This window comes from Clostridium senegalense JC122, assembly GCF_000285575.1.
Taxonomy (GTDB): Bacteria; Bacillota; Clostridia; order Clostridiales; family Clostridiaceae; genus Clostridium_J; species Clostridium_J senegalense.
On the sequence record NZ_HE611051.1, the window covers coordinates 19,626 to 77,296 of the forward strand.

A 57,671-nucleotide genomic window follows, 5' to 3' on the forward strand; every position below is an offset into this window, starting at 1 on the left:
CATCTGTAATATCTTTTATAAGCATTGCAAGTTTTAATACTTTACTACCTTGAGATATATATTTTATTTGAAAAGACATATCCCCTATATCTATTTCTTCTACTTCTATAGATTTTTTTTCTATTATTTGTGATAAAGTTGACTTTGATAATGATAAATTTGAGAAATCCATTCCTATTAATTCTTGATTATATCCAAGTTTTTTATAGAGCTCATCTGCTACTGGATTTTTAAACCTTAATATACCATCCTCATCAAATATCAATATAGCATCATTTACATGATAAGCAATATCTCCATTTCCATACTTTATCTTTTTACCTTCAATTTGTGAAATTAATTCTTCATTAGTTTCTGCTAATATTTCAAGCTTCTTATTTTCCTTGACATCTTCTGTAACATCTTTTTCTGATATTATCACTGCTATAACTTCATTTTTTTCATTTTTTATTGGTTCAACATTTTGTTTAACAATTATATTTTCTTGTGTTATAGCTTTAATATCCCTAGATGGAATCCCTGTTTGTAATGTTCTTATTACTGCTGGTTCATTTTTTCTTATTGCAAGTTTTCCTACAACACTTTCTTTGTAAAGTGATTGTGAGTTTCGTGGCTTAGCACTTACAACAACTATTGCTGAATCATTTTTAGTTTTGCTTAAACAATCTATAAAAACATCTGCTTTTGAAGAGTCTGCTATGAATTGTAGTGTTTTAGATATACTTTGTATAGCTTCTATATCTTTATCGCTTAAATAAGTATATTTTAAACATAATTCTCTTATATTGTTCATATTACTTTTCACTGCTTTAAACTTCCTCTTCGCTCATTATTATTATTTTTGATATTTCATCCATTGTCACTCTTTTTTTCATACTAAGATTTCTTATGTACTTGTATGATTCATCTTCTGTAATGTTTCTTTGCTTCATAAGTATTCCTTTAGCTTTTTCTATAACTTTTCTTGATTCTAGCTTATTTTCTAAAGTTTTAACAGTATTCTGCATATTTTTAAACTCAGTTGCCTTTGATAAGCAAACTTCAATAGTTGCTATTAAAGATTTATTATCTAAAGGTTTAACCAAATATCCCATAGCACCTACTTCTTTAGCCTTTTGTATAAAACTTTTATTACTATAAGCACTTAATAATACTACTGCATTGGCTAATTGTTCTTTCAAAATAATTTTAGTAGCATTTAAGCCATCTAACAATGGCATTTTTATGTCCATTATTATAAGTTCAGGAGAATGTTTTCTGGCTAATTCTATAACATCAAAGCCATCTGAAGCTTCAGCTACAACATCGTAACCTTCCTCTTCTAACATTTCTCTTATATCCATTCTTGTAATAGGTTCATCATCGGCTATTACAATTCGTTTTGTCATATGTTCCACCTCTTTTGGATTTAACAATAATATATATTATTATTTTACCATAAAAACCTTAAAATATTTCTAAATATTTTTTTAATTCCTCTATTCCATTATTGTTTACTACACTAATATTAAATATTCTATCAGCACCTGCAATTTTTAAAAACTCATGGCTTCTTAATATTTTATTTTCATTATCACATAAATCAGTTTTAGTGCAAATTCCAATAACAGGTTTATTGAACATATTTCCAAACCCTGGTGGAAAATTAATATTTTCATTTGTACAATCATGAAGCAGCCCTATAACATCTGATTCTGCTGATGTTACTATTAAAGCATTATAATACATTCTATTTTCTATATATTCCCCTGGAGTGTCTATTATAAAATCATTAAACTCAATAGATTGTGTTTTCTTATATTCTATAAGTTGATTTTTTAAACTTTGAGTTAATGTTGTTTTCCCAGCTCCAATGGAACCTATAAGCATTATTTTTTTCACTAATATCTCTCCTATGATTTAGTAATTTTAGTTGTTGTAAAACTTAATATATTTTCAAGTGTATCACAAACTTCTTTTAATGCCGCCTCAACACTTGAAACATCTCCAGTAATAACTAAAGAACCACTAAATCTGTCTAAAAATCCTACTTCTACTCCAGCACCTTTTGTTGCTACATCTGCAGCAATTATAGCTGCTTCACTTGGAGTAATTGTTAAAATTCCTATAGCCTCGCAATTTTCATCACTTAGCCCTAATTTCTTATATATTGATTTATTAGGATGTGCTATTAAGTGAGCTAATGTTACCTGTTTACCTGGTACATATTCCTGTATAACTCTTTGTTTTTCTTCCAACCATCTCACTCCGTTTCCTAAAAAAATATAAAAAGCTCCTAAAAAAATTACAAACATTGTATTTTTTAGGAGCTCCATTGCTCTTAATAAAAATTGTACGCCATTGCACAATCAAAATTTATTTAATTTATGTTATTATTATATAATTCTAAAAACTAATTGTCAATTATTTTTCGAAAATATTCTTTAATTGGAAAACTAAAATTATTTTCCCTCATAAACTACTTTAAATACGTCTTTAAGTTCGTTTGGATTAGGATATCTTGGATTAGTTTTAGTACATCCATCATTTATTGCTATATTAACAATATCCTCTAAATTACTTTCAAAATCTTTTCTTTCAACTTTGGCTTCTTTTAATGATGATTGTATATTTAAGTTTCTTCTTAATGTACATATAGCTCTTATTAAAGATTTAACTCCCTCTCTAACATTATTACTACTTGTTAAATTTAAGAATTTAGCTATTTCAGCATATCTTTTAGCTGTATCACTATACTCATTTCTATTGAATTCTTTTAAATTTGCGTTATATTCTATAACATAAGGAAGCAATATAGCATTTGCTTTTCCATGAGGAATATGGAATCTTCCTCCTATTATATGAGCCATACTATGATTTATTCCTAATGATGCATTAGTAAATGCCATACCAGCTATACATGATGCATTGTGCATTTTTTCTCTTGCTTCTAAATCATTTCCATCTTTATATGCTCTTTCTAAATACCCAAAAACTAATTTAATAGCTTTTTCAGCTAAAGCATCACTATAATCTGAACTTTCTGTGGATACATATGCTTCTATAGCATGAGTCAATACATCCATTCCTGTATCTGCTGTTATAAAATTCGGAGCAGTTTTTACTAAATTAGCATCTAATATAGCCATGTCCGGCACCATAGCCTCATCAACCAATGGATACTTAACGTTAAATTTTTTATCTGTTATAACAGAAAATGATGTTACTTCAGAACCTGTTCCACTAGTAGTTGGTATTGCTATAAATAATACTTTTTTGTCTGTTTTCTCTAAGTCTAATCCTTTATTTATCATATTTCTAAAATAACTAATTGCTTTTGCTGCATCAATTGCAGATCCTCCACCTAATGTTATTATAGCTTCTGGATGAAACTCATCCATTGCTTTAATTCCTTTAGATACTATTTCAAGCGGTGGATCTGGAACTATATCAGAAAAAACTTTATAATTTATTTTTGCTGCATCTAAATGATCTGTTACTTGATTTATTGCTCCTGATTTAACCATAAAAGGGTCTGTTACTATAAACGCTTTTTTACAATTAATTTCACGAAGTTTTTCTAATTTTCCAACTCCGAAATATACATTTGGTCCAACTTTAAAGTTACCCATATTTTCACTTCCTAACAATTTATTTTAAAAAAACAAAAGCTCCCTAAGAAAATTCTTAAGGAGCATCATTACTCTTTTAAGTTTGCACATCATTGTACAAACATTTTATTTATTTTTTATATTTTATATTTTATAATCATATTTATTTTATGTCAATACACACTATCAAGTTATATTAAAATTTATTTTTATTCATTACCTCTTTTAGTTTGTCTGGACAATTAGTTATTATCCCTTCAATTTTATATTTTATAAATCTTTCCATGTCTTTTTCATCATTAATAGTATATAAATTTATACCCATTTTTTTATTATGACATTTTAATATTTCCTTTTTGTCTGCAAATATATAATTAGGATGTATATATTCAAATTTATCTATTTTATATTTTTCCAAATCACTAACTATATATTCACAAAGAGCAGCAATTTTTATTTTAGGATAGATTTTTTTAAATTCAACCATTGAATTGTGATTAAAACTTGAGATAATTATATTGTTTTCAACTTTTGCATTTAATATTTCAAATAATATCTCTTTTTCTATTCCTTTATATGGAATTATGGAATTTTTTATTTCTAAATTTATTTTAATATTTTTATCTTTGACATAACTTAAAAATTCTTTTAATGTAGGTATTTTTATATTTTTATATTTTTTATCCTTAAATTTACCAGCATCTAATTTTTTAAGTTCTTTGTAAGTATAATCACATACCAATCCTATACCATCAGTAGTTCTATTTACATATTCATCATGTATAAGAACTAATTCTCCATCCTTTGTCCTTTGTATATCCGTTTCTATTCCAGTACACCCCATTTCTAAAGCTTTTTCAAATGCAAGCATAGTGTTCTCTGGATATATAAAACTTGCTCCTCTATGGGCATAATTTATAATCACTTTAAATCACCTCTAAGTTAATAATTATTTTAATATAATTATAATAAAAATTTATAAATTAATTCATTTTTTATTTTTTAATTATTAGTACAGATGATTTAAACTTTTGACCTTGCATAGGAATTATATCTAGTTCATTGAATTCTCCAATTGATTCTCCAATTTTTTCATTTTTAAATTCAGAAAAGCCTATTTTTTTATATATTTGCAAAATCAATTGCTCTACAGATACAATTTCTGGATTTGGAAAATTCATATTAGCTGTAGCTATAGATTTCAATTGATTATAATATTCATCTTTATCTGACACTAAAATTCTAGTGTCTAATACTAATCCTTTCCGTCTTAAAATCCTATAACTTTCTTGCATAACCCTAGGTGATGATTGTGCCATATTAGGAAATCCATAATATGATGTTATACAATCAAAAGCGCTATTTTTAAAGGGTAAATTTAAATAATCACATGCAATATAAGTAATTTTAGCTTTAGGATTAATTTTTTTTATCTTTTTTCTATTATATTTTAAAGCAGCAAAATTTAAATCTAATGATACTATATTAGGGTTATGGGAAAACTTCTCAGCCATTCCTTCTAGAAGTATACTTCTACCAGAAGCTATGTCTAATATATTTTTATATTTTTTTTCTGTACGATAGCATTCATATATTGCTTCGATAGATCTTGAAATTTTTTAAGTTGTTAGGAGTCTTATTTTCAATATTTAAATTGATATTTTCAAAATCTCTTTCGAAATAAAATTGTGCTAGGTTAGGTAAATTTTTATTTTCTTTATAATGAAAATCTATAATCCCATGTTTTATATAGAATTTATGATTCTTTTCACAATTTAAAGTTCCTTCAATTATTTCTTCTCCTTCTTTTAAATAAATTTTTCTTATATTAATCTTACTTCCACATATAGGACAAACTAAAATATCTTCTACTTCCTTATACATACATACCCTCCTAATAAATTTTTAGTTTGTACATAAAATTAATTATTGTTTTTACATACCTACTCACTATATATTTATATTAAACAACAACAGTATTTGTTACATTTTTTACAATGAAATTTTGAATTATTATACTTATTTTTAAGAGTAATAACATTTATTTAAATTTATAATGATTTTTTTTATTTATTTGTCGCAATATTTTACATTTTTTTCACTATTACTTTGATATAATTTTATATTATTACGATTTAAGGTGAGGATTTATGATAAATGATTATATAAAAACCGAAACATCGGATTTATTTGAAACTATTGACGATTTAGACGAAATGGGTTTCTTTATATATGAAGTTCTTTTAAATAGATTTGTACTTTCAAAGGGGTTATGTTCTATTTTATCTATAGAAAATACTAATAATTTTTCTTTTGATGAATTTATGGATAATTACATACACGAAGATGACCATACTCTTATAAATTCTATAAATATAACTTCTTCTAAACCTAAATTTAAACTTAGGTTTAGACTAGTAGATAATTTTGGATTTATTCGTTACGTAGAGGCAAGTGGAAAGGGTATATTTAATAATAATAACTTAATTAAATATTCAGGTATTATTAGAGATTTATCAGAGGAAAAATACTATGAGATGAGATTAAAATTTGCAGACAAACTTTTCTCAGAATTGATTAACAACTCTTATCAAATAGTTTACTCAATGTCTGAAGATGGATATTTTACTTCTTGTTCATCTAACGCATTTAAATATTTAGGTTATACTGTTAATGAAATAATAGGACAACATCAATGTATTTTTACAGATGCTGCTACTAATGATATATTAACTAATTTAAGAAAAAAAGCTATCGAAACTGGTAAACCTCAAGAATTAGTTGATTATAAAATTTATCATAAAGATGGATCTGTAAGATTAAATACTACCACTTTATTTTATATAAAAGATAAATACTTAAACACTGGAATGTTTTGGGGAGTTGTTAAAGATATTACAACAACTAAAATTATAGAAAATAAATTAAGCGAAAATGATAAAAAGCTAAAGGATCGAGAAGAATGGGAAAAAATCAAAAATGAATTTATAGCCAATATTTCCCATGAATTGCGCACACCTGTAAATGTAATTTATTCTTCACTGCAACTTTTTGATTTATATATAAAGAATCAAAATGATTTACAATTCAAAGGTAAAATTTCTTATTATTCTAAAATAATGAAACAAAACTGTTTTAGATTACTCAGACTTATAAATAATTTAATAGAATGTTCCAAGTTTGATGCTGGTATAGTTAATCTAGACACCTACAAACTAGATTTAGTTGCTTTAACTTCTGGAATTTGCTCATCAGTAGAAGAATATACTTCTAAAAAAAATTTAACTTTAAACTTTACTACATCTGTTCCTTTTGCAATAATAGAAGGAAATTCAGAAAAACTTGAAGTTGTGATTCTTAACCTTTTATCTAATGCTATAAAATTTTCAAAAGATTGTGGAACTATTGATGTATCATTATCCATAAAGGAAAATTATGTAACTTTATCAGTAAAAGACAATGGTATTGGGATCTCCAAAGAAAAACAATCTAAAGTCTTTGATAGATTTATCCAAGTTGATCCCCTTTTTACACGAACTACTGAAGGAAGTGGCATTGGACTTTCCGTTGTTAAATCTTTGGTGGAAACCCATAATGGCACTATAACCCTTATTAGTGAAGAAAATTTCGGTAGTGAATTTATTGTCACCTTTCCATTAGTTAAAACTACAAAAAATGATTTAGATAAAATAAATAGAGTTATTCATACTAATCATGCTAATCAAATAAATATTGCATTTTCTGATATTTATGATGATTAAAAAACGCTAACATCTTTCATGTAGCGTTTTTTTATTTCTATTTAAATTTAATATTATTCTATATTTTTTAACCTAAAAACATCATAGCAAAATGATTTTATAACATATATATTTAGATTTTAAACTATTCTTCTAATGAAATAAGTCATCACAGAACTTAAATATGTAGTGTTTTTATGATAGTAATAAAAATTTTAATTTAATATTTTTATCTAGTCAATTACCCATTATAAGTTATAACTATATAGAGTTCTCTTCCCTTATGTCAATATAATCACTTTTGCAAATCTTTGCTTCTTCAAAAGTTGCCATATTCTCCATAGTATATAATGCTGCCTCCATTATATTAAATGCTAACGGACATCCAGACCCCTCACCTAATCTCATTTTTAAGTTTAATATAGGCTCTAACCCCAATTCTTTCATAATATATATTGCTCCTGGCTCTGCTGATAAATGAGATGGAAACATGTAGTCTTTACAATTTTTATTCAATCTTTGTGCACAAAGTGCTGATATTGATGCTATAAATCCATCTATAACTATAGGAATTCTATGTTTTGCAGCCCCTAAAAAACATCCACAAAGGCCAGCTATATCATATCCTCCAACTTTTCCAATAACATCTATTATATCATTTTTATCAGGTTTATTAACTGCTATAGCTTTTTTAATTACATTTTTTTTATGATTTAATTGTTCTTCTGTAAGTCCAGAACCTTTTCCCGTCACTTTATCTACATCTAGTCCTGATAACACACTTAAAACTGCTGCACTTGTAGTTGTATTTCCTATTCCCATTTCACCAGTTCCAAGAACTTTATATCCTTCTTTTGCTAATTTATCTACAATTTCAATTCCTGATTCTATAGCTCTAATTGTTTGCTCTTTTGTCATTGCAGGCTCTTTTACCATATTTTTAGTTCCATAAGAGATTTTTCTATTTAAAATTTTTTCACTATGCATATCACATTTTATTCCTAAATCTGCTATTGTAAGCTCTGTATTAGTAAATTTAGATAATGCACATACACCCGTTATTCCTTTAACAAAATTATAAGTTACAGTTTCAGTAACTTCTTGTGGACAAGTACTTACACCTTCATCTACTACTCCATTATCTCCACAAATGATTATTATATTTTTCTTAGATAATGTATTATAAACCTCACCTGTTATACCTGATATTTTTACTGCTATTTCTTCTAATATCCCTAAACTTCCTATAGGTTTTGCTAAAGCATCTAATCTTTCCTTTGTTTTTATCATTACATCCTTATAACTAGGTTCGATGCACCTTAATGTATTTTCTAAAACTTTCATAATACCCTTCCCCTTAATATATAAATTTATATTTTTAAATATTTTTTATTTGCCAATCTATTTGTTCTTTATTTAGTGAGAGTAATATTTCATTTGCTTTTCTAAAATGATCACATCCAAAAAATCCTCTATTGGCTGATAATGGGCTTGGATGTGCCGCTTTTAATATATAATGATTTTTATTAGTTATTAATTTAACTTTTTCCTTTGCGTTATTTCCCCATAATATAAAAATAATAGGATCTTCTCTTTCATTTAAAATAGCTATAATTTTATCGGTAAATATTTCCCATCCTCTATTTCTATGAGAATTTGCCTCTCCAGCCCTTACAGTTAATGATGTATTAAGTAATAATACCCCTTGCTTAGACCAATCAACTAAAAAACCATTATTCGGTATGTAGCATCCTAACGTATTGTTTAATTCTTTATATATATTTAAAAGCGACGGCGGTGTTTTAACTCCCTTTTCCACAGAAAATGCTAAGCCGTGTGCCTGATTAGGTCCATGATATGGATCTTGGCCTAATATTACTATTTTAGTATCCTTATATGATGTCAGCTTTAGCGCCTCAAATATTTTATATTTATCCGGATAAATTATATGATTATTATATTCTAAAACAAGAAACCCTCTAAGTTTTTTATAGTATTCTTTTTCAAATTCTTCTTTTAATAACTCATCCCAATCATTATTAAATAAAACCATAAATCTCATTCCTTTCTTAAACTTTATTTTATTTTTTATATACTAAAATTATAAACCAATAAATTATTTTTTGCATAAATATTTTTCATTTACAATCACCATTTTTTGTAAGTTACATATAATGATTTTAGAAACACTAATTAATGAGGTGCGATATGTATTTTAGGAGTAATTTAGATAATTTAAATAATAAAAGTAACATATTAACCTTTGTAAGGTTATTACACGCATCTCCTGATGCGCCACCAGTAGATGTTTACGTAAATAATTTACCTTTAATAAAGGATCTTCATTATAAAGAATTCACAAATTACGTTAAACTATTACCTGGAAAATATAATATTAAAATTATTAAAAGTAGTAATCCTAGTGAAACTTTATATGATACTATATTGGATATTCCTGAAAATAAAATTTTCACAATAGCTGCTATTGGAAAATTCCCAAATGATTTTGAATTATATCCAATTATAGAAAACTATAATGGACCTTATAATGATAATGAAGTAAAAATAAGAATAGTAAATTTAATACCAGAAAGTCCAAATTTAGATGTTTCACTTAATAGTAATGAAATAACTTTCAATGATTTAATGTATATGGAGGTAGAAAATTACAAAGAAATTCCTCCAAAAAAATATAGTTTTGATGTGAAATTTCAAAACACAGACATTACTATGCTTTATATACCTAATGCACTTTTAAAACCTTCTAAATTTTACACATTATATTTAGTAGGAAAATTAGGTGCTAAACCAGGTGTTGAAGGTCTAATTCCATTAGATGGAATTACATATTTGAATCATTATTCAGATATGTAAAGTTTTTAAGCAAGTATCTTTCAAACTGATTATAACAGTTTGAATTTCCCCCATAAAAAATTTATTTAATTTAATATTATTTTATAATTTAGACCTTACAAAGGTCTTATTTTTTTATATTTACCTAAATTATATAAAAAAACACTAATAATACAAAATTAAATGTGTTACTAGTGTTTCTTTATTACTCATATAAATCTTTATATATTATTTTAAATACTTCTAATGCTTCTTCTATCCTATCTTTAAGTAAATATTTCTTATGATGAAGTTCTTTTTCCCCATCTTCTGTTAATTTATATATCTTTTGCATCTTTTTCTTTGAATCATCCCAATTCCCAACTATAAGTTTTTTCTTTTCTAACTTTTTTAATAGAGGATAAATTCCACCTGTACTAGGAACCCATTTTCCATTAGTTCTTTCACCAATTTTATTAGATATATCATTCCCATTAGTTGCACCAATACTCAATATGTATAATACATATATTGGTAATAAACCTTTAGTAAAAACTTGACCTACAGCTTCTTTTTCCTGCTGAACTTTTTTTAGCTCATTCAATTTATTTTTATATTCCTCATATAATATACGTTCTTCCTCTTTTATATCCTTCATAGTAGCCATTCACTAAACCTCATAGAAAGCTATTCCTAAAAGTCCTGGTCCTGAATGTAATCCTGCAACTGGGCTTATGTCCCCACTAAAAAATATGTTATTTATATTAGGGTGATTTGATATTTCCTGCAAATACTTCTCTGCCTCTTCTTCAGCACCACCATTACCTATATATACATCACACTTTTTATCATCTAATATTTTTTTACCTATTGCTAACATTTTATTTATAGATTGTTTTCTTCCCCTTGCTTTATCATAAGTAGAATATTCTCCTTCTTCATCAACAAGAACTATAGGCTTTATATTCAATAATTCACCTATTACACCTGCAACTTTTCCTATTCTTCCACCTTTTTTTAAATATTCTAATGTACCTATTATAAAAAATGTTTTTATCTTACTTCTAACTTCTATTAACTTTTCTACAATCTTCTCAAATTCTAGTCCACTATTTATCATTTCTCCAGCTTCTTTTATTATAATAGTCTCTGCACATGATATACTCTTTGAGTCTATTACTTCAGTCTTTATTGTTGGATAATCTTCACTTACAAGCCTCAAAGCATTATTTAATCCTGACAATTTACTTGATATTGTAACTGCTATCACATGTGTATATCCTTCTTTTTCCAACTGATTAAAAAGTACTCCCATATCTTTCATAGATGGTAATGAAGATGTCGGTGATTCTGTATCTAAAACTTTGTAAACATCATTTAAAGTTATATCTACTCCATCTCTATAATCCTTATCTTTTATAATTATTCTAAAGGGTAATACTTTTACATTGTATTTATCTATTACATCTTTTCTTATATCAGATGCACTATCTGTTATTAATGCTATTTTATTCATAAAAGTCCTCCTAATAGTATTTATATTATTTTACCTATAATTATTATATACTATTTTATACCTAATTATCAATAGTGATAATTAGCACTATTGATAACCATCACTACTGATATACTTCAAATACTTGTTATATTACAAAAAGACAAAGGCCCCAGCAATATATAATTACTATGACCTTCATCTTAACACATTAAATTAAATATAATAAATTTACTTGTTTAAGGCAAATTCTAAACTATTTTCACCAAAAAGTCTATACTTTAGAATAAATTTGTTTGAAAATTTACTTTAAATAAATTTTTTCTATTAAAATTTACTTATTTTTTCAAAACTAATTTTATATTTTCATATAAAGATTCTTTTGATTCTGACACTATAAGCTCACCATCTACTCTAGCTATAAAATCCCAACTACATTTATCACAAGCTCCTATGCATTTATTTATTGTTGTCTCATGCTCTGGAAATTCTTTATCTATTCTTTCCTTTACATATTCAAAGTCTGCATTACAAGTACAAAAGCTTATTCTCTTTTTATTCATAAAAAACTCCTTTTATATCATAAAAAATACCATTAATGCTAAAACCTCTGCTAATTCATTAACAGCCCCTAAGGTATCTCCTGTTAACCCATTAATTTTAGAATTACAAAAACAATTAAATCCATATGCCATTATTAATACTGCTAATGTTATTGTGCAAGCCTCTCTAACATTTATAAAAATCAGCTCTAAGGCTATAACTAATATTATAGTTAATACTAATTGACTTTTTTTTATTTTTCCTATAAATATATTTCCACTACCATTTTCTTTCGCTGGTTTTCCTATTGTAGAAATAAACACTATAGCCAACCTTCCTACAACTGGTGCAACTATTATTAATTCTGGAATAGAACTTTCTATTGCTAAACTAATTAAATTGTACTTAAGCAATACATCCATGATTATAGCTACACATGAATAAACTCCAATTTGGCTATCCTTCATTATCTCTATAATTCTTCCTTTTCCACCTCTAAATGCGAAGAAACCATCACATACATCACCTAACCCATCCATATGTAATGCACCTGTTAGTATAGCCGATGTTATTAATACTAAGATAGCCACTATTGTTGGAGGGAAAAAGTTTATCATTACTACATACACAACGTACTCTATAAGACCGATTATTAAAGCTATTATTGGGAAAAATATAGATCCCCTTATAAAATTTTCATTTGTGCATTCTAACTCAATATTTATAGGTATTCTTGTAAAAAATTGAACATATAATAAAAAATCATTCATATATTTTTTTATATAATTCTTCATAATACTCTCCTAATTATTTTAATTTTAAAGGCAATCCGCAAGCTACAAAATAAACCTCATCACATAATTTTGCAATGAACTGATTAATTGATCCTGCTATGTCTCTATATATTCTACTTAATTTATATTCTGGTATAAGTCCACTACCAACTTCATTGGTAACCATTATTAAATTTTTATTACACTCTTTTGCTTTTATAATTAACTTTTCTACTTGAATCTTTATAACATCTTCTATATGTTCTGCTTCTTCTAACGATAAATCATCAAAATTTGTTTTTTCATTAAACATTAAATTTGTAACCATTATAGTAATACAATCTAATAATATGTTTTTTTCTTTACTATTTTCTATAGCAATATGTAAGTCTTTAAATCCTTCATATGTATTCCATTTACTATTTCTTCTTTGAATATGCTTATTTATTCTATTTTCCATTTCTTTATCTGTAACTATAGCTGTAGCTATATATAAAACATCATCAGTATCTTTAAGTAGACTTTCTGCAAAACCACTTTTTCCACTTCTACTACCACCAGTTACTAAGACTATTTTTCCCATAAATTACACCTACCTTAAAATATTTATATTTAATTATTTAAATAAATTTTACAAAACATTATTGGGTATAATTCCTTCAATAAATAAATTGTTATATTCATATTTAATTATTGAAACATCTCCATTTTTAGAAGCAAATTTCCAAAACAATTCCATATTATCATCAGCAATATAACAATATATACTTCTAATTACCCCACTATGGGCAACTATTAAAACATTTTCATCATCTTCTTTTATAATCTCTTGAAAAAAACTTTTTACGCGAAAATACATATCTTTATAACTTTCACCTTCAGGTGGTTTAAAACCAATCCAATCTTTTCCCCATTCATCGCATTCTTTTGTATATTCTGACTTTAACTCATCATACTTTTTACCTTCAAATGCTCCAAAATTTCTTTCATTTAATCTAGAATCTCTAATAATCTCATCATAATTAAACTTATCACATAATATTTCTTTTGCAGTTTGAATTGTTCTTTCTTTTTCGCTTACATAAACCTTATCTATTTTTTTATCTTTTAAAAAATTTCTTAGTTTTTCACACTGATATATTCCATAATCGGTCAACCCATTATCTATATCACCATAAAATTTTTCATCCTTATTTTCTTTAGTTTCTCCATGTCTAACTAAATATATATTCAATTTATCACCTTCTATGTACTTAAAACTTTTTAGTATTAGTTTATTTTTTAAGATTATAAACTTTAATTTTAAAACTGCCCTACATATCTTATATTACTGTTTTTTCTAATAAAAAACAAGGAACGATATAGTAAAAAATCTCTAACTTTAATTTATTATTATATATAGGTTTCCAAGTTGACTCTTTAAACAATCCATTCCAAAACTTGGATACCTAAAATAGTGAGACATGCTCCGAATCACTTTAAATTCAATGCTGCATCTTGTATGAAAATATTTTAAAGTTATTGAATAAATTTAAATTGAATCTTATTTTCCTATATAAATAACAAAAGCAATATAATTATAATTAATCATATTGCTCTTATTATTTATTTTAAACTATTATATATAATATCTAAATTTGACTTCATAGATTCCAAATAACTTAAATTATCTTCTTTACTATGTAAAGTATAAATAGTAGCAGTTTTTCCATCTACTTCTTTTGCTAAAGTTTCTGATACCTGAGGACTAACTAGACTTTCCATAAATATAGTTTTTATATTTTTCTCTTTACATAAGTCTGTTAACTCTTTCATTTTTTTAGGTGACGGTTCTCCTTCTGCAAAAACCCCCTCAATACTAATTTGATTTAAATTAAAGTCTCTACAAAGATATGCAAAAGTTGCATGCCCTGTAACAAAATTTTTATTACCTATTGAATCAAATTTAACTTTATAATCTTTATATAAATTATCTAATTCATTGGCAAAAGCAGCATAATTTTCTTCATAATACTTACTATTAGCATTATCAAGTTCAACTAGAGCATTTTTTATATTTTCACTTTGAATTTTTGCAGTAGTCAAACCTAACCATAAATGTGGGTCTACACCTAAATTTTCATGAGTATTTTCTGATTCTATATGTGAACTATTACTATTTTCATCAGATATATTTATAAGATTAACTCCTTGTGATGTATCTATAACTTTTAATTTTTCATTCTTAACTGCTTTTATAACATCCTTACTCCAATGTTCCATTCCTGCACCGTTCAATACTAACATATCTGCATTTTCTAATTTTCTTAAATCTTTAGCTTTTGGTTCAAAATCATGTGGCTCTACACCTTCAGGAATTATAGTATAAACATTAACCTTATCTTTACCTATTTCTTTTACAAACTCCTCCATAGCATAAAAACTTACTACAATATTTAATTTCCCATTTTGGGTTTCTATTTCTTCTTTTTTACCACTGCACCCTATTAGTGATAAAGTTATTATTATAATCATTGTATACGATATAACTTTCTTAAACATTTATTTTAAAATCCTCCACTAAATTATTAATTACAAATTTTCAATAGGTATTGCAAATCATTTGCGTTTATATTATTATAACATTTGTATTAATATATTCCAATAGTGTTTTTTATAAATTTAAGTTAAATAAAATTTCATTATAAATTTTGTACAAAAGATTTATTTTTATTCAATTGAAGTATTATTTTTCAAAGTTATTTTTATTTTTCGTTTTTTATTACATATTTTGGATATAATTATAATGATTATGTTTTTTAATAAAATGTTTGGAGGTTTTTTATGATTTCAATAAATTCATTATCCTTTTCATATAACTGTAATAAGAATTATTTATTAAAGGATATAAATTTAAATATAAAAAGTGGTAGTTATGTTTCTATAATTGGTGAAAATGGTAGTGGAAAAACAACATTAATTAAGCTTATATTAAATTTAATAAAGCCTAGTAAGGGTTCTGTTTCTTTAAGTAGTAAAAATATATCTTATGTACCTCAAAGAATAACTAACTTGAATGCTGGTTTTCCTATAACTGTTTATGAGGTTTTAGATGTTCATAGAAAAGTTCTTAAAATTAAAGATAAAGATTGTATAATTAACGCTTTAAAATCAGTAAATATGTATAATTTTAAAGATTGCTTAATTGGTAGTTTATCTGGAGGTCAACAACAAAAAATCCTTATTGCAAGAGCAATAATAAGTAAAAGTGATTTGATAATTTTAGATGAACCTTCTACTGCATTAGATGAGCAAAGTACAAAAGATTTATATTCTATTATCACAAAGCTAAATACAGAAGAATCAGTGACAATTTTATCTATAGAACATAACATTAAGATGGCTATTAAAAATTCATCTCATATTTTATATGTTAAAGATGGAAAAGCATCACTTCATTCAACTAAGGATAATCTTAATTTTTTATCATAAACTTTGAAATTACTCTTAATTTATAGTATTAACAAATTAACCTTAGTTTGAACTTTATATTACAACGTATAATATTTATACATAAATTTTATTATTTTGGAGGATTAAAATGTTTCATTACGAATTCATGCAAAATGCATTTATTGCAGCTATATTTATATCTATACTCTGTCCTCTAGTAGGTGTTTTTTTAGTGTTAAAACGCTATTCTATGATGGGCGACACACTTGCTCACAGCTCATTTGCAGGTGTTGCTATTGGTCTTGTAACTGGTTTTAACCCTATACTATGTGCTTTTATATTTACAAGCTGCTGTGCTATATTAATAGAAGTTCTACGAAATTATTACAAAAAACAGGCAGATTTAATTTTAGTTATAATATTAACTCTAAGTGTGGGAATTGGGATTTCCTTATCTAGTAGTGGAAAAACTAACACAAATATAAATTCTTTTCTTTTTGGAAGCATATTGACAGTAACTAAACAAGACTTATTCACTATGCTTATATTAAGCATAATTTCTATAATAACCTTATATAAGCTTTATAATAAACTTATTTATATAACTTTTGATGAAGAAGGTGCATCGATAAATAATATAAATGTTACTAAAATAAATTATATATTTGCTTTATTAGTAGGAGCTACTATTTCTGTTTCCATTAGAGTTATGGGTATCTTAGTAATCTCTTCTATGATTGCACTACCTGTAGCTACTGCTCTTCAATATCATAGTGGCTTTAAGAAAACTATGATATTATCTATAATTTTTGGATTTATAGATATAATATCCGGATTATTTCTTTCTTATATTATGAATTGCGCGCCGGGAGGAACAATTGCCCTTGTTTCTGTACTAGTTCTTGTGATAGTTCTTGTAGTAAAAGGAAAGCGCTAAAAGACTCAGGATACTGTAGTGAATTTTTTTCTACTTATCCTGAGTTTTTATATTTTAAATAATATTATTTTCTTTTGTATATTCTAAATTTGCCTTATTTATAACTGCTTTTCGAAAATTCTCAACACCTATTTTATCTATAAAAAATCCTAACTTTTCACCAAATTCAGCTTCTTCTTTATAATAATCTAATATGGCTTTAACTAATTCGAAAGCTTCATTCTCTGAAAGCTCTGATTTTATTATATTAGCTAATCTTTGATGATATCCTGAGGATCCACCTGCTGAAACTATAAGTTTCCCATTATAATCCGTTAACACCCCAATATCTTTTGAATACACACTACCACATGCATTTCTACATCCTGCTACTCCAATTTTAGTTCTATTAGGCATATCAGCGCCGTGGAATTCATTGCTAATTTTCATTCCTAACCCTATAGTATTATGCTTAGATCTTTTACAGAATCCTGCAGGACACATTTCTACATTTTTTACTGAATATTGATTTTTAACTGCTGGCTCCATTTCTAATTCGTTCCAAATGCTACTTAAGTCATCTTCTTTCAAATTAGTAATCATAATTCTTTGACCTGATGTTATTTTTAAAACTCCATTATATTTTTCAGCAACAATAGCAATTTTCATTAAAGTTTTTGGAGTTAAAAATCCACCTGGTATATGAGGAGTAATAGCATATGTTCTTTTTCCATCTCTTATTTTTTGTAAATTACCATAATGACTACTCATAATCTTACAGTACTCCTTTAGAATATATTTTTAACTTATTATTAGTTTTATTAAATTTACTTTTATTATACCATTTTACTTAATTATTGTTTGTAACTTATGTTACAAACCTTAAAGTTTATCCCATTATTTTATTTTTATAAATCTTTCAAATAAGGCATACCACCTTGTGCACCTAATTTAGTTACTGAGATTCCCGAACACTTAACACCAAACTCTATAGCTTCTTTTAATGCAAGTTCATTAGCTATAGCACCTGCAAAAGTTCCTACAAAAGTATCTCCTGCTCCTGTTGTATCTATAACCTTAACCTTCTTTGCAGGTATATTTATTACTTCTTTTCCGTCAAAATACCAAACACCATTTTCACCATTAGTTATTATAAGTTTGTTTGGATATTTTTTTAATTCTTTTTCCATAGCATTCTCTGTATCTAATACAACTTTATACTCATGCTCATTAGGTATTATGTAACTTACTTTGTCTACAATTTCTTTTGAAAGTTTAATTGCTGGTGCTGGATTTAAAATTATTTTTTTATTATTTTTATATGCAAGATTTATAATAAATTCTACTGTATCTAAAGGTATTTCTAATTGAAGTACTATAATATCACATTCTAATATTTTTTCTTTAATGGAATTTATATATTCTATATTACACTTACTATTAGCACCTGCAACTATAACTATTGAATTTTCTCCATCACATAACATAATATTAGCTATTCCAGTTTTAATTTGTTCACAAATTTTAATATTCTTTACCTTTAAGTTATTCTTTTTCATAGATTCTAATAAAAATTCTCCATGAGTATCTTTTCCTATAGCTCCAAAAAAATTTACATCTCCACCTATTCGTGATGCAGCAACTGCTTGATTTAAACCCTTTCCTCCTTCACCTATAAAAAAACCCTCTCCTATTAACGTTTCTCCTGGTTTAGGTAATTTGTTAGTTTTAGTTACTAAATCTGCATTGGCACTTCCTATTACTGCTATTTTCATTTTATCTCTCCTTATTTTTTATCTTAATGTCATTTTTCACTTATATTATTTTATAAAAAAGGATCAATAACAATATTTATGCAATCGATCCTTTTATCTATAAAATAGAGAACGCTAATTTACTTATTGCTTCCATAACTATTTCTGTAGGATAACCTACTATAAAACTAAATATAGATTTACCTCCAAATATAGGTATTATTAATAATATAAAAATTATATTTTGATATCTATAAAATTGATTAGGAATCTTTAAAAATTGTTTAGGAAATAAATCCCTTATTATATGAAACCCATCAAATCCTGGTATAGGTATTAAATTTAAAAACATCCATAAACAATTATAATATGAAACTCTATATACTATAGTATTTAATATTAAGTGTAAATCTTCATTTTTTATAGGTAATTTAATTACCAATACTAAAAGCAACATAAAAATTATAGAACAAAGTAGGTTTGCCAAAGGTCCTGCTATTGATATTTTTAAATCATCCTTATAATAATTCTTAAGTGCACTAGGATTTATTTGTATAGGTTTTGCCCATCCAAAACCAATAATTATCATCATAAGAAAACCTAAAAAATCTATATGTGAAAATGGATTTAAAGTTAATCTCCCTTGATATTTAGGAGTTTCATCACCTAACATAACTGCTACTTTAGCGTGAGCATATTCATGAAATGTAATAGCTACTAATATTGCTGGAAGCATTAGTACAATTCTCAATAATTCATCCTTCATATTTTCATCCCCTTCCTTCAAGCTTTATTGAACATTTAGCTAATTATTCTTATGTTATCATATTATAATTAATCATTTCAATAATCACCTAAAAAAAATTAGCCACCTATTTATGTAGGTATATCATTTTTAAAAATTCTATAATTCAAAGTACTTTTCACTATGTTCTTACAATTGAATTTAAAAATAAGAGTAAGATTTAACCATCTTACTCTTATTGTAAATAAACTAATATTAAATATATTATTATTTTTTATATTTTATTACATAAATATTTTGTCCATTTTTAACCATTATCCCATCGTTTCTAAATGATAAAAACTCACCATTATATGTTGTAACACTTTTATCTATTTCATTTGTCACAGTTTTTCTTGTTTTATCATGAACATAAATTTTTCCTTCACTATTTATAAATATATTTTCACTTTTTGATGGGCTGGTCATTTTTATTTGTGTAAAGTCATTTTCATAATCATTAACAAATTCATTTTTTTCATCTTCTAACTTCTCTACATCCATCTCTTCAGATAAATTTTGTTTACTTTCTATTGTTTTATAATATATACTTTCAACTAAATCATTCTTCAAACTACCAACATATATATTTTTTTCATTATCGGTACCTAGAAGTGTTAATTTATCCACACCGTCTATATTTATTTCTTTATTATCTTGAGATGAATATATTTTGTTATATACTTCACCTTCATAATATAAAATATCTTCTGTTCTTAATAATGACATGTTGCTTATATATTTAGGCACAGTCTCAATCTTTGAGCCTTCTCCCATTCTATCAATTCTATAAATACTACTAACATTATCACTATCCACAGTTTTTATGTATGTAAGTCCTGTAAGTGTCGATAATTCTATATCGCTAACTTGTATATTTTCATCATAAACCTTAAAATCTTTAATTAATATTTTCTCATCCTTTTTTACATCATAAGAGGATACCATTAGTTTTATTCCATTATATCCAGAGTTTTTTTCTACAATTAGCATTCTATCTCTATCCGGTAACCATTTATAATAACTAATTTCTGAATTATCTTCTAACTGTACTTTTTTTATTTTTTCTGACTTTATTTCCTGTACATATAAATGATTTTTTTCTATATAAGATAGATATTTACAGTTATGAGAAAATTGGATTTTACTTGCATTATCAGATATTTTCACATCAACATCTTCATATTCTTTTTCATCTGCATCAAAATCTTCTATTTTTTTATAGTTACATTACTAGCAGAGCTTAAAAACTTACTATCTACATAATAAAAGCCCAAAAATTGAACAAATAAAGAAATGACTATCCAAAGTGTTAATTTTTTTATCGCTTTCATATACTTCTCCTTGTCCTATCTTTCTACATATATAACGGATGGAACAGATCTTTCTCCTAACGAATCTGATGGACTGTTTATAATTTCATCATTGTAAAACATTGTTGATGATGATCCACCATCTAAATTACTTGCATTCCATGCCCCATATTCATATAGTATGTCTTGTACATCTTTTAGCGTGGCTCCTAAACTATTAGCCTGCCTTCCATCTATTACTAACAATAATATTGTTCCATCTCTTTTCTGAGCAATAGCAGTTCTAGGGGCAATTCCCCATCCTCCATCACCAGAGTTTATTGCCTTTTGTCCATCTACAATTAATGCTGGTCCAAAACTTACAGCCTCTGTTACATTTTTTTGTAAAAGCTCATTAAAACTATATTTTCCAACAAGTAATACACCTTCTTGAGTTATAGCTACAACTTCTCTTTGTAAGTTATTATCTTCTATATCATTAAAATGTGTCTTTCCACCACTCATAATTATACCTGTAGGAATTCCTCCAGTGCCTGTCCAAAGTGACCCTGTAGCTTCATCTGTAAAGCCACCACCATTGACAGCTGCAATAGCATTATTATTCATTGCTATTTCACTTGTTAATTGTCCTTCTGTAGTTCCTTCTGTGCTAAGTTTTGAGCTAAATCCTACTTTAACTCTAGTTGGGTCCTTTATTGTTAGTAAATATCCCTTATACTTACTTGTTTGAACCTCTTCTAATAATATAGTCTGGTCATTTTTATTTTCTACTTTGACACTACTATCATTTTTATTTTGAGCTAAAGTTGTAATTGCCTGGTCCTTCAAAATTTCATTTATTTTTTCTTCACTTAAAAACTTGGTGGCAATCCATTGGTGACTTAATGTAGTCATTGCTGTGGTAACTAATGTGTTTCTAACATTTTCAAATGGCCCATAATACGCTATGTAAGGTGCTGTTGAACATGTAAATATTAATTGAAAAACTAAAAATCCAATTACTCGCTTAAATTTTTTCTTCTTTTTTATAACTTTTCTAGACTTTTTAGACTTGTTGTTGTTTTTGTTCTTGTTTTTGTTCTTGTTTTTGTTTTTTTCCATTATAATCTTCCTTTTAAAATATTATATAGTCAATGTTTAATAATATTGTAAAACACTAATATAATATCGTAGAAATAAAAAAAATCAATTAAAATTCGATTACAAAATTTAAAAATCTTGTAATCGAACTTTTTATACTATAACTTTTTAGCAGCTTCAAATGCTAATGGAGATCTCTCACATTCATCAAATTTTAAAGTTATTTGATAGCAAAGTTCACTACCTTTCATTCTTTCTGATGCATAACATAACCCATTTGATCTAGAGTTCATAAAAGGATGATCTATCTGGTCTGGATCCCCTACTAAAATCAATTTACTACCACTACCAATTCTTGTTGTTATAGCTTTAATCTGCTTAGGTGATAAATTTTGAGCCTCATCTATAATAACCCAATTTTTCACTATAGATCTACCTCTAAGATAAGCTACTGCTTCTGTTACTATTATTCTACGATCAAATATTTCTCTTACTTTATCTTGAAGTTCTTTTTCATTTTTATATCTTTCAACTTCATCAGAATCAACTAATATTTCTAAGTTATCTAATATAGGTCTCATGAATGGAGCTATTTTTTCTTCTTCTGTTCCAGGTAAAAAACCTATTTCCTCATCCATTGTTACATTAGGTCTGCACACTAATATTCTTCTATACTCACCTTTATTTTCCTCAAAAATTTTTTGTAAACCTACAGCTAAAGAAAATAATGTTTTTGCAGTTCCAGCTGGACCCTTTATTATTACTAATGGTGCTTTGGAACTATCTGTACATAATGCTTCTATCATAAATTTTTGTCCTATATTTCTTGGACTTAACCCCATTGGCTTTACATCTTTATAATAAAGTGGAACTATATTTTTTCCATCAAATCGTCCTAATGCAGTTTGCCTTGAATTTTCCATTGCATGCATTAATATAAATTGATTAATATATAACTCTGGCTTATAATAATCTTCTTTTTCTTCATCATATGCTAGGAAATCATCTTTAGGCATAACTCTATTTTTATAAAATTCTTCTATTTTACTTGATGGTATATAAAGTTCAATTCTTCCTGTATATTGTTTGTCTTCTGATACCTCTGTATCATAAAAATCTTCACTTTTTATATTTACTGTATCTGCTTTTATTCTTTCAAATATGTCTTTAGTTATTAATATAACTTCTTCTCCGCTTTCTTTTAACCCTTTGCATACTTGTATTATTCTATTATCTGCTTTTGATTTGTTCCATGAAGGTGGTATTTCTGTTTCATGATGGTTCATCTCCACTCTTATTTTTCCACCATTAGGCAATTCAACCCCTTCTATTAAAGAACCTTTTTTTCTTAAGGCGTCTATCATTCTTCCTGCATGTCTTGCATTTTCGCCTAAATCACTTTTATCCTTTTTAAAGTTGTCTAATTCCTCAAGAACTACCTCCGGTATTACTACATTACTTTTTCCAAAAGACAATATAGCTGAAGATGAATATAATATAACATTAGTATCTAATACATAGGTCTTTTTCACAGTATATGCCCCTCCTCTCATATATTATTAATATATGAGAGTTTTGTAATAAATGAATATATTATAAGCTAATTTTAAAAATTTTATTTTTAAATTACAGTAATATTATTAGTTTTTCAATTTTGTAACTTTTCTAATTATTATTTAGTTTACAAAAAGTATTTTTTATATTACATATATATGATATTATTATATTTGTTGTTTTTTACAATTTTAAAAGCATAATATATTAAACTTATTCAAATAATACTTACTATACATATAAATACAAGCTTTATTTTTTATTTTTATCATTGTATTCTTTAAAAATATTTATAATTAGTAAATTAATAAAATTTACATTATTTTCTTTTAATTTTGAAATATTTTTATTCAATACTTATTGATAATTAATAATTTTTATTATATAATAGTATTAATCACAAAACGAGGTTGATAGTTATGATAAATTTTACTCAAATCTTCAAAGAAAAGAAATTAAAACTTACACCTCAACGTATAGCTGTTTATAAATATTTATGTTCTACTACAGAGCATCCTTCTGCAGAAACTATTTATAAAGCTCTGCAAGAAGATTATCCTACTATGAGTCTTGCAACTGTTTATAAAGCATTAAAAGTTTTAGTGTCTGTAAATCTTGTTCAAGAGTTAAATGTAGGAGAAGGAAACTTCAGATATGATGCATCTATTTGTCCACATCCTCATATACAGTGCATTAAATGCTCTAGAGTTGATGATGTCAATGGAATATCTTTTGTACACTTAAATGATGATATAAAAGATTATACAGATTATGAAGTTCTTTTAAACCAAGTTTACTTTTACGGTTTATGTAGTAAATGTAAAAATTCAGCACAGTTAGAGGAAAAAAATGAAACAAAATAAACTGATAGCTTAAAGCTATCAGTTTTTTTTGCATATATTTTTTTAAAACTCATATAATTCATAAATAGGACTGTAAAATCTATTTTTATTTAGGAGGACATTTTATGAGATTAAAAAGGCTCTTTAAAAATAAGATTCTATGCTTATGTGTTATATGTATAGGATTGTTTTCTATATTTTCTATATACTTACTAACCTTAAACAATAATGATACTACATTACCCACATTTTCTCCTACTATAAACAATTCAGTTATTAATGAAGACTTAGATGGTAATGGTAGTAAAGATGCATTATACATCAAAACTGATGATAAAAATTATTTAATTCAAATTAATTTAAATGGAGAAAATAGTCTAAGCCTAAACCCTTCAAAAGAATTTTCTACTTTAGGCGAGCATAAAACTTATTGGCCTATGCGAATTACTATAGCAGATGTTTCTAGAAACAACACTAAAGAATTATTCACTCAGTGTTCAATTGGAGAAAATCCACTTCAAAGCATTTTCATATTTAAAGATGGTTCTTATGAAAATGTCTTTTCAAAGGAAAATAACATTTTAGGTCTTATAGATAATTCAAATAATAAAACTCCTAAAATTATAAGTGGTAAGTTTAGTAGTGGGTATATGGATTTGCATAGTTATATTGTATCAAACAATTCTTTAAAAGAATTTCCCTATTTATATAAAAAAAATTATATAGGTGATATCATTGTATGCGATTTTATAAACTTGATTCAAAGTTTTCCTTATGATTCTTTACAAATTCCTAACTACTTTAGCCCTACATTAGATGATAGTTCTATAACCAATATTTATACTGTTGCCAATAACAATTTAAACTATATCTTTCAAGATTGCTTTTTTAAAGATATAACTTATGATGAAAAGGGACTACCAAAAGATGTTAGTTGGACTTTAAATTTTAAGGGAATTGATTCAAATAGCCCTAAAAAAATTAGAAATTTTACATTTGATATTATAGTAACAAGATTAAACGATTCTTTTGATTACAAAATTACTTCTTTAGACTTAAGTTACTAATTTTACACAAAAAAATTGGGACCATTCAAGGTCCCAAGGGGGATGGGGGGTAACTAAAGATATAATATCTTTAGTTAATGGAGATTTTAACTCCTATTACATTATATATATTACCCATCCTTATAATTTTTATTCACTTTTATTTTTTATTTTCTCTTAAAAACTTTTGTAATAAATCTAATTTATATGGTTCTATTAATTGAATAAGTATTTTTATTATATCATAAAGTTCATCTTCACTAAATTTTCTTGATATATGTGATTTAGTTTTTGAATTTTTCTCCTTTTCATCTACTTCTACTACATCTTCCACATCTATAATTTCACCATTACTATTTAAATTTTCATTAAGAGAATTTAAACTTAAATTATTTAACTCTAAATCTAAACCATCTAAATCAACATCTTTTATATCATTATTATTTAAAGTATTCAATACTTCATTTATATCAGCATCCTGAAAAAACTCCTCTATATTTGGCATAGTTTCATTTATAGTATCTCTAGCCATACCAAAAAAGTTTGATATTATCCCTTGAAATGCAGCTACATCATTCTCTGATATATTATTAAACATACTTTCAAATTCTGATTGCATATTATTTTGTTCTTTTCTCATAGAACTATTATTACTTTGATTATTTGAATTCTTTTGTTTATTTTGGTTGTTTTGATCTGTTTGAGGTTCGTTTTGATTCATAAAACTATTAACCATTTTAACAATTTCGTTAAAGTTAAATCCCGGTGGCATCATATTTTGAATATTAGGTTGATTGGAATTATCATTATTATTAAAGTTTGATCCTCCTTGATTTCCTCCTCCACCAATAAATGTAGATATTAAATTAGATAAAAAATCTCCTTGTGGTTGTGCTCCTCCACCGCCAAACCCTGTTAAAGCAGACAAAATTGACATTATTCCTTGATTTAGTCCACCTCCAAAGAAATTTGAAAATGGATTAGGTGGCATAAATTGTTGAGGATTTCCTTGAGAATTCATATTATATCCTTGACTATTTACATTATTCCATTGGTTCATATGAGGATTTGTACCACTTATCTGTTCATTATTTGCCTGTGTTATATTAGGATCTATCCCCATATTTGGATTCATTCCTACATTAGGATTCATTCCCATATTTGGATTCATGCCCATATTTGGATTCATCCCCATGTTTGGGTTCATTCCCATATTTGGGTTAACTCCCATGTGCATCTGTTGATTTATAGGACCTTCATAATTGTTATAATTAGTTGAATATTTTTCTTCTCCTCTTCTTTTTTTATGTTTACCCATACAATCACCTCTTTACTTCTCAAACACTTCAATTCAAATTTATAATGAAACTCCATACTATATATTTCAAATTTAATATTAGGCTAAGTTTTATGTATATTTTTGTAATAATTTGTAACTGTATTATTACTTTAAAAAGCAATCCATGTATTCACATGGACTGCTAAAAATCTTATCTTTCTGCAAAACCCCCCACCTTGGGCCATGGCTTTAACGCAATTTATATTTTATCTTTAGTTGTAAAATATTAACAACAGCAAATTGTTCTGTATGGGCTATATGCTACATTATTACTTGAACGTCCGCAAAAACACATCCATAGCCATACTAATAAAATTATGGTCATTGTTGACCTTCCATCTCTACAATTGGTATTTAATAGATTTCCTTGGTTTAGTATTACTATTACTAATAATAGTAAGAATAACCCCATGCCATTATTGCATCTCATAGTATCTACCCCTTTTACTCTGAATTTACAGATGCTAAATTATCTACAGCAGCAACAACAACAAGGTTTGCATTTAGGTTTTTGTCTTTCTACACAACAAACTGGAATACATGACATATTTTGTGCAGCTGGTCTGTATGGCATATATGGTCTAACATTATTATTCATATTGTTATTGGAGTTATTGCCACAACAACCTGAACACAACCAGAACAAGAATAATAATACTAATGCATTTCTTGATGAGTTGTCTTTACAGTTTCTAGTATTTAACAATCCTTGATAATAAAATATTGATATTATCAATAATATAATGCATGGATTGCAACAGCTATTAGAATTTCCGAAATTATTTCCACATCCAAACATACTTATCCCTCCTTGTTAAATTTTGTCTAATTCCTTTTAAACTATTTTTATATTTTAACAGAATCTTCTTCCACCAAATCCGCATCCACAAAATAGGAAGAATATTATTATTATCCACCAGAACCACATACCACCAAATCCGCCGTAGCATCCATTTCCACAGCCGAATCCGTATCCATAATTAGAAACTTGTTGTTGTGGAAGTATTTGTTGTGGAATATAGCAACAAACATATTCTTTTTTAGATTTTTTAGATTTTTTACCACTACAGCAACAGCATGGATCACAGCAGCATGAACATGGTTCACAACATGCGCATGGATCGCAACATGGGTTACAACATGGGTTTGGCATTGGTTGAGGCATTGGTTGAGGCATTGGTTGAGCTCCACCACATCCGAATCCATTTCCGCCACATCCACAGAAGCACCAGAAGATAATTAATAAGAATACCCATATCCAAATACCATTTCCTCTTCTATTACCACAGCCACATCCGTTATTGTTTCCGCCACAGTTATTATTAGATCCACCATTATCACATCCACAGCTTGAGCTATATCCTTCTGCATTATTTTCTGTATTTTCTCCATTGTTTAAACTAGAAATCAAGTTTAATAAAGCATTCATATCCATAAAATATTGTCCTCCTTTTATTTTAGATATATTTTTTATTTCTTTTGTACACTACATCTTATGATTTTTTTCCTTTTTTGACACTAATTTATATTTATTTTGTTAATTTTACATTCATTTGTTTATCAATTAATTCTTCTGTTTTCTAATAATATACTATTTACATAGACCATATTTTGTTACATAATATTACTATTTTTTATAATAAATATTGTAATTAGAAAAAATTGAATTAAAATATCTGTTCTAAGGTTAATATATTAATGCTACAATATATTATAGATTTAATTTTAATTTTCTTATATTTATAGAGAAACAAGCTCTCATTTAAATTTATTCAATAACTTTAAAATATTTTTATGCAAAATGTAGTATTGGATTTTAAGTAATTAGGAGCATGTCTCACTATTTAGGGTATACAAGTTGTGGAATGGATACTTTTAAAAGTTAACTTGGAACCCTAGAATTAAAAACAAATCAATATTTTTTATTATTCCATAAAATTTAGCACAATTAATATTTACATAAGGGGTGTTTTTATTGTTATTACCGTTAATTATTGATATTTTTATAATAATATTAGTGTATTTTTTCCATTTGTATTTTTTATGTATAAATTAGTATTTGATTATAAAAAATTCTCTATTTTTTCTTTCAAATCCATTGGCGCAATTATCATTTATACAATAATAGTACTATTACTACCTCCAATGCACGCTAACACATTGCCTTTTTTTGCAGTAGTATTAGCGATTATGTATATGAAAAATGAACATGATAAAGATTATTTTAAATATAATTTTAGTATTAGAAATACTAATTTCATATTAGCTTTTAAATATGCACTTTTCAGTTATGCTATTTCAATCGTAGCTGCTTTAATTTGGGATATAATTTTAAAATTTATGGGAGTAACCACTGAACAACAAGATGTAGTACAAATATTATCAGATTATACACTTCTTAAATTTTTGATTTCCGTTCCATCTACAGTTATTTTTGCTCCTATTTTAGAAGAATTTGTTTTTAGATACCTTCTCTTTGAGAAATTCTTAAATAAGTTTATTCATCCAATACTTTCTGCTATAATAACAAGTTTAATTTTTGCATTCATGCATTTTAGCCTAAGTGCATTTTTAACGTTATTTACTCTTAGTTTGCTAACATGCTATTTCATGCATAATAAAGGTTTTTGGTATTCTGTATCTATTCATATGATGATGAACTTAATTACTACTACCTTAATTTTTATTAGTAAACTATCTTAAACTCAAAAAAACACATACTTTTATAAAGTATGTGTTTTTTATATTTATTTGAATTTTTAAGTTATTAATAAATATTTAATTTTATATAATCATAAACACTTATTAACTATTCCAATTCTATATTTTTACTTAATTCTTCTAATAAATTTTCTTTACCTTCTTTTTTTAATGATGAAAAGAAAACTATTGATTCTTCCTTATCCATTTTTAAAGTTTCTCTTATAAGTTTTTTACTTTTGGCTGCCTCATTATTAGTTAATTTATCCCTTTTTGTAGCTACCACTATAACATTATACCCATAATGTTTTACCCAATTATACATAATAACATCATCATTAGTAGGCTTATGTCTAGAATCAACTAAAAGCACTATTTTTTTTAGCTGTGGACGATCTATTAAATATTTCTCCATCATTTTTCCCCAGCTATCCTTTTCTTTTTTAGATACTTTTGCATATCCATATCCTGGCAAATCTACAAAATAAAACTCATTGTTTATTAAGAAAAAGTTTATTAATCTAGTTTTTCCTGGTGTACCACTTACTTTAACCAATTTCTTTCTATTTGTTAAAGTATTTATAAGTGATGATTTTCCAACATTTGAACGTCCAACAAAAGCAAATTCTACTCTATTATCAATAGGATATTGTTGTGGTTTCACTGCTGATATAACAAATTCTGATTGTTTAATTTCCATTATTCATCTCTCCAATAACTAAAGCATTCTTTAGTACTTCATTTACATTTTCTACTGGTATAAATTTTATCTTATTTTTAACGCTCTTAGGCAGTTTATCTATATCTTTTTTATTGTCTTTTGGCATTATTATAGTATCTATACCCATTCTATATGCAGCTAGACTTTTTTCTTTTAGTCCTCCAATAGGCAACACTTTTCCAGTTAAAGTTACTTCGCCAGTCATTGCAACATTATGTTTTACTTTTGAATTACTTAACGCTGATACCATAGCTGTAGTCATTGTTATCCCCGCTGATGGGCCATCTTTAGGTACTGCCCCTTCTGGTACATGTATATGAATATCTTTGTTCTTATAAAACTCATTTTTTATACTAAATCTGTTTGCATTAGATCTTACATAACTATATGCAGCTTTTGCAGATTCTTTCATCACATCACCTAACTTACCAGTAAGTTCAAGTTTTCCATTTCCGTCCATAACCATTACTTCTATAGGAAGAGTATCACCACCATATGCTGTCCATGCTAAACCAGTAACTACCCCTATCTTATCATCTTGTTGCATATCATCATAGCTAAATATTTCTACGCCTAAGTATTTAGTTACATGATTAGATGTAATTGCTATTTTTTCTTTATCCTTTTCTACAAGTTCAGTTATAGCTTTTCTTATCATTGTAGCTAATTTTCTTTGTAAACTTCTAACTCCTGATTCTCTAGTATAACTTTCTACAACTTTTTTTATTGCAGAATCATGTATCTTAATTTGACTTTCTTTAACATTATGTTCTTTTAATAATTTAGGAACTATATGCCTTTTAGCTATATTAAATTTTTCCTCTAAAGTATATCCACTTACTTCTATAATCTCCATTCTATCTAAAAGTGGTCTAGATATAGTATCAAGTGAATTGGCTGTTGTTATAAATAATACTTTTGATAAGTCAAAATCTAATTCTAAGTAATGATCCCTAAAACTATTGTTTTGTTCTGGATCTAAAACTTCTAATAGTGAATCTTCTATATTTCCCTTATGATCCATTCCTGTTTTATCTATCTCATCTAAAAGAAATACTGGATTTTTAGATCCTGCTTTTTTCATACCATTTATAATTCTACCTGGAATAGCTCCTACATAAGTTTTTCTATGACCTCTTATTTCTGCTTCGTCTCTTACTCCACCTAAGCTCATTCTTACAAATTTACGTTGTAAGGCTTCTGAAACAGATTCAGCTATAGAAGTCTTCCCAACTCCAGGTGGTCCAACCAAACATAGTATTGGAGCTTTCAATCCTCTACTAACTTTTCTTACCGCTAAATATTCTATTATTCTTTCCTTAACGTCTTCCATTCCATAATGGTTTTCATCTAGTACTTTTCTAGCATTTTTTATGTCTAAATTATCTTTTGTTATTGTTCCCCAAGGTAAACCTAATAGAACATCTAAGTAAGTTTTTGTATTAAGACCTTCTTGAGAAGATGCTCCACTACTTTTTAACCTTTTAAGCTCATATAAAGCCTTTTCTCTCGCTTCCTTAGGAAGTTTCGCTTTTACCATCTTAGACTCATATTCTCTAAGTTCTTTTAACTCTTCATCATCTTCTCCCAATTCTTCTTGAATTGTTTTTATTTGTTCTCTAAGATAATACTCCTTTTGTACCTTTCCAATTTTACTTTTTACTTTTATGCCTATTTTCTTTTCCAGTGCTACAATTTCCAATTCACCTTTTATAATTGTCAACAACTTTTCTAAACGCTCTTTAATATTAATTAAACTTAATAATTCTTGTTTTTTACTTTGTTTTAATAACATATACGATGCTATAGTGTCGCATATTCTTCCAAGGTCTTCCTCTTCATCTAAATCTATCATTACATCCATTGACTGATTAGTAACTTCTAAATAGTCTTGAAAACTTTCTAGTATAGATGCAACATAAGCTTGACACTCTACCATATCTTCCTTAGGTATTTTATCTTCTATAACTTCTATTTCACCTAAAATACTACTTTCATCTTTTATATAATCTATTAATTTCCCCCTGCATTCACCTTCAACTAACACTCTTATGTAATTTTCAGGTAACCTAACCAACTGTTTTACTGTACATATAGTTCCTATTTGTTGTATATCATCTTTTTCTACGTCTTCAACTTTAGCATCTTTTTGTGAAACTAAAAAAATCTTCTGATCTTTAGTCATAGCAGTCTCAAGGGCAACTATAGATTTTTCTCTTCCCACATCAAAATTCAATACATTATATGGGAAAATACTTAATCCTCTTAAAGGTATTAAAGGAAGTTTTATTATATTATTCTCCATTTTCTCCCCTCATTTCTATAAATTAATGTTATTTTATCGCTTATGATTTAAAAAAGTATATAAATAGACTAATATATTATAACCATAATTAAGATTTTTTTCAATTAATAAGTCACTCTAATTATATATTCTTTTAACATATTTCCTTTAAATATTAAATAAAAAATATTATTAAATTAAACAACTCTTATATATTATTAACTATATAGATTTTGCAGTTAGTATATCTAAGTCACCTTTAACATTCACATCCAATGTTTCATACTCTTGATTTACTATTGAAATTTTTATCACTTCTTTTATATGACCTACTGGTATAATATCAACACCTTCAATCTGACTAAAACTCTCTTGCCAGTTTTCTTTAGGAATAATTATCTTTGTAGCACCTGCTTTCATAGCAGCTTGAATTTTAGAACTTACACCACCTACTGGCATTACAAGTCCATAAATAGATATTTCACCAGTCATAGCAACTTTATTGTTTACTCTATTTCCAGTTATAGCACTATATATAGCAGTGGCTATACTTACTCCTGCTGATGGACCATCTACTGGAGTTCCCCCTGGAAAATTTACATGTATATCATATTCATTTACATGTAATGAAAAAGTTTTTTCAATGACAGTAATTACATTTTCTAGTGATGATGCTACTGTGCTCTTTCTCTTTATTTTCTTGTTGTTATCTTTAATTTCTTCTTCTTCAACTATTCCTGTTATTTTAATTTTTCCCATACGAGATTTAACTTTCATCGCCGTTGCTTCAATCTCCATCAATGCTCCTATATTAGCTCCATACACTGCCAACCCATTTACATTTCCTATCATAGGCGCAGTCTTTACTTTCTTTATAGGTCTTTTACTATAATGACCATTTTCAATAACCCACTCAACATCTTCAACACTTACATACTTTCTATTTTCATTTATAGCTATTCCTGATGCCAATTGAATTAAATTAACTGCATCTCTTCCATTTGAAGAATATAATCCCACTAACTTTGCTGCATCTTCTTCTAAATTTAATTCTAATTTTTTCATAGCATTATTGGCTATAACTTCTATTTCTTCTGGTGTTAGAGCCCTAAAAAATATTTCTACACATCTTGATCTTATAGCTGGAGGTATTTCTTCTGGATTTCTTGTTGTAGCACCTATCAGTCTAAAATCTGCTGGAAACCCATTATCAAATATATCCTTTATATATTGTGGCATATTATTATCTTCAGAGTTATAATAAGCACTATCTAAAAATACTTTTCTATCTTCTAATACTTTTAATAACTTATTCATTTCAATTGGATGCAACTCACCAATCTCATCTATAAATAGAACTCCACCATGAGCTTTAGATACAGCTCCCATTTTAGGTTGTGGTACCCCAGCTGCACCTAATGGTCCAGCACCTTGATATATAGGATCATGAACCGAACCTATAAGCGGGTCAGCAATTCCTCTTTCATCAAACCTTATTGTTGTTGCATCTATTTCTACAAATTTAGAATAATCACCAAAAGGTGAGTTTTCTCTTTTTTTAGCTTCTTCTAAAACTAGTCTTGCAGCTGCTGTCTTACCAATGCCTGGTGGCCCATAAATTATAACGTGTTGTGGATTAGGTCCACATATAGCTGCTTTTAAAGCTCTTATACCTTTTTGTTGACCTATTATTTCATTAAAATTCGTTGGCCTGCTTTTCTCCGAAAGTGGCATAGTTAATGATATACTTTTCATTTCTTCTAGTCTTTTAGCATCTTCCTTTTTTTCATTAATATTTGATGAAGAGTTTTTTATATTACCCTTACTTGAAAATATATAAATTATTAATGAGAAAATAATTATAGAATGAACAGTTAAAATAAGAAAAATCGTTGAATTTTCCATAATCATATACATTATCCTCCATAAATCTTTATTTAGGGAATATTAGCTTTTTATATTATATAAAAGTACATACTTTCCCCTTTATACTACTATTATTTTCACATTTTCCTTTAATATTCTTATTCACTAAATAAAATTCTTACTTAATCATAAGGATAAAATATAAGTTAAAATAATTGCATAAAAATAAAGACACTATAAAACATATAGTGCCTTTATATATTAAAAATATTTAACATTATTTTCTAACATTATGCTGGTTCTAAACCTCGTTTAGATTTACCTTTTGATTCAATTTTCAACGGCTCTCTTTTTCCACTTTCAGCTATAACAACATCTGGTTCTTTAGTCTTTATTGTATCTTTAGTTATTATAACTTTTTCAATTTCTTCTCTTGAAGGAATTTCAAACATAATATCCTTCATAGTTTCTTCTATTATAGCTCTAAGACCTCTTGCTCCAGTTTTTCTTTTGATTGCTTCATTAGCTATCTGTTTTAATGCTTCTTCATCAAAATCTAATAACACATCATCCATTTCAAATAGCTTTTTATATTGCTTAACTAGTGCATTTTTAGGTTCACTTAATATACTAACCAATGCACTCTCATCTAAAGCTTGTAAAGTTACTATTATAGGTAATCTTCCAACAAACTCTGGTATTAAACCAAATCTTAACAAATCTCCTGGCATTATTTCTTTTAATAATGCTCCTATATCTTTAACTTCTTTAGTTTGAACATCTGCACCAAATCCCATTGATGATTTTTGAGTTCTTCTTGATATTATTTTATCTAAGCCATCAAATGCTCCACCACATATAAATAAAATGTTTGAAGTGTTAATTTGTATAAACTCCTGATGTGGATGTTTTCTTCCGCCTTGAGGTGGTACAGATGCTACTGTTCCTTCTAAAATTTTCAATAATGCTTGCTGTACGCCTTCACCTGATACATCTCTAGTTATAGACGGATTCTCGGATTTTCTTGCTATTTTGTCTATTTCATCAATATATATTATACCTTTTTCTGCCTTTTCTACATCATAATCAGAATTTTGAATTAATTTAAGTAAGATATTTTCAACATCTTCGCCTACATATCCAGCTTCTGTCAATGTAGTAGCATCAGCTATAGCAAAAGGTACATTTAACATTTTAGCTAAAGTTTGTGCAAGTAATGTCTTTCCTGAACCTGTTGGTCCTAATAATAAAATATTACTTTTTTGAAGTTCAACATCCCCTTCACTAACATTAGAACTTATTCTTTTATAGTGATTATAGACAGCAACGGATAAAGATTTTTTAGCTTCATCCTGTCCAACAACATACTGATCTAAATATTTTTTTATTTCTGCTGGCTTTGGAAGAGTTTCCATATCCATTTGGACACTGTCTTCTCTTTCATCTACTATAATTTCTGAGCATAATTCTATACATTCATCACATATATAAACCCCTGGTCCAGCTATAAGTCTTTTTACTTGTTCTTCATTTTTTCCACAAAAAGAACATTTGAATTTTTTCTTTTCATCATTTCTTGGCATGTCTACACCTCTCTAAAATGCTATTTCTTTTTAATTATTACCTCATCAATCAATCCATATTCTTTTGCTTCTTCTGCACTCATAAAGTAATCTCTTTCAACATCTTTTTTAATTACTTCAAGGGACTTACCAGTATTTTCACTTAATATTTCATTTAATGTTTCTTTTATTCTTATTATACGTTTTGCATGTATATCTATATCTGTAGCCTGCCCTTTAAATCCACCTAATGGTTGATGTATCATTATTTCACTATTTGGAAGAGCAAATCTTTTTCCCTTAGCTCCAGATGATAATAAAAATGCTCCCATTGATGCAGCTAATCCTGTACAAATTGTAACAACATCTGGCTTTATATAGTTCATAGTATCATATATAGCCATTCCGTCTGTTATTGATCCTCCAGGACTATTTATATAAAGATAAATATCTTTATCTGGATCTTCTGATTCTAAAAATAATAATTGAGCAACAATTAAACTTGCAGTAGTAGAGTTTACCTCTTCTCCTAAAAATATTATTCTTTCTTTTAAAAGTCTAGAATAAATATCATAAGATCTTTCACCCTTATTAGTCTGCTCTACTACCATTGGTACTAAACTCATACAACTTCCTCCTTTTTGTACTATATTTATAATACAAATACTACACTAACTAATTCTGTCCATAAATTTAATGTTTAAACTATAATTTATATATTTATATATTATTAAAATTAATTGCCAGAAAAAAAATCTGGCAATTAATCATATTTTAACAAAATTTATTATTCTATTAATTAGTAGCTTTACTAGTTTCAACTAACATTTTTCTTACTTTTTCAGCAAGGACTTGAACTTCTAAATATACTTTTTGGCTTTCCATTAACATTTCAGCTGTTTTTTCAGCATCCTCTGCACCATAGTACATTTTAGCTATTTCTTCTGCTCTAGTTTTTAATTCTTCTTCTGTAGCTTTAACTTCTTCTACTTCAGCAATTTTATCTATTACCATTTCAGTTTTAACTTTATTTGTAGCTACTTCGTTCATTTGATTTCTAAACTCTTCTTCATTTGTATTAGTGAATTGGAAGTATTTTTCAAGAGTTAATCCTTGATATTGTAATCTTGTTTCTAAATCTTTTAGCATTCCGCTTATTTCTCTATTTACCATTGATTCTGGAATATCTATTGTTGCATTTTCAACAACTGCAGATATAACAGCCTCTTCATATTCTCTTTCAGTTCTTAATTCGTTTGATTTATCTAAGTTAGCTTTTATATCATTTCTTAATTCTTCTAAAGTTTCAAATTCTGAAACTTCTTTTGCAAACTCATCATCTATTGCTGGTAATTCTTTTGTTTTTACAGCTTTAACTGTAACTTCAAATTTTGCTTCTTTTCCATTTAATTCTTCTATTCCATATTCTTTTGGGAATGTTACATGAACTTCTTTATTTTCTCCAGCTTTTAATCCAACTATTTGATCTTCAAAGTTGTCTATAAAAGTACCTGATCCAATTTCTAATTCATAGTCTTTTCCTTCTCCACCTTCAAATGGAACTTCTCCTACAAATCCTTTAAAGTCTATAACAGCTATATCTTCTTTTTCAATAGCTTTTTCTTTAACTTCTACTCTAGCATTTTTTTGTTGCATTTCTTTTATTTTATTTTCAACATCTTCATCTGTTGTTTTATATTCGTTCTTCTTAACTTCTAATCCTTTATATTCTCCAAGTTTTACCTCTGGAGCAACTGGTACATTAGCTATGTATATTAAATCTTTTCCTTCTCCAATTTGCTCTATTTCTATTTGTGGGTAATCAACTGGATTTATTTTATTTTCACTTAATGCTACTGGATATGTTTCTCTATAAACTATATCTAATGCATCTTCAAATAAAACTGACTCTCCATAATATTTTTTTACTATTGCATAAGGTGCTTTACCTCTTCTAAATCCTGGTATATTAAACTTCTTAGAGTTTTTTGCAAATGCTTTTTTTACAGCGCTATTAAATTTTTCTGCTTCTACTGTTACTGTTAGTTTTACAACGCTTTTTGGTAAATTTTCCACTTTAACGTTCATTTTTCTTTTTCCTCCTACTATATATAAATGAATATTAACCTAATAAATTATAACACATATTATTCAAATTAGGTAGATTAATTATTAACTTGTGCTAATTATAACAAACTAAATATTTCTATTTATTTTTCAATCATAGTTTATAATTTGAAATTTATCAAGCTTTTTCAAATTATACAATATTTCTATATCTAATTACAAGATTTTTTACAATTTTTCCTATTAATAAACTATATTCCCTTGTGAATCTATAAATAAAACATTGTTATCTATGTTTACAACTAAGCCTTTTTCTTGAAGATTTCCCATTTTTACATCTTTACCGTAAATTTCATAATGGGGGGTCCTATTAAGAGAATTAATATCTAAAGTCCAAATATATTGATTTTTTTCTGAAATTATCCAAGGTAGATAACTTGTATATGCTATTAAATTATCATTTATAAATTTAGGGTTATCTGCCCAAATATAACCTTGATTTTCTGTAATAACTTTATCTTTTGAAAAAGTCATATTTTCATCAGAAATATATTCCTTTTGAGTTACATCTTTAGTACTTCCGTTCAAATCAACTAAATACATGTTCTGACTATCTTTATTTAAAACAATCATATTTTTACCATTAGGACTTATATCTCCTTTTAAACTTTCAACACCTTCAAAAGAAATAATTTTTTCTTTTTTATCATCTAAGTTTAATTTTAAATTTTTTCCTTCTATTAATACATCTTTTATTAATTCTTTTTCATTATGAGAATTTTCTTCTTTATTTATGTTTTTATTAGAATCATTATTTTCTTCAACTACAGGTTCTTTTACATTGTTGGTTTCATTTTTAGATACATTAATATTGGATCTTATTATATTAACAAATTTATCTTTTATAGGTGTGCTAAAAAAAATTACTGCACTAACTAAAAAAGCACCAACTAATATTAAAATTATGTATTTTCTTCTTTTCATTTTCTTCATTTCTTTTTCATAATTTCTACTAAACATACTTGGCTTTCTTCTACCCAATTTTAATACCTCCTAAGAAATATTTAAAATTTATTTAAATATTCATATTATTCACTCATCTAATCAATGCCTCTATTTAAGTTTTAAACTTTTCTTTTCTTATTATACCTTATTTTAATATAATTAGTATATTTATGTCTAAAATTTTATATTTGCACTATTTTATTCTCAAAAAATTTCAAAATAATATTAGTATATTTAATACTTATTACTAAATCATTTCTATTATGTTATTATTTTCTTATTTTTTTTAACTGTTATCTCTTTTAAAATTAATAAAATTACCATTTAAATGTTATATTATTTTTAATTTATCATTAGATTTCAAGGTAATGCTTAATTCTAGATTAAAAGTTATTGTAAAAGATAATTATTAACTGTTACATTAACTGTATTAGTTTTTTAAAACTGTTATATTTTTTATTGCGTTTTTTTAACAATATGTTCATTTATAAAGTTATTCTTTTACATTTAAAAACATTTTTTCCTTGTTTATGATGTAATTTAATAAAATCTGATATAGATTTTACTCCATTTTTCCCTATTTACCTAAACTTTTACATTGTTTTTACATTAAATAATAATGAATATTTAAATTTATTTTTTCTGACAATTTCAAAACATATTGATTTATTTCTGTATTAGTAATACAATTATAACAGAAGCAAAACTTAAATATAAATTACAGTAAAAAAGTTATTATCATTATTTTTTATCTCTTTAAAATATAATGTTTTAAAACGTAATCACTTGTAATATATTAAGGAGGAATAGTAAATGTTTAAACAATGGGAAAATTTCAAAGGTGAGCTTTGGAAAGAAGAAATTAATGTTAGAGATTTCATTCAAAAAAACTATTCATTATATGAGGGAGACGAGTCTTTCTTAGTTGGAATGACTCCAAAAACTGAAAAAGTTTGGGAAAAAGCTCATGCTCTAATAATAGAAGAAATAAAAAAAGGTATAATTGATGTAGAAGTTAATGAAGTTTCTGGAATTAACAATTTTGCACCAGGATACATCGACAAAGATAATGAAGTAATTGTTGGATTACAAACAGATGCTCCACTTAAAAGAATTGTTAACCCATTCGGAGGATTCAGAATGGTTGAGCAATCACTAGAAGCATATGGATATAAATTAAATGAAGATATTGCAAAATACTTCAATAAATATAGAAAAACTCATAACCAAGGTGTTTTTGATGCTTATAGCAAAGAAACAAGAGCTGCTAGAAGTGTTGGTTTATTAACTGGTCTTCCAGATGCTTATGGTAGAGGAAGAATCATAGGTGACTACAGAAGAATCGCTCTTTATGGAATAGACTTCTTAATAGAGCAAAAGAAAGCTGACTTAGATGCTTTAGTAGGACCTGCTTTAGAAGAATTATTAAGAAAAAGAGAAGAAGTTAATGAGCAAATAAGAGCTCTTAATGAAATAAAAGCTATGGCTGCATCTTATGGAGTAGACATATCTAAACCATCTTCAAATGCTAAAGAGGCAGTTCAAGCTGTATACTTTGGATATTTAGCTGCTATAAAAGAAAATAACGGTGCTGCAATGTCTTTAGGAAGAACAAGTACATTCCTTGATATATACATGGAAAGAGATTTAGAAGCTGGAATTATAACTGAAGCTGAAGCTCAAGAGATAATTGATCAATTCATAATCAAATTAAGACTTGCTAGACATTTAAGAACTCCAGAATATAATGAATTATTTGCTGGAGATCCTAACTGGATAACTGAATCTATAGCTGGAGTATCTGTAAATGGTCAACCATTAGTAACTAAAAACTCTTTCAGATACTTACACACATTAACTAACTTAGATCCAGCACCAGAACCAAACATGACAGTTTTATGGTCTGAAAAATTACCTAAGAACTTCAAAGAATATTGTGCTAAAATGTCAATTCAAACTGGAGCAATCCAATATGAAAATGATGATATAATGAGACCAATATATGGAGATGACTATGGTATAGCTTGCTGTGTATCTGCTATGGAAATTGGTAAGAGAATGCAGTTCTTCGGAGCTAGAGTAAACTTAGCTAAAGCTTTACTATACACTATCAACGGTGGAATTGATGAGAAAAAAGGAACAGTTGTAATTAAAGGATTAAATAAAATAACTGATGAAGTACTTGATTACAAAACAATCAAACCTGCTTACTTCAATGTTTTAGAATACATTGCTGAATTATATGTAAACACAATGAATACAATCCACTTCATGCATGATAAATATGCTTACGAAGCTGGACAAATGGCATTACATGATACTGATATTAAGAGATTCATGGCATTCGGAGTTGCTGGATTATCAGTTGTTGCTGACTCATTAAGTGCTATAAAATATGCTAAAGTTAAACCTATAAGAAATGAAGAAGGAATAGCTATCGACTTCGAAATCGAAGGAGACTTCCCTAAATACGGAAATGACGACGATAGAGTTGATGATTTAGCAGTAGAATTATTAAACGTATTCTCTGAAATGTTAAAGAAACACCCAACTTACAGAGATGCTGAACATTCTTTATCTGCATTAACAATAACTTCTAACGTTGTTTACGGTAAGAAAACAGGAGCTACTCCAGACGGAAGAAAAGCTGGCGAAGCATTCGCTCCAGGAGCTAACCCAATGCACGGAAGAGATTGTAACGGTGCTTTAGCATCATTAAACTCAGTTGCTAAATTACCATACAGAAATGCTTGCCAAGATGGTATTTCTAATACATTCTCTATAATTCCAGATGCACTTGGAAAAACTGAAGAAGAAAGAAAAATCAACTTAGCATCAATCATGGATGGATACTTCTCTCAAAGTGCGTTCCACCTAAACGTTAACGTATTAAACAGAGAAACTCTATTAGATGCTATGGAAAATCCAGATAAATACCCAACTCTAACAATCAGAGTTTCTGGATATGCAGTTAACTTCAATAGATTAACTAAAGCTCAACAATTAGAAGTTATAAGCAGAACATTCCACAAATCAATCTAATTTAATATTACTATGACTATTATCAGGGTTGCTTTAAATATAAGCAACTCTGATATATTAAAAAAGTTATTATATACAGAAGCTAAAAACTTAGATACTTTTTAAGTTAAAATGGCTTTTTATTTTTTAAAATTTTTATATGTTTATGTATAAACAACTACTATTTATCCCTATAATATTTTAAAGGTTTCTATATTCTAATAATTTTTTTAATATATCTTAATAAGACATATAAAACTAATAAAGCCTTATAAGGAGAAGAATAATTATGGTAAAAGGAAAAATTCATTCAATCGAAAGTATGGGACTTGTTGATGGTCCAGGTATAAGAGTTGTAGTATTTATGCAAGGTTGTAAATTAAGATGTGCTTATTGTCATAATCCAGACACATGGACTTTAAATAGTGGAGAAGAAATGACTGCTGATGATTTAGTAGCTAAAGTTGAAAGATTTAAACCATTTTTCCAAAGATCTGGTGGTGGCATTACATTTTCCGGAGGAGACCCTCTAGTTCAACCAGAGTTCTTGCTAGAAGCTCTAAAAAAATGTAAAGCTAAAGGAATACATACAACAATAGACACTGCTGGATATGGCGATGGAAATTATGAAGAAATTTTAAAGTATACTGATTTAGTTTTACTTGATTTAAAACATGAAAATAGTGATGGATATTTAACCTTAACTGGATCTAATACTGAAGGGGTTAATTTATTTATAAAAGCACTTAAAAATAGTGATTGTAGAGTTTGGATAAGACATGTTGTAGTTCCTGGATATACTGATTCCATAGAACACATGGATAAATTAGCTAAAATAATAAATGAGGAAATACCTAATGTAGACAGAATAGATCTTTTACCTTATCACCTTCTTGGAGTGAATAAGTATGAAGTATTAGGTATAAAATATAAACTTGAGGGTGTTCCCCCAATGGATAAAGAAAGAAATACTGAATTACAAAATTACTTGATTTCTAAAGTGAATTTCGATAAAAAATAAAGAAGCATATGCTTCTTTATTTTTTATTTTAATTACTGATTTAAGTTTTCCACATTATCAACAGTTTTATCCACATTTTGGTAATATTTTTTAATATTTTATAATATAATATATATTTACTTATTTTATTCTTTATGAGATAATGATATAAATATGGACTGTTTTTTGAATAATCACATAATTTATTTCTACATTTAAGGGGGATTTTATTAATGAGAAATAATTCTAAAGACTTCGAAGATTTTCTTGAGGCTAGAAAAATACCGATGAATAAAGGAATGAATATAGATAATGTAACTATTTTTTCTTTTCCGGAAAAATTAAATATAAATGGTGTTGAAAGACCAGTTTTAGGTGGCGGAGTTGAAAAAAGAGCTGTTATTTCATTAACGGATGATGATACCTTAGCTGATATTTATATATTTCATATCACAAGTATCCCACAAGAAGATAACAAAATTGAACTTTATAAGCTATTTAATGAATTAAATTCAACATATAAATATATATCATTTTATGAAAATGATAACGTAGTTAATGCTAAAGCTTGCATACCTTTTAATAATAATTTTAATGCAGAAATAGTTTTTGAAACATTAACTGTAATGTTCCATGCAATTGAAGAAGAATATGAAAAAATAAGATCTTCTATCAATTTAAAAAGTAAAATAATAAATTTAAAGCAATAAAAGGGAAGCTTTCCCTCCCTTTTATTGCTTATTTTCTGCCATGAATTCTTCAATTTCTTCTACTTCTTTTATTATATCTTTAGATAAATTAATACATCCTTCTTTAGTTATTAATAAGTCATCTTCTATTCTTACCCCTATTCCTTCTTCTTCTATATAAATCCCTGGTTCGTTTGTTATAACTGTACCTTCTTCTAAGACTCTGTCATATGATCCTACATCATGAGTATCTAACCCTAAGTAGTGTCCAATTGAATGAAAATAGTATTTTCTTACTTCTGATTTATCTTTTATTAGCCCTAATTTTACACACCCATTTCCAAGTTCATCCATAGCTACTTTTTCTAAATCAGACATTTTTATTCCTGCCTTAGCGGTGGCCTCCACCTTCTTCATTGCGCTTAATACTGCATTATAAACCTCCTTTTGTCTTTCTGTGAACTTACCATTAGCTGGAAAAGTACGCGAGATATCTCCATTATATAATTTGTATTGTGCCCCTAAATCTAACAATACCAAACTATTCTTTTCTATTTTACAATTATTTTCCACATAATGAAGTATAGTTCCATTTATACCTGAGCCTATAATAGTATCAAATGCAGTATGCCTTATTCCTCTTTTCCTTAATTCATAATCAAAATGTGCTTCTAATTCGCATTCTGATATTTCTTCTTTACTATTTTTAAATATAGAATATATACCTTCCTTAGTAATTTCTATAGCTTTTTTTATCAATTCTATTTCTTCTGGTTTTTTAACAACTCTCAATTCTGCTATTTTACCATATACATTTTTCACTTTAAGATAAGGATATTTTTTCATAAGTTCTATAGCAAATTCATTTGATTTCGTAGGCATTGAATCATATTCTCTTTTTTCTAAATCTAAATAAACTGTTTCATAACAACAACTAGTTACACGACCTATTCTAGAAAAATCTTCTTTAAATTGATCATTATATTTAACATTTTCTATTCCTGTTATTTCTTTGCTTTCTTCTATAGTAGGTTTTTTACCTATCCATTTAATCATTTCTGGGTCTTGTCTTTCAATATAAAAATGTTCTATGATTTTACCATTTTCTTTTAACACCATATAGATTGCATTTTCTCTTTCAAAACCAGTAATATAATAAAAGTTTCTACTAGGTTCAAATCTATATTTATAATCTGCCGATTTAAAGGGAGAATCTCCTGAAAATAATACTGTTATTGAATTATCACTTAATCCACCTAAAAGTTCTTTCCTATTTCTTTTAAAAAATTCTTTATTCATTTTAACCTCCAAATACAAAATATAATTTTCAAAATATACTTTATATTTAATTATAACACTATGTATTCCTTAAATTAACAGAAAATTATTTATTTTGTTAATCATTGTATTTATTTAACAAAAAGCATCTTAAAATAAACTCCTTTATTTTAAGATGCTTTTCTTAAATTTTAATTAGTTAATAAAACATAACAAAATCCGGTATTTCTATAACTTCATTTTCTTTCCCTTTTTCATATTTTTTCTTCAAGTCCGTTATTTTATTATAATTTTCCGTTATTGTTTTTATTGTATACTCATCATGCTCTTCTTTTAAACTTTTAAAGGATTTTTCTATATTTTCAAAGGATTTTTCAATATTTCCTTCTACAGTGATATAATAGCATCCTAAGTTGTTTAATGTTAATATATTAGTTTTATCTAATTCATAAGCTATATTAATTTCTTTTATAGCCTCATCTTGCATTTTTGCTATAACATAAGTGGTTCCTAATGTTCTATGATATTTTATATTCTTACTATCCTTTTTAATACATTTATTTAACATCTCTATAGCCTCATTATAATTATGATTAGATAAATATACCAATGCTGTCTGATATTTAAGTTCTAAATCATCTTCATTAAATATCTGAGCTATTTTAAAGTGTTTTAAAGCATTAACACTATTATTCATACTATACAAGTTATAATAACCATTACTAACATATGTTAAAGAATTATAAGGTGAATAATACAGTGCATAATGCAAATATGGAATTGCTTTATTAGGCTCACCTTTCATCTCTAATATGTCCGGAGCCAACTTGGTGTATAATGGTAAATAGTTTTTATTTTGTTTTATTGCAATTTTAAAATATTTAATTGCCTTTTCTATATCATTTTTACTTAACCAATAACAAGATGTTAAATAGTTCACTTTATAATCATCGCTATGATTATTTAATAAGTCAGAAATTATATCCCATTCTTTATCTAGTTGGTTTTTATTATTTAAAAGTTCTACCATTAATAATTGAGGGATTATAAAGTTATTTTCTAATTTCGTACTTCCTATCTCATTTAATAATTCTTCACCTTTATTTAAATCAACATTTGATACATATATTTTAGTCAATGCTAACTTATAAAATAGTTCACTATCATTTTCATTTGCTAAATCAATAAGCTCATTTAAAATGTTTTTATTAGACATATATGCTTCATATGTACTATCATATATTTTCATCTCATTTTTATCTAACTCATAAGCTTTAATTAACGTTGAATACGCAGCTTTTGAATCATTCATTTGAAAATACATCATAGCCTTATCACAAAGTTCAGATGCTGTAAAATTTTTAGTAGCATAACTATCTAATATTTTTTTTGCATTTGTCCCATCTCCATGAAATAAGTATATAGCAAAAGCTATTCTTTTTATCTCATTATTTTCAGGATACATATCTAACGCTTCTTTTACATGTTGATAAATTTTTGTATAGTCATCTTCATTAATTCTATTTTCAACAAATTTTTCTTTTAAATTTAAAAATTCATTATTTAATAAAATTGAGTGAGCTTCTCCATTTTTATCTTCTTTTTCCATTGAAATTTTCATGTATTTTTCTGCATTTTCATTATCATCTTGTAGTAAATATAACTCACTTATTTTTGCTGGCCAAATTGCTGATCTTTTATCAGTTTTATTTATTGACTCATAAACTTTTATGGATTCTTCAAAGTTAGATGAATAAAAATATTCATTTCCTTTTTCACTATATTTTTTAAATCGGTTTTATTTTTTAAAATTAATACGATTAATATAGCTAATAGGCCTATTATAGCAACGAGTAGCATATTTTTATTGCCATATAGCTTTTTACTCATAAAAAACCTCCTTATAAACATTAAATCAACATTATTTTACCAAAGCTACATAAAAAAATCCACTTGTTTAACTTTCCATAATAATGCATCAGTTATGTTTTTATTCTTTTTTTGATTCTTATTAAATATTTTCAAAAACTTCGTAGTATAGAAAAGCTTTTTATAAAATGTTATAATACTCGTATATATAATTTAATTATCAATTATTAGTATTTTATTTTAAAATTTCACATTTTATTATTTACATATTTTTTAAAATAGTATATTCTAAAAGACAAATATAATTTGTAATCTAAAGATAATTTAAGTTAAGGGAGTGTTGAAAATTAAGATTAATTCTTTTTTAAGTATAATTACAGCGAAAACCGCTAAATTTCTTTCTAAATTGCTTTCTAAAGGTGGTTCAAACTTTCCAGGGGCAGTTGCATTAAAGTTTGACAAACATATTTTAAAAACAGTGGCTAAGGACTATACTGTTATACTAGTTACTGGCACAAATGGTAAAACAACTACTACTAATATGATTTATAACATAATAAAAGGTGATAACAATCATGTTATAACTAATAGTACAGGTGCTAACATGGTTGCTGGAATTACATCTTGTTTTATTGATAATTATAAATTTTTTAAAAACAATAAAGGTAAATATGCTGTTATCGAAGTTGATGAAGCTTATGTGCCAATAGTAACTGAAGATGTTAAACCTAAAATTATAACTGTAACTAATCTATTTAGAGATCAATTAGATAGATACGGTGAAATCCATACTACATTTTCTAAAATATTTAACGGTGTTGAGAAGACCCCTAATACTACTTTAGTATTAAATGGTGATGAATCTCTCTTTGGAAAATTAGATGTGAAAAATACCGTTGTTTATTATGGTTTTGAAATTCCTATAAATAAAGATACAACTATTTCTATGAACTCCGATAATAAATTTTGTAAATGTTGTAAGTCACCTTATAAATATGAATTTGTAACTTATAATCATTTAGGATATTACTACTGTGAAAATTGCGGATATAAACGTCCTGAACTAAAATATAAAGTTGAAGAAGTGTTAGATTTAAGTCCAAAGGGCTCTACAGTTATTGTAAACAATAATCAACTTACTATAAATCAAGCTGGAGAATATAATATTTATAATGGTCTATGTGCTTATTCTATAGGAAAAGAATTAGGTATAGCTGATAAAGTTATATTTTCTTCCCTTGAAAATCAATCTACAAGCTTTGGAAGACAAGAAACAATAAACATAGATGGAAAAGAAGTTAAAATAATTTTAGTTAAAAATCCTGCTGGATATGATCAAGCAGTAAATACAATAATGTTAGACAAAAAGAAAATTAATCTTGCTTTATTGCTTAATGATAAATATGCAGATGGTCGAGATGTTTCTTGGATATGGGATGTAAACTTTGAAAAATTAAATGAATTAGCTATAAATAATATCTTAATTTCTGGAACTAGATTATATGACATGGCTGTAAGATTAAAAATAGCTGGATTTGATACTAATAAATTTACATTATGCGATGATGGAGATACATTAATAGAACATATAAAATCTTCAGATACTGAAACTACTTATATTTTAGCTACTTACACAGCTATGCTTAATATAAGAAAAACTCTTCATAGCAAAGGTTATATCGATAAAATATGGTAAGGCAAGGTGATTTAATGGAACTAAATATATGTCATTTATATCCTGATTTATTGAATGTTTATGGTGATGTTGGTAATGTTTTAATTTTAAAGCATAGAGCTAATGAAAGAAACATAAAAGTTAACATAATAAATGTTTCTGTTGGAGATGAATTTGATGAAGATAAATATGATATAGTATTTTTTGGCGGCGGTCAGGACTATGAACAATCAATTGTATCCAACGATTTAATTAATTATAAAAAAGATAGCATTAAGTCTTATATAGAAAATGGTAAAGTATTCTTATGTATTTGTGGTGGCTATCAACTTTTAGGTAAATATTATACAACACCTGAAGGTGAAAAATTAGAAGGTCTAGGTGCTCTAGATATATATACAGAAGCTGGTAATACTAGATTTATAGGCAATACAGTTATATATAATGAAGAATTTGATGAAACCTATGTAGGATTTGAGAATCACTCAGGAAGAACTTATACAAATGGATTAAAACCGCTTGGTTCAGTAAAAGCTGGTTATGGTAATAATGGTGATGATAAAAAAGAAGGTTGCATCTATAAAAACACATATTGCACTTACTTCCATGGTAGTTTATTATCAAAAAATCCTGAACTTGCAGACAGACTACTTAAAATTGCTTTAGATAATAAATATAAAGATGCAGAGGTAGCTTTAACAAAATTAGATGATACTTTCGAAATTAAAGCTAAAAAATTTATTATTGATAGAGAATTAAATAAATAATAAAAAGCTATGAAATTAATTTAATTTCATAGCTTTTTCTAATTAAATTTTTTTCTCTAATTGCATTGCTAAATTTAAAAATTTTATTGCTTCTGACACTTCTCCTAACTTATGATACATATTTCCCATTTGCAAATATCGTTTGTATATTTTATCTTTATACCCACACTTCAATAACGCATCTAATGATAAATTCATATATGTTTCTGAAGCAGCATAGTCCCCTTCTAATTGCAATAATATAGCTTTATAATAATATGCACTCTCTATAAATTTAGAACTATCTAAGTTTATAGCATAAGTTAAAAGTTCATTTGAAACTTCTTTTGCCAATCCTAACATTTTATTTTCAATTAATGCTTCTAAATTTGCTATCAAAAATATACATAACTTTTCTTTATTCTCTCTTGGAAATATTTTCAAACTTTCCCTAATACAATTTTCTCCTAAATCTATTTTTTTATTTCTTATTAAAACCTCTCCAAAATTATGCAAACAACTAGCATATTTCTCACAATCATTTTTGTAAAGCTTAAAAACTTTATTTTTATATGCCTCAAATTCATCATAATTTTCTAAATGTAATGCTAATAAACTACATAAATTATATATTGCTCCTTCAATTTTTTCATTTTCGCAATACTTAATCATAGATTTTAATTCTTCACAAATTTCTGATGCCTTTTCATATTCACCTAGCATCATATACGCTGAGCCTTCATTATAAGTTGTTCTTATAAGTTCTAGTTTATCTTCTACATTTAATTCTTTTAATCTATTTCTTACACTATTATAATAACTTATAGCTTGTCTTTGTTCTCCATTTAGAGATAAATACACACCTACATCAACATAATATTTTAGTTGATATAATTCATTGTGCGCTCTTTTACAAAAATCATAATATCGTGGTATAAGTTTTCTTAATTCATCAAAGTTACGTTTAAATATATGCGCAGAAAAAAATAAATGCATTATTTCGCAACATAACTCATAATAAGAATATTTTTCAGCATACTCTAAATTATATTCAACATCGTCAAAATAATCATCATAATAACTATTAGTTTCTTTACATCTTCGAAAAACTTCAACATTGTCTACTAATTGTTTTTTTACATCATGCTTTAAATAATTAATATCTAATTCTAATTTTTCGCTTATATATTCCAATATCCAGTCTTCAGCATCTACTTTATTATTTTCTATACAACTCATTTTAGAAACTGAAATTTTTTCTTCACAAATTTCTTTTAAAGTTAACCCTTTATATATTCTTGACCTTTTTATTTTTTCTCCTATAGATAATATTTCTGATGTCATCTTCTCACCTACTCACTAATTCTCTAAAAAATTTAATTCATTTAAAACTTTTATACCATCATTTAAGCATTTTTCAGCTTCATTTTCTCGACCATTATCCACATAAAATTTTCCTAATATTAAAGATATTTCTGCATATTCTTTTAAGAAGTTTAATTTCTTTACATAATTAAGAGTTTGAATTAATGTATTTTCTGCGCTTTCTAATTTTCCCTCTAATAATTCTACCTTATATTTTAATAAGTAGTAATCACATAAAGATTTTTCCTCACCCTTTTCTATGTGCATTAATATTTCATCTAAAGTTTCTTTTGCTTTAGTTTCATTTTTTAATTTTATATAATTATCACAAATATTGCATAGTGTTTCTATTATTTTAGAATCCTTAGTCTTTTCTCTCATATCTTTTGCTCTATATAAATGATCAAAAGATTGTTCTAAACTATTGAAATCTGAAAATATCTTTCCTAAATTATTTTCTATTTTTGAAAAGTAATAATTATCCTTTAGCCCGCTAAATATTTTTAAACTATACTCTGAATATTTAATAGCCTCATTAATATTGTTATTTTCACAATATTGTTGTGCTAACTCTAACATTTTTTTACCATACTTTTTCTTATTATCTAAATTTTTAAATGTTTCTTCAGCTCTTAAAGCATATTCATAAGACTTGTCCATTTCTCCTATTTTAAAGTATGTCAATGATATATAATAATTAATCTCTCCAATTAAAAAATCATCACCTATATTACTATCTTCATATACCTTTTCTGCCTGTTGAAAATAACTATAAGCTGAATGATACGCCTTTAACTCTAAAGTTATTTTACCTAATAATATGAATGTAGCTATTATGTTATCTACTGAATTATTTTTTATAAAAATATTGTTTGAAGTAAGCAAATCCTCTTGAGCTTTATCATATTCACCCTTTTTAGTATGAATTAGGCCTTTTAAATATAAATTTTTTCCTTTTTGCATTTCTAATTTATATTCTTCTGCATATTTTATAGATATTTCTATATGATTTTGAGCCTCTTCTAATTCTCCAATTAATATTTTAGACTCAGCTATATTTTCATAATAGGTACATATTTTTTGAGCTTGTGTTTCCTCTGTTTCCATTAAATACTCTACTGTTACATCTAAAGCACTTGCTAAATATTCTAATAAATCCATACTTGGATTAGACTTTCCTGATTCTACTAAACTTATTTGCCCTGCAGTTATTCTATCCCCTGCTAAGTTCTTTAATGTTAAATCTAGCTGTTTTCTTCTAAGTTTAACTTTCTCTCCCAAAGATAATATCTTCATAAATCACGCACCCTTTACAAGTAATTTATTATTGTTAATTGACCATTATTAACATAATTTTTAGTTATTTTATATCAATTTTATAATTTATTGAATTTTATAAATTTTCATATTTAATTATAACATATGTATAAAAGATTTCCTAAGAATATATAGAAATTTTAACAATTTTTGTAGATTTTCTGAACTTATTCTTTAAATTTATATTTTTATAAAGAAACATCTGATTTTTTCATAAAATTTATAGATAAATTATTATTTTATGAAATAAATATATTAAAAATAAAGTATTTATTACATAAAGTATTATAGTAACACAAAATATTGTATCCATTTTTAAGATTCTCAAATTAATTATACTAACTTTTTAGTTTTTTTTATATTTTTTTGCAAATTATAATTAAATTATAATTTATTTACTATATTTATTATTATAAACTATTTTATTAACTTTTTGTTAATATGCTTAAAATTAAAAATACTTTTAAATTTAAAATTTAAAAGTATTTTTACTAAATATGATATTTTTAATCCAATAATAACATAGCATTACTATAAAATGTATCAATCATACTTTTGGTAACTTTCATACATCTTTTTATTCTTCTCTTTGTTCTTCTATTTATATTAGGTTTCATAGATTCTATAGCTACCATAATCACTGTTGCAGTCAAAACCATTTTTGCCATCACTCTTATTAATTTCAATTTTATCCCTCCTAAAAAATTTAATACATATTAAATCTAATAGTACTATTTTGTACAATTTTATCAAATTAATTCCTAGATAAATAAAATTTAAAATTAATAATATCCTAGTTCATTAAATCCAGTATAAATTAATAACTTTATGTAATGTCTAATTGGCAATTTTTATACTCTTCAAATCCGCCTTTTAAATTTTTCACATTGAATCCTTTATCTAAAAGAAAAAGTGTTGCTCCGATACTAACTTTTCCACTATTGCAATAAACTATAATTTCCTTATTCATATCTAAATCGTCCATCTCTATTGCTAAATTAGACATGGGAATATTTACAGCTCCTTCAATATGACCTTCATTATATTGAACTTTGCTTCTAACATCTAATATAACTATATTTTCTCCATTAATTATTTTTTCCATCAACTTTTTTAAATCTATATTATTCATGTATTCCCATCCCCTTATAACTTTATTATTCATTATCTAATTTAGCAAATTCTATTAGTAAATCAATTAACTCTTGTTTTTTTAACCTATTAAGTTTTGACTTTAATTTATCTTCACCTAAATTAAAATAATTTTCTTTTATTTCATTTTTTCTAACTTTTAACTCATTTTTATCCAACACATCGATTAGATTTTCTATTTCCACCTTATTTTCTTTAGATGATTCTTTAATATTTTTCACGTTGGAATAATACTTTTCATTAACTATTCCTTTTAATTTTACTTCCTCTTCTACTCCATTTACAACTATTTCATTTTCTTTTATATATTTATTTACTGCATCAGTTAATGGCACTCCAATTGCTTTTTTAGCTATGCTATCAGTTATTTCATTGTATATATCCCCTGTATGACTATCAACTTTTACAAATATAATTTCTATTTTATCTTCATTAATATATTTGTTTATAGTTTCATAGTACTTTTTAGACGATACATCTTTTCTTTCCCAGGTGCCTAATGCATGATGATATATTCCCTCATAATCATGAAATATAACTATTTTTTTCTCTCCCTTTGATTTAGCATATTCAACTGCTTGTATAGTAGCCTTTAATTCTCCTGCAATTTGTCTTATTTGTTTTTGAGATGTATCATTTGATGCACCACTTTCCATATATTCTATAACATCATCCTTAACTGCTACTAAACCATAAGAAAACTTTTCATTACTTGAATTATAACTTCCGTCTACATATATATGTAATATATCCATTGGGTAATTATCTAAACCTTTTTTTAAAAGTCTTTTATCATTACTCAAATAATCTTTTGCTTCTTGTAATATTTCAAAACTCTTATACTGCGCTCCCTTTACCCCTTTTATTAACCTTGAACATTCATTCCAATTATCTACTATGATATTTTTCACTTCACAATTTTTCAAGTTATCATATCCATGTTTAATTGCATATACTTTTTTTACTTTTGCCATATTCTAGCTCCTTACTTATAACATTTTCTATATGTTATTTTAATATATTTAAATAAAAGCTCCAATAATAATTACATCAGTTTTCTTTAATAAATTTATTTCATAATAACTTCCTAACATTTTTTCATTATTGTCACACATAACTCTTATTATTGGTCTATCCGGAAACCCCTGGTTTTGTCTTACTACAAATCCGCTATAACCATTAGAAAGTTTTACTCTACAACCTAAAGGATAAATAGAAAATACATTTTTAAATTTCTTAACAACCTCTTTATCAAAACTTGTTCCTGATCCTGATAATATCATTTCATAAGCATCTGCTGGATTAAATTTTTTTCTATAACTTCTATCACTAGTCAGCGCATCAAACACATCACAAACTGCTGTTATTTTGCTGTATATACTTATTTGTTCATCTTTTAACCCATATGGATATCCTGATCCATCTATTTTTTCATGATGTTCTAATATAACCCTTAGAGCTGAATTGGATATATTGAAACTTTTTTTTATAGCTTCTCCACCATATATAGGATGCTTTTTTATTTCATCAAATTCTTCCTTTGTTAATGGACCTTTTTTATCTATTATATTTATAGGAACCTTTACTTTTCCTATATCATGTAATGTGCTTCCTATAACTAATTCATTTAGCATATCCCTATTCATTCTAAATGCTAGCCCCATAAATGCAGCATTAGCACCTGTATCTACACTATGTAGCATAGTATAATTATCATGTGTCTTTATTTCATATAAACTCTTATTTATATCTTTCAATTCAACTATATAGTCTATCATTTCTTTAACACTTGCAACATATTCTTTGACATGTGTTTGGGTTAATGATCCCACATTTTTCATAACCTTCCCTAAACACTTAATTATATCTTGTTTTAACCCACACAACATTGTATCTTCTATTTCTATATCTTCTAACCTTTCATCTTTTACATATATATATATAACTCCTAAAGATTCAAGTCTACTTATATATTGATTTGTTAGTTTTACCCCTGATTTTAATAAAATTCTTCCACTTGTATCCAATATGCTTTTCCCTAATATTTCATTTTCTTTCACATTGGTTATTAACTCAAAACGCATACCATTCCCCTACTCATATTCATACATATTTAACAAATTTAAAATAGTAAAAGATAGCAGTAACTCTACTATCTTTTATTGTCTAATATATTATGTCTAACAATTATTTTATTATTGTTTTCTTAACTTTTTTCTCTCAATGATAATTATTAAAAAAGTTATTATAGCTCCAGCAATACCACCTGTCACATGAGCTGTTATATCTATATTGGGAACAAAAAAACCTATTAATAAATTTACAACTATTACTTCTGTTATTCCCCTCAATACAGTTTTTCCAAAGACTTTCTTATTTAAAAATACAATAATTAATAAAGAACCTAAAAGTCCAAATATAGCTCCAGACGCACCTACTGATATACCTATTCCAAGTTTTACATTAGCAACTACATAACTTCCATATGACGCAAAAATCAAAGATAAAATATATACTATTATAAATTTACCTTTTCCTAATACTTTTTCAACAATACTTCCTATAGCATTCAATGCAATCATATTTAATGTTAAATGTAATACTGATGCATGTAAAAATCCAGCAGTAAACAGTCTATAATATTCTCCGTTTTTAACCAAAAGGTTCACCATACCACCAAGTACAATAATTGCTCTTGTATCTATATTTAATATACCACCATGAAAATAATAAAAAGATGTAAATGCAGTGATAATATACATAATAATGTTTATCATTATTAAAAAATATGTTACACTAGGACCCTTTTTAAAATTTTCTAGGACCTGTTCCTTGTTTATTTTCATACACTCACTCCTAAATTTTGATATTATAGTCAACTCATTGTATAAATGTTTTTCAATAAAACATCATAACTAAACCACAGATACAATAACTAAATTTAGTTCTTTTAATAAATTAATTTCATAAAATTTAATTGGCATTCTTGTTTTATAATCATATAATATCCTAATAATTGGCCTATCAGGAAAATTTTCATTTTGTTTTATTACATACCCTTCTCTTCCATCAGATAATTTAACACAACTCCCTAATGGATAAACAGAAAATACCTTTCTAAAACATCTTACAACCTCTTCATCAAAACTTCTTCCAGAATCAGATAATATAAGTTCATACGCATCCTTAGGTGAAAATCTTTTTCTATAGCTCCTATCACTACTTACAGCATCATAAACATCGCATACAGATACAATTTTAGCTTTTTTATTTATTTGTAAATCTCTCAATCCATATGGATAACCTTTTCCATTAACTTTTTCATGATGTTGCTCTACGATTTTTAATGCACTTTCTGGTATAGCCATATTTTTTTCCAGAATTTCTATACCATATAATGGATGTTTTTTTATTTCTTCAAATTCTTTTGAAGTTAAGGGGCCTTTCTTATCTATTACTGATATTGGAACTTTTACTTTTCCAACATCATGAAGTATACCACCTACTACTAAATCATTTAATTCATTTTTTTTAAGGCCAATGCCAATTCCCATAAATGCCGCCATTACACCAGTATCTACACTATGTATCATAGTGTAGTTATCATAGGTCTTAACATCAAATAAACTTTTATTTATATCCCCATCATCTAATATATAATTAATTAAATCTGTCACTCTATTTAAATATTCTTTTGTGGTTGTCTTATTAAACATTCCTACATTGTTCATAACTTTATTCAAAGATTTGACTGTGTCTTGCTTTAATACATTTAATTTATAATCCTCAACATCCACATCATCTAATCTTTTATCTTCAATATATATATAATAAACTCCTAATTTTTCAAGATTCTTTATGTATCTCTTTGTCAATTTAACTCCAGACTTTAATAGTATTCTACCATCATTATCAAATACAGTTTTACCTAAAATCTCCGAGTCGGTTACATTTCCAATATACTCTAAACGCATCTTTCCCCTACCCTAACACCTTTAAATTTATTTTTAATCTATTTTTATATTTTTTATTTCATTAAAAGCCCTTTCCATTTCCTGTTTTATTAATAAACATATTGTTTCTAATTTTTCTTTTATTACTGTATGTTCTTCATCATATTGAAATTTAATTATCCATGTAGGGTTATATTCTTCATCATACACATCTATATTGAACCCTTTTTCTTCAAATTTATCTTCATTAAAAACATCATATATTGCTGTATATTCCCATTCTTCTACATCCTTTTGGGTATCAAAGTATAAATTTATTGCATCACCATCATAAAATAATTTAGTAACATATTCAGCTCCTTCTCCTA

The 57,671-nt window shown here is 26.5% G+C and carries 59 protein-coding genes (1 of these 59 only partly in view); 12 read left to right on the top strand and 47 right to left on the bottom strand.

The genetic code is table 11. The features are described from left to right. From CSGHG_RS20245 to CSGHG_RS20250, 8 genes are all read right to left on the bottom strand, one after another. On the bottom strand, positions 1–805 hold an 805-nt coding region (locus tag CSGHG_RS20245; protein ID WP_010294084.1), incomplete at its 3' end, for a histidine kinase N-terminal domain-containing protein. A gap of 4 nt (positions 806–809) precedes the next feature. Continuing rightward, positions 810–1,388 (bottom strand): ANTAR domain-containing response regulator, encoded by a 579-nt coding sequence (locus CSGHG_RS08290; RefSeq protein WP_010294086.1) that lies wholly within the window; start codon positions 1,386–1,388, stop codon positions 810–812. Between the two features lie 58 nt (positions 1,389–1,446). Then, complete coding sequence (locus tag CSGHG_RS08295) at positions 1,447–1,881, bottom strand: EutP/PduV family microcompartment system protein (RefSeq protein WP_010294089.1); 435 nt, start codon at positions 1,879–1,881, stop codon at positions 1,447–1,449. Between the two features lie 11 nt (positions 1,882–1,892). Continuing rightward, on the bottom strand, positions 1,893–2,294 hold the full coding sequence (gene eutS / locus CSGHG_RS08300; protein WP_010294091.1) for an ethanolamine utilization microcompartment protein EutS: 402 nt from the start codon (positions 2,292–2,294) through the stop codon (positions 1,893–1,895). Positions 2,295–2,441: 147 nt separating this feature from the next. Next, a complete protein-coding gene (locus tag CSGHG_RS08305) occupies positions 2,442–3,611 on the bottom strand; it encodes a 1-propanol dehydrogenase PduQ (RefSeq protein WP_010294092.1) in 1,170 nt (389 codons plus the stop codon). A gap of 175 nt (positions 3,612–3,786) precedes the next feature. Beyond that, complete coding sequence (locus tag CSGHG_RS08310; protein ID WP_010294093.1) at positions 3,787–4,515, bottom strand: glycerophosphodiester phosphodiesterase; 729 nt, start codon at positions 4,513–4,515, stop codon at positions 3,787–3,789. A gap of 70 nt (positions 4,516–4,585) precedes the next feature. Next, a complete protein-coding gene (locus CSGHG_RS08315) occupies positions 4,586–5,206 on the bottom strand; it encodes a class I SAM-dependent methyltransferase (protein WP_081496275.1) in 621 nt (206 codons plus the stop codon). Further along, entirely contained in the window at positions 5,178–5,474 is a 297-nt protein-coding gene (locus CSGHG_RS20250; RefSeq protein ID WP_010294097.1) for a hypothetical protein, read from the bottom strand. The genes CSGHG_RS08315 and CSGHG_RS20250 overlap by 29 nt, the downstream gene beginning before the upstream one ends. Before the next feature lie 266 nt (positions 5,475–5,740). Here CSGHG_RS20250 and CSGHG_RS21845 point away from each other — a divergent pair, with 266 nt between their 5' ends. Next, complete coding sequence (locus tag CSGHG_RS21845) at positions 5,741–7,351, top strand: PAS domain-containing sensor histidine kinase (protein WP_010294099.1); 1,611 nt, start codon at positions 5,741–5,743, stop codon at positions 7,349–7,351. Positions 7,352–7,591: 240 nt separating this feature from the next. Here CSGHG_RS21845 and cobT read toward each other — a convergent pair whose 3' ends face one another. Next, positions 7,592–8,674: a nicotinate-nucleotide--dimethylbenzimidazole phosphoribosyltransferase gene (gene cobT / locus CSGHG_RS08330; RefSeq protein ID WP_010294102.1), complete on the bottom strand. Its 1,083-nt coding sequence runs from the start codon at positions 8,672–8,674 to the stop codon at positions 7,592–7,594. Positions 8,675–8,708: 34 nt separating this feature from the next. Beyond that, positions 8,709–9,383, bottom strand: coding sequence for a uracil-DNA glycosylase (locus tag CSGHG_RS08335; protein WP_010294106.1), 675 nt, complete (start codon positions 9,381–9,383; stop codon positions 8,709–8,711). 155 nt (positions 9,384–9,538) lie between these two features. On the opposite strand from CSGHG_RS08335, the gene CSGHG_RS08340 reads away from it, so the two are divergent. Then, on the top strand, positions 9,539–10,204 hold the full coding sequence (locus CSGHG_RS08340; RefSeq protein WP_010294107.1) for a DUF4397 domain-containing protein: 666 nt from the start codon (positions 9,539–9,541) through the stop codon (positions 10,202–10,204). Positions 10,205–10,388: 184 nt separating this feature from the next. Here CSGHG_RS08340 and CSGHG_RS23150 read toward each other — a convergent pair whose 3' ends face one another. From CSGHG_RS23150 to CSGHG_RS08375, 7 genes are all read right to left on the bottom strand, one after another. Then, positions 10,389–10,829 carry a PadR family transcriptional regulator gene (locus tag CSGHG_RS23150; protein ID WP_010294110.1) on the bottom strand — a complete coding sequence of 147 codons (441 nt, stop codon included), beginning with the start codon at positions 10,827–10,829 and terminating at the stop codon, positions 10,389–10,391. A 3-nt stretch (positions 10,830–10,832) separates the two neighbouring features. Then, a complete protein-coding gene (locus tag CSGHG_RS08350; protein WP_010294113.1) occupies positions 10,833–11,678 on the bottom strand; it encodes a DegV family protein in 846 nt (281 codons plus the stop codon). Positions 11,679–11,995: 317 nt separating this feature from the next. After that, positions 11,996–12,220 (bottom strand): DUF1450 domain-containing protein, encoded by a 225-nt coding sequence (locus CSGHG_RS08355; protein WP_010294114.1) that lies wholly within the window; start codon positions 12,218–12,220, stop codon positions 11,996–11,998. Positions 12,221–12,232: 12 nt separating this feature from the next. Further along, entirely contained in the window at positions 12,233–12,994 is a 762-nt protein-coding gene (cobS, locus tag CSGHG_RS08360) for an adenosylcobinamide-GDP ribazoletransferase (protein WP_010294116.1), read from the bottom strand. A 13-nt stretch (positions 12,995–13,007) separates the two neighbouring features. Then, on the bottom strand, positions 13,008–13,556 hold the full coding sequence (gene cobU, locus CSGHG_RS08365) for a bifunctional adenosylcobinamide kinase/adenosylcobinamide-phosphate guanylyltransferase (protein ID WP_010294119.1): 549 nt from the start codon (positions 13,554–13,556) through the stop codon (positions 13,008–13,010). Between the two features lie 48 nt (positions 13,557–13,604). After that, positions 13,605–14,207 carry an alpha-ribazole phosphatase gene (gene cobC, locus CSGHG_RS08370; RefSeq protein ID WP_010294121.1) on the bottom strand — a complete coding sequence of 201 codons (603 nt, stop codon included), beginning with the start codon at positions 14,205–14,207 and terminating at the stop codon, positions 13,605–13,607. Between the two features lie 371 nt (positions 14,208–14,578). After that, entirely contained in the window at positions 14,579–15,514 is a 936-nt protein-coding gene (locus tag CSGHG_RS08375) for a metal ABC transporter substrate-binding protein (protein ID WP_010294122.1), read from the bottom strand. A gap of 282 nt (positions 15,515–15,796) precedes the next feature. Here CSGHG_RS08375 and CSGHG_RS08380 point away from each other — a divergent pair, with 282 nt between their 5' ends. Next, entirely contained in the window at positions 15,797–16,444 is a 648-nt protein-coding gene (locus CSGHG_RS08380) for a metal ABC transporter ATP-binding protein (RefSeq protein WP_010294123.1), read from the top strand. A 109-nt stretch (positions 16,445–16,553) separates the two neighbouring features. Next, positions 16,554–17,342, top strand: a complete 789-nt coding sequence (locus CSGHG_RS08385; protein WP_010294124.1) for a metal ABC transporter permease — start codon at positions 16,554–16,556, stop codon at positions 17,340–17,342. Positions 17,343–17,396: 54 nt separating this feature from the next. On the opposite strand, the gene CSGHG_RS08390 is transcribed toward CSGHG_RS08385, so the two are convergent. The 7 genes from CSGHG_RS08390 to CSGHG_RS08420 all read right to left on the bottom strand — a co-directional run bounded on the left by CSGHG_RS08390 (position 17,397) and on the right by CSGHG_RS08420 (position 23,784). Further along, on the bottom strand, positions 17,397–18,092 hold the full coding sequence (locus CSGHG_RS08390; RefSeq protein WP_010294126.1) for a nitrite/sulfite reductase domain-containing protein: 696 nt from the start codon (positions 18,090–18,092) through the stop codon (positions 17,397–17,399). Positions 18,093–18,229: 137 nt separating this feature from the next. Next, positions 18,230–19,096 (bottom strand): ribokinase, encoded by an 867-nt coding sequence (gene rbsK, locus CSGHG_RS08395; RefSeq protein ID WP_010294127.1) that lies wholly within the window; start codon positions 19,094–19,096, stop codon positions 18,230–18,232. A gap of 97 nt (positions 19,097–19,193) precedes the next feature. Next, positions 19,194–19,841: a site-2 protease family protein gene (locus CSGHG_RS08400; RefSeq protein ID WP_010294128.1), complete on the bottom strand. Its 648-nt coding sequence runs from the start codon at positions 19,839–19,841 to the stop codon at positions 19,194–19,196. Between the two features lie 246 nt (positions 19,842–20,087). Further along, positions 20,088–21,029, bottom strand: coding sequence for a hypothetical protein (locus tag CSGHG_RS08405; RefSeq protein ID WP_010294130.1), 942 nt, complete (start codon positions 21,027–21,029; stop codon positions 20,088–20,090). 41 nt (positions 21,030–21,070) lie between these two features. Further along, entirely contained in the window at positions 21,071–21,193 is a 123-nt protein-coding gene (locus CSGHG_RS24630; RefSeq protein WP_010294132.1) for a hypothetical protein, read from the bottom strand. A 15-nt stretch (positions 21,194–21,208) separates the two neighbouring features. Further along, positions 21,209–22,273 carry a phosphodiester glycosidase family protein gene (locus CSGHG_RS08415; RefSeq protein ID WP_010294133.1) on the bottom strand — a complete coding sequence of 355 codons (1,065 nt, stop codon included), beginning with the start codon at positions 22,271–22,273 and terminating at the stop codon, positions 21,209–21,211. Between the two features lie 137 nt (positions 22,274–22,410). After that, positions 22,411–23,784, bottom strand: a complete 1,374-nt coding sequence (locus tag CSGHG_RS08420; RefSeq protein ID WP_010294134.1) for a PhoH family protein — start codon at positions 23,782–23,784, stop codon at positions 22,411–22,413. Between the two features lie 441 nt (positions 23,785–24,225). On the opposite strand from CSGHG_RS08420, the gene perR reads away from it, so the two are divergent. Then, a complete protein-coding gene (gene perR / locus CSGHG_RS08425; protein ID WP_010294135.1) occupies positions 24,226–24,669 on the top strand; it encodes a transcriptional regulator PerR in 444 nt (147 codons plus the stop codon). 104 nt (positions 24,670–24,773) lie between these two features. Continuing rightward, entirely contained in the window at positions 24,774–25,715 is a 942-nt protein-coding gene (locus CSGHG_RS08430) for a hypothetical protein (protein ID WP_010294136.1), read from the top strand. 139 nt (positions 25,716–25,854) lie between these two features. Here the strand turns inward: CSGHG_RS08430 and CSGHG_RS08435 are convergent, their stop codons facing one another. The 4 genes from CSGHG_RS08435 to CSGHG_RS24150 all read right to left on the bottom strand — a co-directional run bounded on the left by CSGHG_RS08435 (position 25,855) and on the right by CSGHG_RS24150 (position 28,468). Then, positions 25,855–27,012 carry a hypothetical protein gene (locus tag CSGHG_RS08435; protein WP_010294137.1) on the bottom strand — a complete coding sequence of 386 codons (1,158 nt, stop codon included), beginning with the start codon at positions 27,010–27,012 and terminating at the stop codon, positions 25,855–25,857. Between the two features lie 247 nt (positions 27,013–27,259). Continuing rightward, positions 27,260–27,463, bottom strand: coding sequence for a hypothetical protein (locus CSGHG_RS23155; protein WP_010294139.1), 204 nt, complete (start codon positions 27,461–27,463; stop codon positions 27,260–27,262). A 39-nt stretch (positions 27,464–27,502) separates the two neighbouring features. Beyond that, complete coding sequence (locus CSGHG_RS20260) at positions 27,503–27,832, bottom strand: hypothetical protein (RefSeq protein WP_010294141.1); 330 nt, start codon at positions 27,830–27,832, stop codon at positions 27,503–27,505. A gap of 54 nt (positions 27,833–27,886) precedes the next feature. Then, on the bottom strand, positions 27,887–28,468 hold the full coding sequence (locus CSGHG_RS24150; protein ID WP_010294142.1) for a hypothetical protein: 582 nt from the start codon (positions 28,466–28,468) through the stop codon (positions 27,887–27,889). Between the two features lie 761 nt (positions 28,469–29,229). Here CSGHG_RS24150 and CSGHG_RS20270 point away from each other — a divergent pair. Continuing rightward, on the top strand, positions 29,230–29,736 hold the full coding sequence (locus CSGHG_RS20270; RefSeq protein WP_162130911.1) for a CPBP family intramembrane glutamic endopeptidase: 507 nt from the start codon (positions 29,230–29,232) through the stop codon (positions 29,734–29,736). 106 nt (positions 29,737–29,842) lie between these two features. Here CSGHG_RS20270 and yihA read toward each other — a convergent pair whose 3' ends face one another. From yihA to CSGHG_RS08490, 7 genes are all read right to left on the bottom strand, one after another. Further along, complete coding sequence (gene yihA, locus CSGHG_RS08460) at positions 29,843–30,433, bottom strand: ribosome biogenesis GTP-binding protein YihA/YsxC (protein ID WP_010294147.1); 591 nt, start codon at positions 30,431–30,433, stop codon at positions 29,843–29,845. Beyond that, positions 30,423–32,759: an endopeptidase La gene (lon, locus tag CSGHG_RS08465; protein WP_010294149.1), complete on the bottom strand. Its 2,337-nt coding sequence runs from the start codon at positions 32,757–32,759 to the stop codon at positions 30,423–30,425. Before lon ends, yihA begins: the two co-directional genes overlap by 11 nt. A gap of 201 nt (positions 32,760–32,960) precedes the next feature. Further along, positions 32,961–34,649 (bottom strand): ATP-dependent protease LonB, encoded by a 1,689-nt coding sequence (gene lonB / locus CSGHG_RS08470; RefSeq protein ID WP_010294153.1) that lies wholly within the window; start codon positions 34,647–34,649, stop codon positions 32,961–32,963. 245 nt (positions 34,650–34,894) lie between these two features. Next, complete coding sequence (clpX, locus tag CSGHG_RS08475; protein ID WP_010294156.1) at positions 34,895–36,187, bottom strand: ATP-dependent Clp protease ATP-binding subunit ClpX; 1,293 nt, start codon at positions 36,185–36,187, stop codon at positions 34,895–34,897. 20 nt (positions 36,188–36,207) lie between these two features. Then, positions 36,208–36,792 carry an ATP-dependent Clp endopeptidase proteolytic subunit ClpP gene (clpP, locus tag CSGHG_RS08480; RefSeq protein WP_010294158.1) on the bottom strand — a complete coding sequence of 195 codons (585 nt, stop codon included), beginning with the start codon at positions 36,790–36,792 and terminating at the stop codon, positions 36,208–36,210. A gap of 169 nt (positions 36,793–36,961) precedes the next feature. After that, positions 36,962–38,254 carry a trigger factor gene (tig, locus tag CSGHG_RS08485; protein WP_010294160.1) on the bottom strand — a complete coding sequence of 431 codons (1,293 nt, stop codon included), beginning with the start codon at positions 38,252–38,254 and terminating at the stop codon, positions 36,962–36,964. 222 nt (positions 38,255–38,476) lie between these two features. Next, positions 38,477–39,274 (bottom strand): hypothetical protein, encoded by a 798-nt coding sequence (locus CSGHG_RS08490; protein ID WP_010294161.1) that lies wholly within the window; start codon positions 39,272–39,274, stop codon positions 38,477–38,479. A gap of 777 nt (positions 39,275–40,051) precedes the next feature. Between CSGHG_RS08490 and pflB the strand changes: the two genes are divergently transcribed. From pflB to CSGHG_RS08505, 3 genes are all read left to right on the top strand, one after another. Further along, complete coding sequence (gene pflB / locus CSGHG_RS08495; RefSeq protein WP_010294163.1) at positions 40,052–42,280, top strand: formate C-acetyltransferase; 2,229 nt, start codon at positions 40,052–40,054, stop codon at positions 42,278–42,280. 268 nt (positions 42,281–42,548) lie between these two features. Next, positions 42,549–43,280 carry a pyruvate formate-lyase-activating protein gene (pflA, locus tag CSGHG_RS08500; RefSeq protein WP_010294165.1) on the top strand — a complete coding sequence of 244 codons (732 nt, stop codon included), beginning with the start codon at positions 42,549–42,551 and terminating at the stop codon, positions 43,278–43,280. A 212-nt stretch (positions 43,281–43,492) separates the two neighbouring features. Then, positions 43,493–43,969 carry a hypothetical protein gene (locus tag CSGHG_RS08505; RefSeq protein ID WP_010294167.1) on the top strand — a complete coding sequence of 159 codons (477 nt, stop codon included), beginning with the start codon at positions 43,493–43,495 and terminating at the stop codon, positions 43,967–43,969. A 21-nt stretch (positions 43,970–43,990) separates the two neighbouring features. Here the strand turns inward: CSGHG_RS08505 and CSGHG_RS08510 are convergent, their stop codons facing one another. The 3 genes from CSGHG_RS08510 to CSGHG_RS23160 form a co-directional block, all read right to left on the bottom strand. Continuing rightward, on the bottom strand, positions 43,991–45,247 hold the full coding sequence (locus tag CSGHG_RS08510) for an aminopeptidase P family protein (protein ID WP_010294169.1): 1,257 nt from the start codon (positions 45,245–45,247) through the stop codon (positions 43,991–43,993). 178 nt (positions 45,248–45,425) lie between these two features. Beyond that, entirely contained in the window at positions 45,426–46,847 is a 1,422-nt protein-coding gene (locus CSGHG_RS08515) for a tetratricopeptide repeat protein (protein WP_010294171.1), read from the bottom strand. Positions 46,848–46,954: 107 nt separating this feature from the next. Continuing rightward, positions 46,955–47,116: a hypothetical protein gene (locus tag CSGHG_RS23160; RefSeq protein ID WP_155844750.1), complete on the bottom strand. Its 162-nt coding sequence runs from the start codon at positions 47,114–47,116 to the stop codon at positions 46,955–46,957. A 316-nt stretch (positions 47,117–47,432) separates the two neighbouring features. Here CSGHG_RS23160 and CSGHG_RS08525 point away from each other — a divergent pair, with 316 nt between their 5' ends. Beyond that, entirely contained in the window at positions 47,433–48,791 is a 1,359-nt protein-coding gene (locus CSGHG_RS08525; protein WP_026022278.1) for a Mur ligase family protein, read from the top strand. Positions 48,792–48,805: 14 nt separating this feature from the next. Beyond that, positions 48,806–49,537, top strand: coding sequence for a type 1 glutamine amidotransferase (locus CSGHG_RS08530; RefSeq protein ID WP_010294175.1), 732 nt, complete (start codon positions 48,806–48,808; stop codon positions 49,535–49,537). Positions 49,538–49,579: 42 nt separating this feature from the next. Here CSGHG_RS08530 and CSGHG_RS08535 read toward each other — a convergent pair whose 3' ends face one another. The 9 genes from CSGHG_RS08535 to CSGHG_RS08575 all read right to left on the bottom strand — a co-directional run. Further along, positions 49,580–50,860: a helix-turn-helix domain-containing protein gene (locus CSGHG_RS08535; protein WP_010294178.1), complete on the bottom strand. Its 1,281-nt coding sequence runs from the start codon at positions 50,858–50,860 to the stop codon at positions 49,580–49,582. Positions 50,861–50,875: 15 nt separating this feature from the next. After that, the gene (locus CSGHG_RS08540) at positions 50,876–52,177 is read right to left on the bottom strand and encodes a helix-turn-helix domain-containing protein (protein ID WP_010294181.1); all 1,302 of its coding nucleotides are present in this window, start codon (positions 52,175–52,177) and stop codon (positions 50,876–50,878) included. Between the two features lie 527 nt (positions 52,178–52,704). Continuing rightward, complete coding sequence (locus CSGHG_RS08545) at positions 52,705–52,884, bottom strand: hypothetical protein (protein WP_026022279.1); 180 nt, start codon at positions 52,882–52,884, stop codon at positions 52,705–52,707. A gap of 140 nt (positions 52,885–53,024) precedes the next feature. After that, complete coding sequence (locus CSGHG_RS08550) at positions 53,025–53,330, bottom strand: rhodanese-like domain-containing protein (RefSeq protein ID WP_010294183.1); 306 nt, start codon at positions 53,328–53,330, stop codon at positions 53,025–53,027. A gap of 25 nt (positions 53,331–53,355) precedes the next feature. Next, positions 53,356–54,324: a ribonuclease H1 domain-containing protein gene (locus tag CSGHG_RS08555; protein WP_010294185.1), complete on the bottom strand. Its 969-nt coding sequence runs from the start codon at positions 54,322–54,324 to the stop codon at positions 53,356–53,358. Positions 54,325–54,372: 48 nt separating this feature from the next. Further along, positions 54,373–55,434: an HD-GYP domain-containing protein gene (locus tag CSGHG_RS08560; RefSeq protein ID WP_010294188.1), complete on the bottom strand. Its 1,062-nt coding sequence runs from the start codon at positions 55,432–55,434 to the stop codon at positions 54,373–54,375. Between the two features lie 111 nt (positions 55,435–55,545). Next, entirely contained in the window at positions 55,546–56,196 is a 651-nt protein-coding gene (locus CSGHG_RS08565) for a rhomboid family intramembrane serine protease (RefSeq protein ID WP_010294190.1), read from the bottom strand. A 69-nt stretch (positions 56,197–56,265) separates the two neighbouring features. Next, positions 56,266–57,324 carry an HD-GYP domain-containing protein gene (locus CSGHG_RS08570; RefSeq protein WP_010294192.1) on the bottom strand — a complete coding sequence of 353 codons (1,059 nt, stop codon included), beginning with the start codon at positions 57,322–57,324 and terminating at the stop codon, positions 56,266–56,268. Between the two features lie 33 nt (positions 57,325–57,357). Next, positions 57,358–57,671: the 3' portion of a DUF6762 family protein gene (locus CSGHG_RS08575; RefSeq protein WP_010294193.1), read on the bottom strand. Its footprint extends 79 nt past the window's final position; only the last 314 of its 393 coding nucleotides appear in the window; its start codon lies beyond the right edge, outside the window; it ends in the stop codon at positions 57,358–57,360.

Bases quoted from the DNA above. Each gene is read 5' to 3' on its own strand.
- lon (WP_010294149.1), bottom strand. From the start codon at position 32,759: ATGGAGAATAATATAATAAAACTTCCTTTAATACCTTTAAGAGGATTA.
- rbsK (WP_010294127.1), bottom strand. From the start codon at position 19,096: ATGAAAATAGCAGTAATAGGAAGTGCCAATGCAGATTTAGTAACTAAA.
- CSGHG_RS24150 (WP_010294142.1), bottom strand. From the start codon at position 28,468: ATGGATATGAATGCTTTATTAAACTTGATTTCTAGTTTAAACAATGGA.
- CSGHG_RS08540 (WP_010294181.1), bottom strand. From the start codon at position 52,177: ATGAAGATATTATCTTTGGGAGAGAAAGTTAAACTTAGAAGAAAACAG.
- CSGHG_RS08515 (WP_010294171.1), bottom strand. From the start codon at position 46,847: ATGAAAATTTCAATGGAAAAAGAAGATAAAAATGGAGAAGCTCACTCA.
- CSGHG_RS08535 (WP_010294178.1), bottom strand. From the start codon at position 50,860: ATGACATCAGAAATATTATCTATAGGAGAAAAAATAAAAAGGTCAAGA.
- eutS (WP_010294091.1), bottom strand. From the start codon at position 2,294: ATGTTTGTAATTTTTTTAGGAGCTTTTTATATTTTTTTAGGAAACGGA.
- CSGHG_RS08355 (WP_010294114.1), bottom strand. From the start codon at position 12,220: ATGAATAAAAAGAGAATAAGCTTTTGTACTTGTAATGCAGACTTTGAA.
- CSGHG_RS23155 (WP_010294139.1), bottom strand. From the start codon at position 27,463: ATGAGATGCAATAATGGCATGGGGTTATTCTTACTATTATTAGTAATA.
- pflA (WP_010294165.1), top strand. From the start codon at position 42,549: ATGGTAAAAGGAAAAATTCATTCAATCGAAAGTATGGGACTTGTTGAT.
- tig (WP_010294160.1), bottom strand. From the start codon at position 38,254: ATGAACGTTAAAGTGGAAAATTTACCAAAAAGCGTTGTAAAACTAACA.
- CSGHG_RS08555 (WP_010294185.1), bottom strand. From the start codon at position 54,324: ATGGCAAAAGTAAAAAAAGTATATGCAATTAAACATGGATATGATAAC.
- CSGHG_RS08375 (WP_010294122.1), bottom strand. From the start codon at position 15,514: ATGTTTAAGAAAGTTATATCGTATACAATGATTATAATAATAACTTTA.
- CSGHG_RS08510 (WP_010294169.1), bottom strand. From the start codon at position 45,247: ATGAATAAAGAATTTTTTAAAAGAAATAGGAAAGAACTTTTAGGTGGA.
- CSGHG_RS08530 (WP_010294175.1), top strand. From the start codon at position 48,806: ATGGAACTAAATATATGTCATTTATATCCTGATTTATTGAATGTTTAT.
- CSGHG_RS08390 (WP_010294126.1), bottom strand. From the start codon at position 18,092: ATGAGTAGTCATTATGGTAATTTACAAAAAATAAGAGATGGAAAAAGA.
- CSGHG_RS08430 (WP_010294136.1), top strand. From the start codon at position 24,774: ATGAGATTAAAAAGGCTCTTTAAAAATAAGATTCTATGCTTATGTGTT.
- clpP (WP_010294158.1), bottom strand. From the start codon at position 36,792: ATGAGTTTAGTACCAATGGTAGTAGAGCAGACTAATAAGGGTGAAAGA.
- lonB (WP_010294153.1), bottom strand. From the start codon at position 34,649: ATGATTATGGAAAATTCAACGATTTTTCTTATTTTAACTGTTCATTCT.
- CSGHG_RS08350 (WP_010294113.1), bottom strand. From the start codon at position 11,678: ATGAATAAAATAGCATTAATAACAGATAGTGCATCTGATATAAGAAAA.
- CSGHG_RS08560 (WP_010294188.1), bottom strand. From the start codon at position 55,434: ATGCGTTTTGAGTTAATAACCAATGTGAAAGAAAATGAAATATTAGGG.
- cobS (WP_010294116.1), bottom strand. From the start codon at position 12,994: ATGAAGAATTATATAAAAAAATATATGAATGATTTTTTATTATATGTT.
- yihA (WP_010294147.1), bottom strand. From the start codon at position 30,433: ATGGAAATTAAACAATCAGAATTTGTTATATCAGCAGTGAAACCACAA.
- pflB (WP_010294163.1), top strand. From the start codon at position 40,052: ATGTTTAAACAATGGGAAAATTTCAAAGGTGAGCTTTGGAAAGAAGAA.
- clpX (WP_010294156.1), bottom strand. From the start codon at position 36,187: ATGCCAAGAAATGATGAAAAGAAAAAATTCAAATGTTCTTTTTGTGGA.
- CSGHG_RS08335 (WP_010294106.1), bottom strand. From the start codon at position 9,383: ATGGTTTTATTTAATAATGATTGGGATGAGTTATTAAAAGAAGAATTT.
- perR (WP_010294135.1), top strand. From the start codon at position 24,226: ATGATAAATTTTACTCAAATCTTCAAAGAAAAGAAATTAAAACTTACA.
- CSGHG_RS08550 (WP_010294183.1), bottom strand. From the start codon at position 53,330: ATGAATAATATAGATTTAAAAAAGTTGATGGAAAAAATAATTAATGGA.
- cobU (WP_010294119.1), bottom strand. From the start codon at position 13,556: ATGGGAAAAATAGTCTTAGTAACTGGTGGTAGTAGAAGTGGAAAAAGT.
- CSGHG_RS20270 (WP_162130911.1), top strand. From the start codon at position 29,230: ATGAAAAATGAACATGATAAAGATTATTTTAAATATAATTTTAGTATT.
- CSGHG_RS20250 (WP_010294097.1), bottom strand. From the start codon at position 5,474: ATGTATAAGGAAGTAGAAGATATTTTAGTTTGTCCTATATGTGGAAGT.
- CSGHG_RS08380 (WP_010294123.1), top strand. From the start codon at position 15,797: ATGATTTCAATAAATTCATTATCCTTTTCATATAACTGTAATAAGAAT.
- cobT (WP_010294102.1), bottom strand. From the start codon at position 8,674: ATGAAAGTTTTAGAAAATACATTAAGGTGCATCGAACCTAGTTATAAG.
- CSGHG_RS08415 (WP_010294133.1), bottom strand. From the start codon at position 22,273: ATGGAAAAAAACAAAAACAAGAACAAAAACAAGAACAAAAACAACAAC.
- CSGHG_RS08340 (WP_010294107.1), top strand. From the start codon at position 9,539: ATGTATTTTAGGAGTAATTTAGATAATTTAAATAATAAAAGTAACATA.
- CSGHG_RS23160 (WP_155844750.1), bottom strand. From the start codon at position 47,116: ATGAGTAAAAAGCTATATGGCAATAAAAATATGCTACTCGTTGCTATA.
- CSGHG_RS24630 (WP_010294132.1), bottom strand. From the start codon at position 21,193: ATGAAAGCGATAAAAAAATTAACACTTTGGATAGTCATTTCTTTATTT.
- CSGHG_RS20260 (WP_010294141.1), bottom strand. From the start codon at position 27,832: ATGTTTGGATGTGGAAATAATTTCGGAAATTCTAATAGCTGTTGCAAT.
- CSGHG_RS23150 (WP_010294110.1), bottom strand. From the start codon at position 10,829: ATGGCTACTATGAAGGATATAAAAGAGGAAGAACGTATATTATATGAG.
- CSGHG_RS08505 (WP_010294167.1), top strand. From the start codon at position 43,493: ATGAGAAATAATTCTAAAGACTTCGAAGATTTTCTTGAGGCTAGAAAA.
- CSGHG_RS08570 (WP_010294192.1), bottom strand. From the start codon at position 57,324: ATGCGTTTAGAGTATATTGGAAATGTAACCGACTCGGAGATTTTAGGT.
- CSGHG_RS21845 (WP_010294099.1), top strand. From the start codon at position 5,741: ATGATAAATGATTATATAAAAACCGAAACATCGGATTTATTTGAAACT.
- CSGHG_RS08385 (WP_010294124.1), top strand. From the start codon at position 16,554: ATGTTTCATTACGAATTCATGCAAAATGCATTTATTGCAGCTATATTT.
- CSGHG_RS08565 (WP_010294190.1), bottom strand. From the start codon at position 56,196: ATGAAAATAAACAAGGAACAGGTCCTAGAAAATTTTAAAAAGGGTCCT.
- CSGHG_RS08290 (WP_010294086.1), bottom strand. From the start codon at position 1,388: ATGACAAAACGAATTGTAATAGCCGATGATGAACCTATTACAAGAATG.
- CSGHG_RS08435 (WP_010294137.1), bottom strand. From the start codon at position 27,012: ATGGGTAAACATAAAAAAAGAAGAGGAGAAGAAAAATATTCAACTAAT.
- CSGHG_RS08400 (WP_010294128.1), bottom strand. From the start codon at position 19,841: ATGAAGGATGAATTATTGAGAATTGTACTAATGCTTCCAGCAATATTA.
- CSGHG_RS08305 (WP_010294092.1), bottom strand. From the start codon at position 3,611: ATGGGTAACTTTAAAGTTGGACCAAATGTATATTTCGGAGTTGGAAAA.